The sequence below is a fragment of the Kumtagia ephedrae genome (assembly GCF_003012745.1).
Classification (GTDB): domain Bacteria; phylum Pseudomonadota; class Alphaproteobacteria; order Rhizobiales; family Rhizobiaceae; genus Kumtagia; species Kumtagia ephedrae.
Map to the genome: position 1 here is coordinate 1 of NZ_PXYK01000017.1, position 56,457 is coordinate 56,457.

At 64.2% G+C, this 56,457-nt stretch carries 60 protein-coding genes (1 of these 60 only partly in view); 55 read left to right on the plus strand and 5 right to left on the minus strand.

The features are described 5' to 3' along the window. Nucleotides 1-474 precede the first annotated feature (474 nt). A complete protein-coding gene (locus C7I84_RS17415; protein ID WP_106773494.1) occupies nt 475-2,856 on the plus strand; it encodes a polysaccharide lyase 8 family protein in 2,382 nt (793 codons plus the stop codon). A 32-nt stretch (nt 2,857-2,888) separates the two neighbouring features. Further along, a complete protein-coding gene (locus C7I84_RS17420) occupies nt 2,889-3,941 on the plus strand; it encodes a polysaccharide pyruvyl transferase family protein (protein WP_165816120.1) in 1,053 nt (350 codons plus the stop codon). A 420-nt stretch (nt 3,942-4,361) separates the two neighbouring features. Here C7I84_RS17420 and C7I84_RS17425 read toward each other — a convergent pair whose 3' ends face one another. Further along, entirely contained in the window at nt 4,362-5,267 is a 906-nt protein-coding gene (locus C7I84_RS17425; protein WP_245428480.1) for a restriction endonuclease, read from the minus strand. A gap of 295 nt (nt 5,268-5,562) precedes the next feature. Between C7I84_RS17425 and qatA the strand changes: the two genes are divergently transcribed. From qatA to C7I84_RS17500, 15 genes are all read left to right on the plus strand, one after another. Next, nucleotides 5,563-7,542, plus strand: a complete 1,980-nt coding sequence (qatA, locus tag C7I84_RS17430) for a Qat anti-phage system ATPase QatA (RefSeq protein WP_106773496.1) — start codon at nt 5,563-5,565, stop codon at nt 7,540-7,542. Next, nucleotides 7,542-8,450: a Qat anti-phage system associated protein QatB gene (gene qatB, locus C7I84_RS30955; protein WP_165816121.1), complete on the plus strand. Its 909-nt coding sequence runs from the start codon at nt 7,542-7,544 to the stop codon at nt 8,448-8,450. The genes qatA and qatB overlap by 1 nt, the downstream gene beginning before the upstream one ends. Beyond that, entirely contained in the window at nt 8,447-9,817 is a 1,371-nt protein-coding gene (qatC, locus tag C7I84_RS17440) for a Qat anti-phage system QueC-like protein QatC (protein WP_106773498.1), read from the plus strand. The genes qatB and qatC overlap by 4 nt, the downstream gene beginning before the upstream one ends. After that, nucleotides 9,814-10,569 (plus strand): Qat anti-phage system TatD family nuclease QatD, encoded by a 756-nt coding sequence (gene qatD, locus C7I84_RS17445; protein ID WP_106773499.1) that lies wholly within the window; start codon nt 9,814-9,816, stop codon nt 10,567-10,569. Before qatC ends, qatD begins: the two co-directional genes overlap by 4 nt. A gap of 73 nt (nt 10,570-10,642) precedes the next feature. Continuing rightward, complete coding sequence (locus C7I84_RS17450; RefSeq protein WP_083551875.1) at nt 10,643-10,978, plus strand: helix-turn-helix domain-containing protein; 336 nt, start codon at nt 10,643-10,645, stop codon at nt 10,976-10,978. Then, entirely contained in the window at nt 10,971-12,218 is a 1,248-nt protein-coding gene (locus C7I84_RS17455; protein WP_106773500.1) for a type II toxin-antitoxin system HipA family toxin, read from the plus strand. Before C7I84_RS17450 ends, C7I84_RS17455 begins: the two co-directional genes overlap by 8 nt. Next, nucleotides 12,215-13,339, plus strand: a complete 1,125-nt coding sequence (locus tag C7I84_RS17460; RefSeq protein WP_207771025.1) for a hypothetical protein — start codon at nt 12,215-12,217, stop codon at nt 13,337-13,339. The genes C7I84_RS17455 and C7I84_RS17460 overlap by 4 nt, the downstream gene beginning before the upstream one ends. A gap of 77 nt (nt 13,340-13,416) precedes the next feature. Further along, a complete protein-coding gene (locus C7I84_RS17465) occupies nt 13,417-16,041 on the plus strand; it encodes an AAA family ATPase (protein WP_106773501.1) in 2,625 nt (874 codons plus the stop codon). Between the two features lie 46 nt (nt 16,042-16,087). Beyond that, the gene (locus tag C7I84_RS17470) at nt 16,088-17,155 is read left to right on the plus strand and encodes a hypothetical protein (protein ID WP_106773502.1); all 1,068 of its coding nucleotides are present in this window, start codon (nt 16,088-16,090) and stop codon (nt 17,153-17,155) included. Beyond that, complete coding sequence (locus C7I84_RS17475; protein ID WP_245428482.1) at nt 17,152-18,159, plus strand: HEPN domain-containing protein; 1,008 nt, start codon at nt 17,152-17,154, stop codon at nt 18,157-18,159. Before C7I84_RS17470 ends, C7I84_RS17475 begins: the two co-directional genes overlap by 4 nt. Nucleotides 18,160-18,431: 272 nt before the next feature. Then, the gene (locus C7I84_RS30620; RefSeq protein WP_280954224.1) at nt 18,432-18,884 is read left to right on the plus strand and encodes a Fic family protein; all 453 of its coding nucleotides are present in this window, start codon (nt 18,432-18,434) and stop codon (nt 18,882-18,884) included. 191 nt (nt 18,885-19,075) lie between these two features. Beyond that, nucleotides 19,076-20,269 (plus strand): DUF932 domain-containing protein, encoded by a 1,194-nt coding sequence (locus C7I84_RS17485; RefSeq protein ID WP_106773504.1) that lies wholly within the window; start codon nt 19,076-19,078, stop codon nt 20,267-20,269. Nucleotides 20,270-20,441: 172 nt separating this feature from the next. Continuing rightward, nucleotides 20,442-22,565, plus strand: coding sequence for a ParB/RepB/Spo0J family partition protein (locus tag C7I84_RS17490; protein WP_106773505.1), 2,124 nt, complete (start codon nt 20,442-20,444; stop codon nt 22,563-22,565). 70 nt (nt 22,566-22,635) lie between these two features. Next, complete coding sequence (locus tag C7I84_RS17495) at nt 22,636-23,673, plus strand: DUF7146 domain-containing protein (protein ID WP_106773506.1); 1,038 nt, start codon at nt 22,636-22,638, stop codon at nt 23,671-23,673. A gap of 314 nt (nt 23,674-23,987) precedes the next feature. Continuing rightward, the gene (locus C7I84_RS17500; RefSeq protein WP_106773507.1) at nt 23,988-24,911 is read left to right on the plus strand and encodes a DUF2493 domain-containing protein; all 924 of its coding nucleotides are present in this window, start codon (nt 23,988-23,990) and stop codon (nt 24,909-24,911) included. Nucleotides 24,912-25,012: 101 nt separating this feature from the next. On the opposite strand, the gene C7I84_RS17505 is transcribed toward C7I84_RS17500, so the two are convergent. The 3 genes from C7I84_RS17505 to C7I84_RS17515 all read right to left on the minus strand — a co-directional run bounded on the left by C7I84_RS17505 (nt 25,013) and on the right by C7I84_RS17515 (nt 26,772). After that, nucleotides 25,013-25,417 carry a DUF4345 family protein gene (locus C7I84_RS17505; RefSeq protein WP_106773508.1) on the minus strand — a complete coding sequence of 135 codons (405 nt, stop codon included), beginning with the start codon at nt 25,415-25,417 and terminating at the stop codon, nt 25,013-25,015. 93 nt (nt 25,418-25,510) lie between these two features. Then, complete coding sequence (locus C7I84_RS17510; RefSeq protein ID WP_106773509.1) at nt 25,511-26,146, minus strand: VOC family protein; 636 nt, start codon at nt 26,144-26,146, stop codon at nt 25,511-25,513. 230 nt (nt 26,147-26,376) lie between these two features. After that, nucleotides 26,377-26,772, minus strand: a complete 396-nt coding sequence (locus tag C7I84_RS17515; RefSeq protein ID WP_245428484.1) for a winged helix-turn-helix transcriptional regulator — start codon at nt 26,770-26,772, stop codon at nt 26,377-26,379. A gap of 122 nt (nt 26,773-26,894) precedes the next feature. On the opposite strand from C7I84_RS17515, the gene C7I84_RS17520 reads away from it, so the two are divergent. The 33 genes from C7I84_RS17520 (at nt 26,895) to C7I84_RS17675 (ending at nt 52,695) form a co-directional block, all read left to right on the plus strand. Continuing rightward, nucleotides 26,895-27,740 carry an SDR family oxidoreductase gene (locus C7I84_RS17520; RefSeq protein WP_106773511.1) on the plus strand — a complete coding sequence of 282 codons (846 nt, stop codon included), beginning with the start codon at nt 26,895-26,897 and terminating at the stop codon, nt 27,738-27,740. Nucleotides 27,741-27,752: 12 nt separating this feature from the next. After that, on the plus strand, nt 27,753-28,139 hold the full coding sequence (locus C7I84_RS17525) for a DoxX family protein (RefSeq protein ID WP_106773512.1): 387 nt from the start codon (nt 27,753-27,755) through the stop codon (nt 28,137-28,139). 40 nt (nt 28,140-28,179) lie between these two features. Further along, nucleotides 28,180-29,046, plus strand: a complete 867-nt coding sequence (locus tag C7I84_RS17530; protein WP_106773513.1) for an SDR family NAD(P)-dependent oxidoreductase — start codon at nt 28,180-28,182, stop codon at nt 29,044-29,046. Nucleotides 29,047-29,058: 12 nt separating this feature from the next. Next, nucleotides 29,059-30,111, plus strand: coding sequence for an LLM class flavin-dependent oxidoreductase (locus C7I84_RS17535; protein ID WP_106773514.1), 1,053 nt, complete (start codon nt 29,059-29,061; stop codon nt 30,109-30,111). A 304-nt stretch (nt 30,112-30,415) separates the two neighbouring features. Further along, nucleotides 30,416-30,583, plus strand: a complete 168-nt coding sequence (locus C7I84_RS30070) for a hypothetical protein (RefSeq protein ID WP_165816122.1) — start codon at nt 30,416-30,418, stop codon at nt 30,581-30,583. 139 nt (nt 30,584-30,722) lie between these two features. Continuing rightward, nucleotides 30,723-31,166 (plus strand): hypothetical protein, encoded by a 444-nt coding sequence (locus C7I84_RS17540; protein WP_106773515.1) that lies wholly within the window; start codon nt 30,723-30,725, stop codon nt 31,164-31,166. 565 nt (nt 31,167-31,731) lie between these two features. Beyond that, complete coding sequence (locus C7I84_RS17550; protein ID WP_106773516.1) at nt 31,732-32,058, plus strand: DUF736 domain-containing protein; 327 nt, start codon at nt 31,732-31,734, stop codon at nt 32,056-32,058. 183 nt (nt 32,059-32,241) lie between these two features. Beyond that, the gene (locus tag C7I84_RS17555; protein ID WP_099555757.1) at nt 32,242-32,484 is read left to right on the plus strand and encodes a helix-turn-helix domain-containing protein; all 243 of its coding nucleotides are present in this window, start codon (nt 32,242-32,244) and stop codon (nt 32,482-32,484) included. Between the two features lie 120 nt (nt 32,485-32,604). Further along, nucleotides 32,605-32,868, plus strand: a complete 264-nt coding sequence (locus tag C7I84_RS17560) for a DUF2285 domain-containing protein (RefSeq protein ID WP_106773517.1) — start codon at nt 32,605-32,607, stop codon at nt 32,866-32,868. Between the two features lie 118 nt (nt 32,869-32,986). Beyond that, complete coding sequence (locus C7I84_RS31055) at nt 32,987-33,301, plus strand: transcriptional regulator domain-containing protein (protein WP_425351357.1); 315 nt, start codon at nt 32,987-32,989, stop codon at nt 33,299-33,301. 76 nt (nt 33,302-33,377) lie between these two features. Next, complete coding sequence (locus C7I84_RS17565; RefSeq protein WP_245428485.1) at nt 33,378-33,752, plus strand: DUF2285 domain-containing protein; 375 nt, start codon at nt 33,378-33,380, stop codon at nt 33,750-33,752. A 126-nt stretch (nt 33,753-33,878) separates the two neighbouring features. Then, the gene (locus C7I84_RS17570) at nt 33,879-34,163 is read left to right on the plus strand and encodes a helix-turn-helix transcriptional regulator (protein ID WP_106773519.1); all 285 of its coding nucleotides are present in this window, start codon (nt 33,879-33,881) and stop codon (nt 34,161-34,163) included. Nucleotides 34,164-34,174: 11 nt separating this feature from the next. Beyond that, nucleotides 34,175-35,062, plus strand: a complete 888-nt coding sequence (locus tag C7I84_RS17575) for a replication initiator protein A (RefSeq protein WP_106773520.1) — start codon at nt 34,175-34,177, stop codon at nt 35,060-35,062. A gap of 208 nt (nt 35,063-35,270) precedes the next feature. Next, on the plus strand, nt 35,271-35,909 hold the full coding sequence (gene parA / locus C7I84_RS17580) for a ParA family partition ATPase (protein WP_106773521.1): 639 nt from the start codon (nt 35,271-35,273) through the stop codon (nt 35,907-35,909). Next, nucleotides 35,906-36,160, plus strand: a complete 255-nt coding sequence (locus C7I84_RS17585; protein ID WP_106773522.1) for a hypothetical protein — start codon at nt 35,906-35,908, stop codon at nt 36,158-36,160. Before parA ends, C7I84_RS17585 begins: the two co-directional genes overlap by 4 nt. Beyond that, nucleotides 36,157-36,675, plus strand: coding sequence for a DUF2840 domain-containing protein (locus C7I84_RS17590; protein ID WP_106773523.1), 519 nt, complete (start codon nt 36,157-36,159; stop codon nt 36,673-36,675). The genes C7I84_RS17585 and C7I84_RS17590 overlap by 4 nt, the downstream gene beginning before the upstream one ends. Continuing rightward, complete coding sequence (locus C7I84_RS17595) at nt 36,672-37,217, plus strand: S26 family signal peptidase (protein ID WP_106773524.1); 546 nt, start codon at nt 36,672-36,674, stop codon at nt 37,215-37,217. Before C7I84_RS17590 ends, C7I84_RS17595 begins: the two co-directional genes overlap by 4 nt. Nucleotides 37,218-37,262: 45 nt before the next feature. Continuing rightward, nucleotides 37,263-37,601, plus strand: a complete 339-nt coding sequence (locus C7I84_RS17600) for a DUF736 domain-containing protein (RefSeq protein WP_106773525.1) — start codon at nt 37,263-37,265, stop codon at nt 37,599-37,601. 3 nt (nt 37,602-37,604) lie between these two features. After that, nucleotides 37,605-38,369, plus strand: coding sequence for a lytic transglycosylase domain-containing protein (locus C7I84_RS17605; RefSeq protein ID WP_106773526.1), 765 nt, complete (start codon nt 37,605-37,607; stop codon nt 38,367-38,369). A gap of 244 nt (nt 38,370-38,613) precedes the next feature. Then, nucleotides 38,614-40,353 (plus strand): relaxase/mobilization nuclease domain-containing protein, encoded by a 1,740-nt coding sequence (locus C7I84_RS17610; RefSeq protein ID WP_106773527.1) that lies wholly within the window; start codon nt 38,614-38,616, stop codon nt 40,351-40,353. A gap of 23 nt (nt 40,354-40,376) precedes the next feature. After that, entirely contained in the window at nt 40,377-42,362 is a 1,986-nt protein-coding gene (locus C7I84_RS17615; RefSeq protein WP_106773528.1) for a conjugal transfer protein TraG, read from the plus strand. 10 nt (nt 42,363-42,372) lie between these two features. Next, complete coding sequence (locus tag C7I84_RS17620; RefSeq protein WP_106773529.1) at nt 42,373-42,807, plus strand: CopG family transcriptional regulator; 435 nt, start codon at nt 42,373-42,375, stop codon at nt 42,805-42,807. Nucleotides 42,808-42,976: 169 nt separating this feature from the next. Then, nucleotides 42,977-43,960, plus strand: coding sequence for a P-type conjugative transfer ATPase TrbB (trbB, locus tag C7I84_RS17625; protein ID WP_106773530.1), 984 nt, complete (start codon nt 42,977-42,979; stop codon nt 43,958-43,960). Continuing rightward, on the plus strand, nt 43,957-44,289 hold the full coding sequence (locus tag C7I84_RS17630; RefSeq protein WP_106773531.1) for a TrbC/VirB2 family type IV secretion system protein: 333 nt from the start codon (nt 43,957-43,959) through the stop codon (nt 44,287-44,289). Before trbB ends, C7I84_RS17630 begins: the two co-directional genes overlap by 4 nt. Continuing rightward, the gene (locus tag C7I84_RS17635; protein ID WP_106773532.1) at nt 44,289-44,570 is read left to right on the plus strand and encodes a VirB3 family type IV secretion system protein; all 282 of its coding nucleotides are present in this window, start codon (nt 44,289-44,291) and stop codon (nt 44,568-44,570) included. The genes C7I84_RS17630 and C7I84_RS17635 overlap by 1 nt, the downstream gene beginning before the upstream one ends. A 13-nt stretch (nt 44,571-44,583) precedes the next feature. Further along, nucleotides 44,584-47,022, plus strand: coding sequence for a conjugal transfer protein TrbE (trbE, locus tag C7I84_RS17640; RefSeq protein WP_106773533.1), 2,439 nt, complete (start codon nt 44,584-44,586; stop codon nt 47,020-47,022). Further along, nucleotides 47,019-47,786: a P-type conjugative transfer protein TrbJ gene (gene trbJ, locus C7I84_RS17645; RefSeq protein WP_106773534.1), complete on the plus strand. Its 768-nt coding sequence runs from the start codon at nt 47,019-47,021 to the stop codon at nt 47,784-47,786. The genes trbE and trbJ overlap by 4 nt, the downstream gene beginning before the upstream one ends. A gap of 10 nt (nt 47,787-47,796) precedes the next feature. Next, complete coding sequence (trbK-alt, locus tag C7I84_RS17650; RefSeq protein WP_106773535.1) at nt 47,797-48,159, plus strand: putative entry exclusion protein TrbK-alt; 363 nt, start codon at nt 47,797-47,799, stop codon at nt 48,157-48,159. A 4-nt stretch (nt 48,160-48,163) separates the two neighbouring features. Beyond that, entirely contained in the window at nt 48,164-49,528 is a 1,365-nt protein-coding gene (gene trbL / locus C7I84_RS17655) for a P-type conjugative transfer protein TrbL (protein WP_106773536.1), read from the plus strand. Further along, a complete protein-coding gene (gene trbF, locus C7I84_RS17660; protein ID WP_106773537.1) occupies nt 49,528-50,211 on the plus strand; it encodes a conjugal transfer protein TrbF in 684 nt (227 codons plus the stop codon). Before trbL ends, trbF begins: the two co-directional genes overlap by 1 nt. Beyond that, nucleotides 50,208-51,257, plus strand: a complete 1,050-nt coding sequence (gene trbG / locus C7I84_RS17665; RefSeq protein WP_106773538.1) for a P-type conjugative transfer protein TrbG — start codon at nt 50,208-50,210, stop codon at nt 51,255-51,257. The genes trbF and trbG overlap by 4 nt, the downstream gene beginning before the upstream one ends. Then, complete coding sequence (locus C7I84_RS17670) at nt 51,254-52,480, plus strand: TraB/TrbI/VirB10 family type IV secretion system protein (protein WP_106773539.1); 1,227 nt, start codon at nt 51,254-51,256, stop codon at nt 52,478-52,480. Before trbG ends, C7I84_RS17670 begins: the two co-directional genes overlap by 4 nt. Next, nucleotides 52,480-52,695 (plus strand): DUF2274 domain-containing protein, encoded by a 216-nt coding sequence (locus C7I84_RS17675; RefSeq protein ID WP_106773540.1) that lies wholly within the window; start codon nt 52,480-52,482, stop codon nt 52,693-52,695. Before C7I84_RS17670 ends, C7I84_RS17675 begins: the two co-directional genes overlap by 1 nt. Before the next feature lie 207 nt (nt 52,696-52,902). Here C7I84_RS17675 and C7I84_RS17680 read toward each other — a convergent pair whose 3' ends face one another. Next, nucleotides 52,903-53,313 carry a winged helix-turn-helix transcriptional regulator gene (locus C7I84_RS17680; protein ID WP_106773541.1) on the minus strand — a complete coding sequence of 137 codons (411 nt, stop codon included), beginning with the start codon at nt 53,311-53,313 and terminating at the stop codon, nt 52,903-52,905. A gap of 162 nt (nt 53,314-53,475) precedes the next feature. On the opposite strand from C7I84_RS17680, the gene C7I84_RS17685 reads away from it, so the two are divergent. The 5 genes from C7I84_RS17685 to C7I84_RS17705 form a co-directional block, all read left to right on the plus strand. Next, nucleotides 53,476-53,895: a DoxX family protein gene (locus C7I84_RS17685; RefSeq protein WP_106773542.1), complete on the plus strand. Its 420-nt coding sequence runs from the start codon at nt 53,476-53,478 to the stop codon at nt 53,893-53,895. Between the two features lie 2 nt (nt 53,896-53,897). Then, a complete protein-coding gene (locus tag C7I84_RS17690) occupies nt 53,898-54,647 on the plus strand; it encodes an SDR family NAD(P)-dependent oxidoreductase (RefSeq protein ID WP_106773543.1) in 750 nt (249 codons plus the stop codon). Nucleotides 54,648-54,774: 127 nt separating this feature from the next. Next, nucleotides 54,775-55,113, plus strand: coding sequence for a VOC family protein (locus C7I84_RS17695; RefSeq protein WP_106773544.1), 339 nt, complete (start codon nt 54,775-54,777; stop codon nt 55,111-55,113). Between the two features lie 53 nt (nt 55,114-55,166). Further along, nucleotides 55,167-55,613: an MAPEG family protein gene (locus tag C7I84_RS17700; protein ID WP_245428486.1), complete on the plus strand. Its 447-nt coding sequence runs from the start codon at nt 55,167-55,169 to the stop codon at nt 55,611-55,613. Between the two features lie 18 nt (nt 55,614-55,631). Next, nucleotides 55,632-56,457, plus strand: partial view of a LysR family transcriptional regulator gene (locus C7I84_RS17705; protein ID WP_106773546.1) — the 5' portion only. It continues 107 nt past the right edge of the window; 826 of the gene's 933 nt are visible here — the first part of the coding sequence; its start codon is at nt 55,632-55,634; its stop codon lies beyond the right edge, outside the window.

Sequence of the window (56,457 nt, forward strand, 5' to 3'; positions counted from 1 at the left end):
AGCCGCCCGCCCCGCCTCCGCAAGATGGGCGGCAAAAGCCGAAACATGCACGTAGCCAGGCCCCGAAAGGAGATCCGTCGCCAGACCGCGAAGCCCGCTTGTTCCGAAAGCAACCATTCAACCCCGTCAGCAACACTTCCGATGCTCAGATCGAGATCCGATGCGCATGCGGTCCGAACCCATCAAAAGCGCAATGCTGCGGTGCGTCAAGACCCCGGCTGAGTACAATAAGGGGGACGCGCCAAAGAAACACGTATATCTTGATAGAAAACCATCCATATCACAGGACATGAGATGTCTCTGCATCAATTCACGCCAACCACTGCTCATATTTTGTGCAATTGCATGCTATAACGCGAAATAGCGCGACAATTACATTCGTTTACCTTTAACGGCTTGCCCCAAGAACCGATATCATACCATTGTTGCCGCCATTTCGTTCCAATAGACTGGCATGCTGCACCGCACACTGCTATGGATCACGAGACGGCAAATTCGAAGGGCGAGATGTACCCACAAAGCATGCCTTCGCTAGATGCCTTAAGGCAGGTCTTCCGCATCATGCGGGGCGGAGAGCCGGTCGTTGACATCAGTCCGCGACTTCGAAAGCTCTCCCGGCAGCTGGATAACGATGTTTCGCGACAGATTGCCAGAATCCACAAGCTTGTTGGATCGAACGTGCGGGACCCCGACCCTCGGACAGGGACACAATTGGCCTTTACCCTCTACAAGCTGGCCGTTTCTTCCGTATCGCCGTCATCCAGTTTTTTTGGCGACCAGAACCTGCTCCTGTCGTTGCAGGCGATCCTGACCTGGTATGTTGACAACTATTTTCCAGACAAGCCGGGTCGCCCTGGAAACTGGTGGTTCTGGGAAATCGGGATTCCGACACATATCTTCAACATACTGCTGCTTCTTCCTGTTTCGCCCGCCCGTGACGAGATCGTGCGTCAGGCGGTCAGCGCCTTCCAACAGGTTGTGCCCGACCCGCGCCGCATCAAAGCCGGAGCGATTGTCTCGACCGGCGCGAACCGCGCCTGGTCCGCAGGCGTCGCATTCAAAGCAGCGGTCCTTGCCGAGGACCTGTTGCGGATCGAGGACGCCCGTTCCGCCTTCCTGGAGTGCCTCGCATTCAGCGAAGCCGGAGACGGATTCCGTCGGGATGGATCTTTCGTCCAGCACAGGAACCACCCCTACACCGGTGGTTATGGCGTCGGTCTGCTACAGCAGGCCGGCGAGCTCGCCCACTGGCTGAAGAGCAGCCCGTGGCGGCTCACAGACGAGGCACATGATCATCTGCGCATTGTCATCGAACGAGGATATGCGCCGTTGATGCATGACGGCGCTATGATGGATATGGTCCGAGGGAGAGAAATTTCCCGCCATGACTTTACAGATTTTGACGCGGGGCGCGTCGTTGCCTTGGCGGTGCTGCTCGCCTCGGACGTCTTCGGGGCGAACGATCGGACCTATCTCCGCTGCATGGCTGCAAAGTGGATCGGTGATGCGGGCCGATCATTCTTCAGAAACGACAATATGGCAACGCGGCTGGGGCTTAGCTTCGGTCAGGCGCAACTCGCTGAACAGGCCTTGCTGGACCACGGTTCGTCGACGGAACCGGATCGCTTGCGACATGTCCAGTTCGCGGAGATGGACCGAGTCGTTCACATATCCAGCGAGTTCTGCCTTGGACTTGCCATGCATTCGGCGAGGATCGCCCGTTATGAATCAATCAACAACGAGAACCTGCACGGCTGGTTTGCCGCGGATGGGGCGACGTATTTGTATCCGAAAAAGGGGCCCGGCAGGAGCGGCTTTTGGCCAACCATCGATCCATACCGCATCCCCGGAGTAACCGTCAGTCGGCGGCCTAGGGCGGACGGAGAGCGTTTCGCCGAGCGCAGTTCGCGTTGGGTAGGCGGAAGCACGCTCAACCCGGACGGCGTCGCGGGAACGCGCATTGCCGGGAGCGACGGCCCCGCCGGGCTAAAATCGTGGTTTTTCTTCGGTGATGAGATCCTGTGCATCGGCAGCGATATTTCCGACGAGAGCGGACACCCCGTCGAGACGACGGTGGAGAATCGCATGTTGACGAAGGATTGGGTACCGCGCGTCAGAACCGCAGCATCAGGGGACGGCTGCGTCGATGAGCACGCGACTGAATTTGACCCGGGCGAGTGGTTCCACATCGAAGGGATCGGCGGATATCGGCTGCACGTAGAAGGAACTGCCGGCCCTCGGGCGCGGCCGCGGCTTTCCATTACGCAGCGGCGAGGATCGTGGAAGCAGATCAACCGCTTGCTACCCTATTCCGGGCGTGATTTGTCGCGTCGCTACGTGACCGCCTGGTTCGAGCACGGCATCGCTCCGCGCAATGCTGGGTATGGGTATGTCATCCTGCCGGGGCGGTCTCCATCGGAAACGGCAGCATACGCAAATGCACCTAACGTTGCAGTGGTGCGCCGCGACCGCTTCGCGCATGCGGTTGTGCACCAAGGCAGAGGCATACTCGCCGCCAATGTGTGGAACGTGCCTTCCTGGCGGGGAACGCTGCCGATCGGTCCCATCTCCCTGGAACAGCCTGCATCCTTCATCCTGCGACACGACGGAAGCCAACTTGAACTTGGGGTCAGCGACCCGACACGAATGAGCCGGACCGCTATCGCTTTGACTATCCACTCCCCTCACGTCACGGCGGCGTGTCGTGATGACCAGATCGAGGTCGAACACCTGCCAGGCGAGATTACCCTGAGGTTTCATCTACAGGAGAGCCGCGGGCAGACGCTGCAAACGCGGCTTTCTTGTGAGCGGGACGCATGGGAGCGTACAATACAAACCACGGAACGTAGAGGCTAACAATGGATACGCTTGTAGCGCAGGAAGGTAGAATGGCAAATACGACAAGCAGCTCGAAGAAAAGAAAGCGTCCGAAGATCGGCATCGGTGGATATTTCGGTTACGGAAACTACGGCGACGAGTTGTTTCTAGAAGTTTTCAAGGAGCATCTTGGCCGCGATTTTGAACTGGAGGTTCTCCCTAACAGGCTGGACAAACCTTATTTCGCTCAGGCGGCCGAGGACCGCGTCGACGGCGTCGATGCCGTGCTGATCGGCGGTGGCGATCTGGTGCAGCCTTGGTCAATCGACCCCCGGTATTTTCACAGCGCCTATCTGCGCAAGAACGTCTTTCTCGCCGGGCTGGGCGTACCCATCCGTGCGGGACAGTCCGCCCAGGTCGAGAAACCGCACATCATCGAGCGCTACAAGAAGTTCTTCGGCCATCCCAATGTGCGCTTCATCAATGTCCGCGACAAGCAATCGGCCGACTGGGTCGAGGGCAAGCTGAACCCGGCCGCCAAGGTCATCGAGTCCCCGGATCTCGTCTGCGGACTCACGCTGCCGCGTGTCCACCGCGACCCCGCGAACCCGATCCTCGGCATCGTGACCCGGCATCGCCCCGGCCACGAATTAGAAGACGATTATTCGCGGATCGAGCAATTAGGCGCCTATGCCATCTCCGAAGGCTGGGCAGTGCGCCACATCATCCTCGGCAGCGGCCTAATTGGAGAGAGGGATGTGGTTAACGCCGAACGCGTGAAAATCCCTGGCAAGTCTGTGATTCATACTGAGGATCTCTGGGAAATGACACGCGCCATCGGTGAGTGCTCCGCCCTAGCAAGCATGAAGTTCCACGGAACCGTTGTGGCGACGATGTACGGCATTCCCTCGATGGTATTAGTCCCTACGAGCAAGAACCGCAATTTCATGCGTCGAATGGGAAGAGACGATCTGCTGAGCAGATTCGATGCCGAGGACCTCGTCGATAGATTCCGGCCATTTCCCGCCGCCATAGATCCCGACTGGGTGACGCGTCTACGCAACGGAGCAGTGGATATGCTCGACAAGTTGCGCGACGCGATTTCGAAACGCGTGGCACCGTAGTGAACCGGTCTGCTGGACGCGTTTCCTGGCCGTGAACAGGGCCCCGTCGGCCGAAGCTGCCGGGGCGCTTATGGGGGGATGGTGTCGGGACGGCTGAAATCGGCGGTGTTCGGATGGGCCTGAATCATTCCCACTCGATTATTTCCTGCCCTCATAACGGATTGAAATTGCTCGTCAAAAAAAATTTCATGGCTCACTATACCGTCAACCAATCCGTCAAAAACTCGCGCTCCTGAAAACATTGGATTTCTCAGCTGCTTTCGCGGACCGCACCTTCCGCCATCTATCGCTGAACACGGTACAGAAAGCCGACGCAACATCGATCAAGCCCGCCCCGCCGTCTGCACGCTGCGGTACGATGCGTCATCGCCCGTACCTCACTGGCTATACCGTCATCGCAGCCCAAAGCCATGATCCCGCTCAGAGATTTAGATCTCGCACGGCGACGAACGCCCGGTTCGTTTCGGCAGCACGGCGTTCCTTCGCTTCTAAAACCGCGATCAATGAGACCTTGCGCGAGAGGACCTCATAGAGGTCGAGTCCGTCAGCGCATATCAAATTGGTTTGCCGCCCACGCGAGAACGCTTCGAGCCCCTCGGTCGTGAAGCCAGAATTGCTAACGAACAGTCCACGCGACCACGATGCCTTTCCGCCGACTTTGCCCGAAAAGGTCATCAGATCGGCGAAGCCAATCTGAGGCCCGTGCCATTTCGCTTCCACCAGATAGGTCTGTCCATGCAGCTTGAAACTACCGTCGATCTGCTCGCCGACGAGACGGAACGAGCCGCGCGGCGCGAGCCCAAAGCCGGCGAACAGCTCGTTGAGGAAGCCTTCGAATCGCAGACCTCGCGTCTGGGGGTCGAGCTTGGTGATCTCAACGAGCAGCGTCGCGAGTTCCTGGGCCTTTGCCTCACTCAAGGTCGAAGACGCCTGCGGCGAAGGTTCCCCCGCCTTCGCCGAACCAAAGCTGCTGAGGAAGCTTGAATCAAGCAACTCGGGGATTTTGAATTGGACGCCGGGAAGAAGGACGTTCAGCCGATCAATTTCTTCGCGGCTCAGGGGATTTCCCTTACCGCGCCGGTAGGTCATCGCCTGTCGGACGATCGCCACGATTAGCTTGGTGAAACACGACCGACGCTGTTCGAGCGTCGCGGTCAAGAGCTGCACGATCGCGGGCCGCTTGCTGCCTGCGACCCACAGATCGCCAACACCAGCCTGCGCAGCAGCAAGCGGAAACGCGGTCCTGTTGTTTCCGCTTCCGGGGAGAAAATCGTAGAGAAGGTCCGCCAGGTCTTCGACCGCCTGGGCTTCACGAAACGACAACATAACCTACCAGCCCTCGGTCTCCTTCATCCCCGCCTCGAGTTCATCCAGGTGCGGAAGCGCGCGCCAATACATCCCGCCGCGGGCTGCCAACAACTCATTGCGCTGAGCTCCGACGAATGATGTGCCCCCGGGATCGTCATAGAATTCATGTGACGACTCTCAATCTAGCAAGATTGTAAGCTTCATGCTACACAATCCCAGGATCCGTAGCACGAAGAAGGCAGGCGAACTGCTGTTGCGGAGCCCAGCGGCCAGGACGGGCTCCTTCGGCTGATGAACCTGTGGGGGGCAAGCAGTGATCCTGACGGACAACGAGACCAAGGTCGACCTTCTCAACAACGAGGCGATCGCAGCAACCATCATCAAACTCTTGCGCGACCGGCCCGATCAACCGGTGACTGTTGGTGTCCATGGCGATTGGGGCGCCGGCAAGTCTAGTGTGCTGGAGATGATCGAGGCCGGCTTCGAGGGGGAAGAGAAGGTCCTGTGTCTCAAGTTCAATGGTTGGCGTTTTCAGGGCTTCGAAGACGCTAAAATTGCGCTTATCGAAGGCATCGTCACAGGGCTCATCGAAAAGCGACCCGCTCTCACCGCGGCGGGCGAAACAGTCAAGGACGTCTTCCGCCGGATCGACTGGCTCAAGGTGGCGAAGAAGGCTGGTGGGCTCGCGTTCACCGCCTTCACCGGAATTCCGACTCCCGATCAGATTCAGACCATCGTCGGCACCTTGGAAGGCTTCCTCGCCGATCCGGCAAAGCTCGCGACCAAGGACAATCTCGAAGCCGCCGTCGAAGGCGTGAAAGGCCTGTTGAAGCCGAAGGGTGAAGGCGACTCGACCAACGTTCCCGAGGAGATCAACGCATTCCGGAAAGCCTTCGACGATCTTCTCGACAAGGCCGGTGTCGCGCAACTCGTCGTCCTGATCGATGACCTCGATCGCTGCTTGCCCGACACCGCGATCGAGACCTTGGAGGCCGTCCGTCTCTTCGTCTTCACGTCGCGCACCGCCTTTGTCGTCGCCGCCGACGAGGCGATGATCGAATATGCGGTGCGCAAACACTTTCCCGATCTGCCGGACAGCACCGGTCCGCAGACATATGCCCGGAACTACCTTGAAAAGCTCATCCAGGTACCCTTCCGAATCCCTGCGCTGGGGGACACGGAAACGCGCATCTATGTCACTCTCCTCCTTGCCGGCGCCGAACTCGGCGACAACGACCCGGCGTTCAATGACTTGATCAAGGTCGCTCGTGAACGGCTTAAGCGCCCGTGGACCTCCGGTACGCTCGATGCTGCCACCGTCAGAACCGCTCTCGGGGACAAGGCTTCGCGCGCCAACAATGCGTTGGCGCTCAGCGATCAGATCGGACCGATCCTCGCCAACGGAACCAAGGGCAATCCGCGTCAGATCAAGCGATTCCTCAACACGCTCGTTCTGCGGCAGCGCATCGCCGAAGCGAGAGGGTTCGGGGATGACGTCAAGCTGCCGGTGCTCGCAAAACTCATGCTCGCCGAGCGGTTCCTGCCCCGCCTCTTCGATCAGATCGCCGCAGCCGCCGCCGCAGCAGCAAATGGCAAATGCCCGGACCTGTCAGCACTCGAAGCGGCGGCGACCACCAAGGATGACGCGAAAACTGCGGCCAAGCCGGAGAAGGCCGCTGCCAAAGGCGATGACGCCGTGAAGTCGACGCCCAAACTGGAAGCCGTGAAGTCGACTGAGAGCGCGCTTTTGAGCGAATGGCTATCCTCGCCTGCGATTAAAGCCTGGGCGGCGGTGCCGACTGCGATCGGTGGCGAAGATCTTCGCCCCTACCTCTTCGTCGCAAAGGACAGGAAGGATTATTTCGGCGCCGCCTCAGTGCTCGGCCACCTTGCTGCCGTGGTCGAACAGCTCTTCGGCGCGAAATTCGCGGTGCAGGGCCTCGAAGCCGATCTCAAGCGCCTGGCCCCACCCGAAGCGGCGCAGATCTTCGAAGCGGTGCGCGGCCGCATCGTCGGTGGGGACAGCTTTGACACTGAGCCGCCTGGCGCGGCCGGCTTGGTGGTTCTCGTAAAGGCTCATCCGACCCTGCAGGCCAATCTCGTCGATTTCCTCGAAGCCCTCCCGCGAGATCGTCTCGGTCCATGGGTCTGCGGCGGCTGGGAAGGTGTTCTCAAGGACGGCGATGCGACCCAACGCTTCGACCGCCTCCTTCAGACCTGGGGCAAAGAAGGTGGCGCGATGCTCAAGGTGGCGGCCACGGGTGTTCTTCGCACCCGCCAAGGAGCCCGCTGATGGGCACCTCCAGTGCATTCGGCGGCCAGGGCGGCGGGACGCCCCTCGTCCCGAGCTGGCTAGGCGATGACGGCGCACAGCCCGCCGCTCCAGACGGAGCCCCACCTGATGGTGGACCACCAGACGGTCCGCCCGCGGATGCGCCAGCAGACGGTGCTCCACCAGCCGCTCCCCCGGCGCCGCCGGCTCGCCCGCCCATACCGCCGGTAGCCGATCCCGCGCGCTTCTCAGCGGCTCGCAACAACTTCTCGCGTTTCGCTGGTTCGGGCGGCAGCGACCGCAAGAGTCTCGGCCGAGCCGTCTCGCACTATGTGGGCTCATCGGCAGGTGGGGCGCGCACGGCGGCCGCAAGGATGGGATCGGCGCGCGGCGCAGGCAGCCGCTTGCTTGGCTTCCTGTCGGACGCCGTCGCACGCGGCGCGACCGAAGCGCTTCGCGCGCTCAACCTCGGCGCTCTCGCAGGCCGCCCTATCGAAGAAATCTTTCTCGGCCTGGCGGACTATGTGTGTCCTGACGGCGGTTCGATCGACGAAGGCATCGCACGCGAAGCGTTCATCGAAACCATCACGGACCTCGCCGGTGCAGGCATTGCCGACCTCGATGGCCTCACCGCCGATCAGATGCAGACCGTGTTCGAGCTGTATGCGACCAACGCGATCGAAGCACGGCTCTGCAACGACATCGGCGCGAAGACGATCACCCTGCCGTCGGATAGTCGCGAAGCCGCGCGCGTGCAGGCGCAATTGAACGACTTCATCCGGCGCGGGGTGGCCGATGCGCTCACGGTCGCCCGCGCCACGGCTGCAGCGCTGACGCCCGATCGCGTGCTCCAGTTCGTCGGGCGCATCTACGAGCAAGCGTTCGGGATCTTGCAGATCATGGGCGATGCGGAGGCGGAAGGCGCATGAGGAGACACGTCATCATAGGGCGATACGGCCCCGGCGACCGCAGCCGCTTTCCACTTGGCGATGGAGAAGTCGAAACGCGCCTTGACCTGGTTGTCGGCGAGCGAACCCTCGATCACGGTATCGGCCGCGCGATCGGCGATCTGTCGCGGCTTAGCGTTCATCCTTCAGAGATCGGCGTCGACATCCTGGTCCTGGCCGCCCACGTCCACGCTGCTGACACACGCATTTCGCGGGCGAGTGAATCGCAGGATGGCTGGACCCGCGAAATCCGGCTGATCGTCCCGGTTTCCGATCCCGATCGATGGACAGCCGTCGCGCCGACCTTCGTGCGGATGCTGAACTTTCTCACCGGCGACCGCTGGTCGATCGCGTTTCGCGCCCGACCGCGCCGTTTCGTCAGGGTCGCTCCCGAACGCCCTGCTCGGCTTATTGGTCCTCCCTTCGACGATCTCGCCCTCTTCTCGGGCGGCCTCGACAGTCTCATCGGCGCGATCGACGCCCTCGAGAATGGCCGTACACCGCTTCTCATTAGTCACGCCGGCGAAGGTGCGACCAGCGATGCGCAGTCCACCATCTTCGACACGTTGAAGACTCACTATCGAGGCCGCGCCTTCGATCGCTTGCGCCTCTGGATGGCATACCCGGATGGCTTCGTCCGGGGTTCAGGCGGAGAGAATACGACCCGCGGCAGGTCGTTCCTGTTTTTCGCCCTCGGCGTCTTCGCTGGAAGCGGACTTGAGGGGGCGTTCACCTTGAAAGTGCCCGAGAACGGCCTCATCGCCGTCAACGTGCCGCTCGATCCATTGCGCCTCGGCGCACTGAGCACGCGCACGACCCATCCGTTTTACATCGCCCGTTGGAATGACGCCCTCCATGGGCTCGGCCTGAACGGCAGGATCGAAAACTCCTATTGGGATAGGACAAAGGGCGAGATGGTTGCAGCCTGCACCAACGGCGCGTTGTTACGTCGCCTCGTCCCCTCATCGCTATCCTGCGCGGCTCCAACAAAGGGACGCTGGCAGGGTCTCGGCACACAGCATTGCGGCTATTGCCTGCCATGTCTCATCAGACGGGCAGCACTCGTTGCCGGCTTACGCCCCGATCCAGATCCCACCGTCTACACGGTCGATGACCTCACCGCCCGCGCGCTCGACACACGCCAATCGGAAGGCGTCCAGATTCGGTCTTTCCAGCTTGCGATCGAGCGGCTTCGCGCCCGGCCGGCACTGGCGCCGATTCTCATCCACAAACCGGGGCCGCTCTTCGATGAATCGCCAGCTCGGCAAGCTGCCCTCGCTGGCGTCTACCGGCGCGGCCTTGAAGAGGTTGGAGCTCTCCTGGCAGGTGTGAGGACGCGGCCGGGATGACCGACAATGCTCAAGCCGTCGGTGTCGATTTCCACTGCCATCTCGACCTCTATCCCGATCATGAGGTCGCGATCGCGAGGGCAGAAGCAGCTCGGATCTACACCCTGACCGTCACGACGACACCGAAGGCCTGGGCGCGCAATCATGAACTCACGCGTCATACCCGCTTCGTGCGCGCTGCGCTCGGCCTGCATCCGCAGCTTGTCGCGGAGCGCGCCGGCGAGCTCCCACTATGGGAGCGCCACCTGCCTGAGACACGCTACGTCGGTGAAGTCGGTCTTGATGCCGGCCCGCGCTTCTACAAATCGCTGGACACCCAAAAGCATGTGTTCCGTGGCGTCCTTGAGCGATGCGCAGAAGCCGGTGGCAAGATTCTCACTGTCCACAGTGTGAGGAGCGTTCCAGCGGTGCTCGAGATGATCGAACAATATCTCCCGCAGGATCGCGGCACCGTCGTGCTTCACTGGTTCACCGGAAGCAAAAGCGAGGCTCGACGTGCGGCGACGCTCGGCTGCTATTTCTCCGTCAATGCCGAGATGACCCGCTCGGATCGCGGCCGCTCCCTCGTCTGCGACTTGCCCATCGATCGGATACTGACGGAGACAGACGGCCCCTTCACTCAGGTTGACGGTCGTCCTAGCGAGCCCGCTGACGTGAAAACCACGGTCGCCGCGATCGCCGAAGTCCGGAGGGTCCCAGTCGATGCCGTCACGACGGCGGTAAGATCGAACCTTCGTTTTCTACTGAGATGAGGCCCTAAGGGCCTAGAAGAATTGTAATCTTCGTGCTACATATTTGGTCGATCTGTAGTGCGAAGGTGCCAAAATGCCCACTCCACACAACCCTCCTGCTGCGGTGCGGCGCGCGCTGCGCAAGCTTGGGGCGGACATCCATGATGCCCGTCGACGCCGACGGCTGCCGATGGCGGTCGTAGCCGAGCGCGCCTTCACGTCTCGCTCGACATTGCAAAGGGTCGAAGCCGGGGACACTAACGTCAGCGTCGGCATTTATGCCGGCGTCCTGCAGGCGCTCGGCCTGCTCGACGGCCTGAGCCAGGTCGCCGACATCAGCAACGACAGCGTCGGGCAAGCACTCGCCAGCGCCGACCTGCCCAAGCATGTCCACCTCAAGCGGCCACCCGGATCGTCCCGTGATGGCTGACTTCGAGGTCCATATCGATTTGGACGGCCGCACACGCCCGATCGGACTGGCGAGGAGCAATCGCGTCCGGGGCACCGAGACCATCCTCTTCGAGTATGACAGCGCATGGCTTGAGGACCCGGACCGCTTCTCCCTGGAGCCAGCTCTTGCTCTGACCCGCGGCGCCTTCGCCCCTCCTGCCGGTCTTGCGACTTTCGGCTCCATCGGCGACTCAGCGCCGGATACCTGGGGACGGCGCCTCATGCAGCGCGCCGAACGCCGTCTCGCCGATCGAGAAGGCCGCGCGGTTCGCACGCTTGTAGAAAGTGACTACCTGCTCGGCGTCGCCGACGAGACCCGGCTTGGCGCGCTCCGCTTCCGCTGGGTCGGCGAAGAGATTTTCCAAGCGCCGATCCGCGCGGGCGTTCCTGCCCTAATCGAGCTTGGCCGGTTACTCCAGATCACCGAACGGATTCTCCGGGACGAGGAAACGGATGAAGACCTGCAGCTCATCTTTGCCCCAGGCTCCTCCCTTGGCGGCGCCCGACCGAAGGCGTCGGTCATCGACCAACATGGTCACCTCTCGATAGCGAAATTCCCAAAGGAGACCGACGACTACAGTATGGAGACCTGGGAAGAGATCGCGCTGCGGCTAGCCGGCCAGGCAGGTATTGCCACGCCTCAACACGAGCTGATCGACGTCGCCGGCAAGGCGGTCATGTTGTCGCGACGCTTCGATCGCGACGGTGCGATCCGCATCCCGTTCCTGTCGGCGATGGCGATGATGGGCGCTAAGGACGGCGAGCGCGGCAGCTATCCGGAGATCGTCGATGCCCTTGCTCAACACGGCGCTCAGGGGAAGACGGACGCCCATGCCCTCTATCGGCGTGTCGTCTTCAATGTGCTGATCTCCAATGTCGACGACCACCTCCGCAATCACGGTTTCCTGTGGCTGGGTAAGGCAGGTTGGTCTCTCTCGCCGGCATACGACCTAAATCCCGTTCCGACCGATCTCAAGGTGCGGGTGCTGACCACGAACATCGATCTCGACGAGGGCACCTGTTCGCTCGATCTGCTGGAGGCGGCGTCCGAGTTTTTTGCTCTCACCCTGCCGCAGGCCCGCGCGATTATCAAAGAGGTCGCGACCGTGACCGCGACCTGGCGCGATACAGCCAAGGCGGTCGGCGCTCGATCGGCGGAGATCAGCCGCATGGCCAGCGCTTTCGAGCATGACGATCTCAAGCGGGCGCTGGCGCTATGACGAGGACCTTCCTGCACAATTTCGATCCGCCAGCATTCAGCCCTGTCACGGGCGCGACCGTCGACCTCGACGTCTCGGAGATCGAGGACGCCGGGATTCGCGAAGTGTTGCAGACGCCAGGGGCTGCATATGGCGCGTGGTCCATCCTGGACGCGCTGTTGACGCCAACCGGCGCGGGTACGCCCTTCATTTTCCGGGAACCGCTTGGACAGGCCCGCGAGGTGAAGGTCGCGCTATCTGGCCTGTTCGGCCGCTTCGTTGCCCGCGCCTATCTGGAACGCTACTTCAACCTTTCGATCTTCGCGCATCTCGGCAGCCGCATCATCGACCTCGATCGCCGCCGGCAGGTCAAAGTCACGCGCTTGTCCCGTGGCGACCTGCCCGATTGGATCGCCTGCGCGTCCGACCTGTCCTCCTTGACCGTGGCCGAAGCGAAGGGTTGCCATGATAATGGCGGCCCGGCCAAAGCATTGAACCGCGCCTGGGCCCAGGCCGGACGGATAGATATCACCGCCGGAGGCCGCAAGGTCACAGTGAAGCGCATCGCCATCGCGACCCGCTGGGGGATGGCGGCGCCAAATCCGACCGACGCCCACCTCTCGGTCCGCGATCCGGTCGATGAAGGCGAGCCGATCAAGCCGGAGGAGAAAGACGCGCTCTTCATCGGACTTCTCCGCCTCCATATCGCCAATCTCATCAAGTCGCTCGGGTACGCTGAGCTAGCCAGTGCGCTCCGCGGCCTCACCCACCAGCCCTTCGCGCGAAGACTCCAAGGGGACCTCCAACGCGCCCGAGCGCTGCTGGATGCCACACCGGTGAGAGAGGTGGAAAAGGCCACGGCCATGGGCGGACTGATCGGAGGAATCGTCACCCGTGCCGGGCCCATCGCTGACACCGACGTTGCGCCCGCCGATCAGGAGGCGCTCGCTCGCCTCAACCTCCGGCCGGTCTTCGTCGGCATCGAGCGCGATCTCATCCGTGCCGCTATCGACGCGGAGCTGCAAACGGTTCGTATCCGCCTGACGCAGATAGTGGGTCCGGATGAATTTGCTCGGCCGGATCGCGCCGGCGGCTGGATCATCCCGATCGGTGAGGAGCGACGCATCAGAGGGGGCACCTGATCCGGTGAACACCAAACATAAGCATCACGGGGAAACGGCCGGCCACATCAGACACGGCACGATTAGGGGGCAGAAAAATGGAAACGCAGGAGACCGATCTCTCGAATGAGGCAGCGGCGCTGGCCGACATCCTCAAATGGTCGGCGGACCTGCCGGCCTGGCAGCGCGATGCGCTGCGCCGGCTGTGTAGTCAGCCCAAGCTAGAAAGCGCCGACATCACGGCCCTCGTCGCTGTCTGTAAGGCGATCGACCAAGCCGCTTCCCTCGACGCAAGCCATATCCGGGACCCAGCAGCTAGCCACGCCATCGTCAGCCTCGGCGCGCTCCATGGTCTGTCGAACGTCAATGCCCTCGCACCGGGCGAGCGTCTATCCTTCGGCAAGACCGGTCTCACGGTCATCTATGGCGACAACGGCGCCGGCAAATCCGGCTACGCCCGGGTGCTAAAGCAACTCTGCCGGGCACGCTCGCCGAAGGGCGACGCGATCCTTCCCAACATCTATGCGGCTGGTTCCGGCACCCCGACCGCCAGCGTTGACTTCTTCATCGGCGGACAGAAGCGAAGCGCATCCTGGATTCAGGGAAGCGCGCCTGACCCAATGCTCTCGGCCGTCAGTGTCTTCGACTCGCGCACTGCCAATGTGCATGTCGAGAACACCAACGATCTCGCCTATACGCCGCTGCCGCTCCGGATCCTCGCGGGTCTCGCGCAAGCATGCCAGGATGTGAAGGCCAAACTGGCCGCCGAGATAAAAGCGCTCCAAGAGCAGACACCCGCGATCCTGTCGAAGCCCGAATGCAAACCGGACACGCTGGTCGGCAAGCTGATCGCTGGCCTGTCGGGCAAGACGAAGGAGGAAGGCGTCGAGACGCTAGCGGGCCTGACGGCAGAAGAAGAAACCCAGCTGCAAACGCTCAACACCGACCTGGCCAGCGACCCTGCGCGCACGGTCCGCCAGCTCCAGAGCCAGGAAGCCTGCATCAAGTCAGCGATCGAGCAGATCGAGCGGCTTATGGTCGCCGCCACGGACGAAACCCGGGCAGCGCTACGCGACGCCCATACGCGCCTTGCAACGGCGCGCTCCGCTGCCGCTGCCGCCTCCGCCAACCTATTCGCCGATGAGCCTCTGCCCGACATCGGCTCGGACGTCTGGAAGGTCTTGTGGGAGGCGGCCCGAGATTATTCCCGCGCATCCGCGTATCCTGATCGGCCGTTCCCCGTCGCGGGTACTGGAGCCCATTGCGTCCTCTGCCAGCAGCCGCTCAGCGAAGAAGCCTCGAAGCGGCTCAGCAGCTTCGAAGCCTTCGTGCAGGACGAGAGCAAGCGTCGCGAGCAGGAAGCTGTGGACGCATATGACGAGAAGCTCGAAGAGGTCGCGTCGCAAGCCATCTCGATGAAGTCTCTCGCCGCGATCGTCGCGACGATCCGCGATGACATCGGCCAGGAAGAAGTCGCGAGGACCCTTCGCCGGGAGATCCTCCACCTGGTTTGGCGGCTGCGCGCCATATTGCGAACCCATGGCGACGCGGCCCTGTCTGACCTTCCATCCCCGGCCACCATTTCCCTCGATCCGCTGCGCACGGCCCTCAGCGGCATCGTCAGGCGTATCGAAGGCCTGCAATCGGAAGCCAGCTCCCCGCAGCGCGTCGCACTCGTCGCCGAGCGCGATGGCCTTGCGGACCGCAAATGGCTCGGCGTGGTGAAAGCCGATGTGCTCGCCCAGATCGAGCGCCTCAAGACCATCGAGGCGATCGAGAAAGCCAGCAAGGACACGACCACAAACAAAATCACGACCCAGAGCGCCCGTATCGCGCAAGCGCTCGTCACCAACCGCTTGCGTGGTCGGTTCGCAATCGAGGTGGATAAGCTTGGCGTCGCCGGTCTCGCCATCGAGCTTCAGCAGGCCAAGGCCACGGCGGGCGTGCCCTTCTTCCAGGTCCGGCTCATCAATAAGCCCAGCGAGCCGGTGGGGAAGGTTCTGAGCGAAGGCGAGCACCGATGCGTCGCGCTTGCGGCTTTCCTCGCCGAACTGTCGACCATCGACGCGCAGTCAGCGATCGTGTTCGACGATCCCGTGTCCTCGCTCGACCATTTGCATCGCGACAAGGTCGCCGCCCGATTGGCTGAGGCCGGGCAGACTCGTCAGGTGATCGTGTTCACTCACGACATGGCGTTCTTACTTCTACTCGATGAAGCCTGCCGGGCGACCAAGGACCGGGAAGCGACGCCGGTGGCGTACCGCCTGATCAGCCGCGGCGCTGAGAACGCCGGCTATTGCCACCAGGACCCACCCGCCAATGTCATGCCGCTCGACAAGGTGATCGACGGGATGAAGGCGCACCTCGCCAATGTGAAAATCCATCACGAACGCGGCGATCAGGCAAAATGGCTGCGCGAGGTGACGTCCTTCCAGGACCAGCTTCGCACCATTTGGGAACGCGCCGTCGAGGAGGTTATCGGGCCGGTGATCCGTCGCCTCTCGCGCAAGGTCGACACGACGGGCCTCATCAAACTCACTGTCCTTACGGCCGGGGATTGCACCGTGATGCGCGAAGCGTTCGGACGTTGTTCCGCGCTGCTTCACAGTCAGCCTGGAGAGATCAATCCGCGGCTTCCCGCACCTTCCGTCATCGAAGCCGAGATCGACGCGCTGGAAAAATGGATCGCCGACATCCGGACCCGTCAGGAGAAGGCTGCATGATGATGCTGTATCACGTCACGTTGCCCCACGTCGGAGGCGACGCCAGATGGTGAAATGGTCCGAGCTGAAACGGGCGTCCGATGTCGTCCTGGCCGTCTGGCCCCACTATCGTCCCTTGTTCGAGCGTTGGTTCATGCAAGAGCTCATCGACAAGGGCGAGCTAGCGCCGATTTGGCGAGAGCGCATGGTGCCGGGGGATAACGACACGGTCTTTGCCGACCATTATCCCGATCGCCAAGCTATCGCGGCCGCCAACGCGCTCAATCCAACCTTGCTGCAGGCGCTTTCCGCGCGCGCCTTGGACCCCATCGTCAAGCGATCGCTTGAACTCAAGATCGACAAGGCCCTGCAGGCCAAACAGCGTCTGCAAGACGAAGAAGCGCTGATGCTCGCGGAAGCCTTGCGCCGTCACGCCGATGACGAACGGCCGGACGCCGCCGCCCTGAAGCTCGCGCCGGACTCCGAGCGCTACCGTCAGGATCTCGCTGAGCAACTGGCCGAAATGCCGTATCTGAGAGTGGCCAAGGTGGGTCGCTCGAACAACCGATGGACCCACGCCCTTCTATACCTAGGCCCGGATGGCGTTTGGTCGAAGCCCTATCACGCCGGCGAGAAGGCCGCGCAGACCGCAGAACGCGCGAAGATCGCCAATGGATTCGATCTGAGCGCCAGCACCCATTGGGGAAAGGCAAAGGCCAAGATCCGACAGATCCTTCTGCCCCGCGCCAATCAATTGCTCCAGCTCGCAAGCGTTCAGCGGATGCTCGCCGAAGCTCTTGCGCGGGGCGACCGTGTGCTCGTCTCAAATGGCATCGTCTTCTGGTACGAGCCGGATGGTGGTGTCGGCTGGCAGGTCAAGGAGACATCGTCGACGCGCGAGTCCGAAGGCGCGACGATCTGGAAGGAAGGGACGATCCTCTCCACCAATCACGGCCGCCTCGTTGTACTGCCCTACATCAAGGAAAATGGAGAGCACGTCCGGGGCCACACCAAGAACGGCCCGAACGACGGTCGCGCCTTGCCGCGCCATCGCGACCACTATGTCGAGATTCCGTTCTCGCTCTACGACGGTGATCTCATGATCGGGCTGTTCGGGGAGCTTCCATACGAATGAAGAAGACGTGGGACCGCAGTTCTGTTGGTGGTGGAGCGCTCTCGTCCCTCGCGCCGTCTCAAAAGCGGATTTCCGAAGATCTTGGAATCCTGAAATCCGCAAAGGAAGGAAAAGCGCACATGACCGCATGGACGTTGGATGATCTTCGCCGGCTCGATCTGAAATACGCGGAGGAAGGCATCCACGTCCATCAGCGGCCATTCCGTGCCGCAATGGAGCTTCTCGGTTCCAACTTCGTCATGGGGGTCGGCGGAAACCCCGAAGTCAAACGGATCATGGACACCTATACCGCCATGGTGCCCGAGGTCAGCACGAGCTGGCCAGGTGCTGGGATCGGTTTCGCTGCGTCCGTCGATCAGGTCCGCAAGCTCACCTTCCCGGTCGTGTTCGGCCAGGTGTCGCTCCAGCCCTGGCAGATAGCAGGGTTCTCTAGCGCCGAGGAATGGTGGAACTGGTGTAGGCAGGATCGGGCAATTGCCGGCGAAGTTTCTCTCGCGGTCGCCGATCTCCACGATCTCACCAATGGTTTGAATGAAGTCGAACAAGGGAATCCAGCGGCGACCACGCTCTGGCGCATGGCGCGGTCCAATCTCGAAGATGTGGCGAACACCCTCCCGACGACGTTCAGCCATGACTCGGTAATCCAGCCGATCTGTATGGTGGCCGAACTTTCGATGAAGGCGGCTCTTGTCCGGGACGGTGTCGACCCGGATTCCTTCAGAAAGGGCAAGGACGGTCACAATCTGTCGTCGCTTGCCCGCCGTATGGCGGACGCGCGTCCGCACCGCGATGACCAGCGCGTCCAAGCCGTCGTAGGCGCCCTGCCGCCTTATGTCGAAAGCCGATACAAGCCGGCCGGATTGAAGCGGCTGCAGGTCGTCAGGCTCGCTTTGGGAGTGCAATTTATCGCCGCATCAAGCTTGCGGCGCATCGCCAGCGCTGATCTCGCGCTCCAGATGGAAACCGACGAATGGCCCGGTCCGCGCCAGCCCTTCCTCACCTAAAGCGCGGGACACAAGCCGGAGAGAACCGAACAATGACGACGCTCCCCGCCACGATGGCAAGCGCATACGGCGAAAGACTATGACGCCGCCATGTCCGCGCGCTGCGGACAGCTATTGGCCGAGATCGTTGCAGATCCCCATCGGCGACAGGCTATCTTGGCCAATCCGCTCGACCTGCATCGGGAATTGTTTGCGCCTTTCGCGCCTTCCGACCACCCCGATATGCAGGCACCTATCGCGGCACGCCTGGCACTTCGCTCTTCGACCGGAGGATTTCTGCCGAGAGCCAACTCGAGGCGGGTAACGACTATGAATTCTGCCTGCCCGGCGAAGTGGTGTCGCGCATGGCCGAGTTGCTAAAGAACTCCCGAGACTTGCTTGCGGACACCAACGCAGACGACTTCGGCAGGCTGATCGCCTTGACCTACACCTTCTGCTGGTTTGGGAAAATTCACGCCTTCCTTGACGGCAATGGCCATGTTCAACGTGCCATCTTCGCGGCCATGGCGACGGATTTCGGCCATCCGCTCTCCCCGCGTTTTGCCATTCACCCGCGCCCCTATGACCGGCTGCTCGCTACGGCGCTGGAAATCTTCACCCGGGCTCCGATCGGCAAAGAAAACGAAGAATTGGGCCTGGTGGCCGAGTATCTCGCCTTCTTCCTCAATGGGCCGTTTGACGCTCCCCGCAAGCATGTTGGAAGCGCCTCCCCCTACACATCGTGAACGAGCGAGAGCGAATTCGACCAATGTCCTGAAGGGGAAAGCCTTCCCCTGCGGCCGAGCCCAAGGTCTCGACCGACCCCTTCTGCGGGGAGACCCCGCAACGCCCCCTGAGAGTGAGAGTGCGGACCGGTTTCCGTGACGGGTGAATAGCTGGGAGAGAGGCTCCCGCGCCCGTCGTGGAGATTGGTCCCATGAACATGCAAGTTCTCGATGCGCGCCGTGACACGACCGGCGGTTACAAGGTGGATGTCGGCCGCGGCGAGCGGGTCGGCCGCGTCTCGTCTGAGTGGTTCTCGCGTCCGGCCGACGAACGCTACCTCTCGCTCTCCGAACTGGCGCGATCGGTGCGCGACCGCGCCGACCGCAGCCGGACCCGCGTAGTGGAAAGCGGCCTGATCCATGTGGAGGCGAACCGCAACAACCCGGAGCGGTTGGCCCTGATCCTGCCCGGCACCGATACGGCCATTGCGCCGACACACTGGTCCTTCGGCCAGCTCGCCAGCCTGGTCGGCGCACCCGCTGCCTATCTACGGCAGCTCCCGGCGGCGCTCGCCGGCATCAACCTGCAATATGGCCTGACATCCAATCGCGCCGAGCAGATCAAGACGCTGGAAACCGATGACGGCCGCACGGAACTGCGCGCCGTCACCGGCCCAGATTATGGGAGGATATTCGACGCAGAACTTGTGGAAGCCGTGCAGCGCATCGCCGGCAACGGCACGGGCGACACCCGCTGGAAGGTGCCGGGCGTGCTCGACTGGTCGACCGGCATTTACAATCCGCGCGTCGACATCACCAAGGACACGACGACGCTCTATGCCTCCGATCGCGACGTCTTCCTGTTCCTGGTCGACGACCTGAATCCGATCGAGGCCGGCCGACTGCCGGACGGATCGCCCGACTTCTATTTCCGGGGGTTCTATTGCTGGAATTCCGAGGTCGGCGCCAAGACCCTCGGCATGGCGAGCTTCTATCTCCGCGCGGTCTGCCAAAATCGAAATTTATGGGGCGTGGAGGAATTTGAGGAAATCACCATCCGCCACAGCAAATACGCTGCCAACCGGTTTGCGCATGAGGCGGCCCCGGCACTGTTGAACTTCGCGAACTCCTCGCCCCTGCCTTTCGTCAACGGCATCAAGGCGGCGCGCGAGCGGATCGTGGCAAGAACCGACGAAGACCGCACCGACTTCCTGCGTCGTCGCGGCTTCGCCAAGGCCGAAACCGGCAAGATCATCGACACGGTGTTGGCCGAGGAAGGACGACCGCCCGAGAGCATCTTCGATTTCGTGCAGGGCATCACCGCCGTCGCGCGCGACAAGCCGCATCAGGACGCCCGCCTCGACATGGAGGCCAAGGCGAAAAAACTGCTCGATCGAGCCGCCTGAGGTCACAAGGTTGGAGATGCGGTTTTCCGTGTCTCCGGCTTTACGCTTCCGTGTCTTTCAGGTTGCCGGTTCGTGGCGCTGCCTCCTTAGAGGAAGAGGGCGGCGCTTCGCTCCGTGACGGGTTGGAGGTCGAGAGAGAGACTCTCGGCCGCCCGTCATGGAGTACATTCCCATGGCTACTGCTGCGAAGAAAATCACCCTGTCGTCGTCGCGCGACATCCCCTTCAACCAGCTCGTCATCTCCCAGGCGAACGTCCGGCGGATCAAAGCCGGTGTGTCGATCGAGGAGCTGGCGGAGGACATCGCCCGGCGGACTCTCCTCCAGAGCATCACCGTGCGGCCGGTGCGCGATGCGGACGGCAACGAGACCGGCATGTTCGAGATCCCCGCCGGCGGCCGCCGCTATCGGGCGCTTGAACTGCTGGTGAAGCAGAAGCGCCTCGCCAAGAACGCGCCAGTCCCCTGCGTCGTCCGCGAGGGCGGCATGGCCGAGGAGGATTCGCTGGCCGAAAACATCCAGCGGGCGCCGCTGCATCCGCTGGACCAGTTCCGCGCCTTCCTGACCTTCCGGGAGAAGGGCATGTCCGAAGAGGAGATCGCCGCCAATCAGTTCGTCTCGGTCTCGGTCGTGAAGCAGCGCCTGCGTCTGGCGTCGGTCTCGCCCACGCTCCTCGACGTCTATGCCGCCGACGGCATGACCCTCGATCAGCTCATGGCGTTCACGGTCAACGGCGATCATGAGCGGCAGGAGCAGGTCTTCGAGCGCCTCGCACAGGGCTACAGCAAGGAACCGCATCTCATCCGCCGGATGCTCACCGAGGGCGCGGTTCGCGCCGCCGACAAGCGTGCACAGTTCGTCGGGCTGGAAGCCTACGCCGAAGCTGGCGGCGTCATCATGCACGACCTGTTCCAGGGTGACGACGGCGGCTGGCTGCAGGATGTCGGCCTTCTCGACATGCAGGTGGCCGAGAAGCTGCGTGAGCAGTCCGAGGCGATCTCCGCCGAGGGCTGGAAGTGGATCGATGTCGCGCCGGACTTCCCCTACGGCCACACCTACGGCCTGCGCCACCTCCGTGGCGAGCAGCTCCCTCTCACCGAGGAGGAACAGGCCACGCGCGACGCCCTTCAGGCCGAATTGGACGGACTGGAGGAAACCTATGCCGATGCCGAGGATTTGCCCGACGAGGTGGACGAACGGCTCGGGGAGATCGAGACCGCGATCAGCGCGCTCGACGATCGGCCTATCGTCTTCGATCCCGAGGAGATCGCGCGGGCCGGCGCTTTCGTCAGCATCGACGGATCGGGCAACCTACGAGTCGAGCGCGGCTATGTTCGCCCCGAGGACGAACAACCGATCGAACGGGAAGTCGACCCCGAGATCGCGGACGGCGTGAGCACCATCTCGGCACGCGCAGAGAATGACGACGATCACATGATCGCGGACATCGAAACGACGGCAGAGCCCGAGGAAGACGATGGCATGAAGCCGATCCCGGACCGCTTGATGAGCGAGTTGACTGCCCATCGCACGCTGGCTCTGCGCCACGCGATCGGTGAGCACCCCGACGTCGCCTTCCTCGCCGCGCTCCATGCGCTCACGCTTCGGGCCTTCTATCACTATGGCTCAGACACCTGCCTGGAGCTCGACCTGAAGAGCGTCAGTTTCGGCGCACAGGCGCCAGGTCTGAGTGACAGCAGCCTGGCCTCGGCAGTCGACGGCCGCCATCAGACCTGGGTGGCGGCGCTTCCGAAGGAACCTGGCGACCTGTGGGACGCGCTGCAGGCGTTCGACAGCGACAGCCGCCGCGCTCTGTTTGCACATTGCGTGTCGCTGTCGGTCAACGCGATCTATGAGGCCTACAACCGTCGGCCTCGTGCCCTTGCGCATGCTGACCTGCTGGCCCAGGCGGTCGATCTCGACATGGTGGCGGCCGGATGGGAGCCCACGATCGACAACTATCTCGGCCGTGTCACCAAGGCGCGCATTCTCGCCTCGGTGCGCGAGGCGAAGGGCACGCGTGCCGGTGATCGCATCGAGCACCTCAAGAAGGGCGACATGGCCGAAAAGGCCCAGGAACTGCTCGCCGGGTCCGGCTGGTTGCCGGAGCCGTTGCGCACGCCCGGCCACCTAGTCAACGCGGTCGATGACGCATCAGCCGTCGAGACTGGCCAGTCCGGCGGTCGTGAGGTCGAAGATGCGGCGGAAGACGGCGGCGAAACGGCCATGGCGGAAACCGAGCTGCAGGTCGAAGATGAGCCGGCCGAGATCGACATGCATGTGATCGCGGCTGAATAGCCGAAGGAGCAACACATCCCCCGAGGGCCTGCCGGCAACGGCGGGCCCATTTTTCGTCTCGGAGTCAGCGATGCAACCCGCCACAGATCTCGCGCGACGGCTGGCGGCTCAGGCCGAGGCAGTTTGTCGCCACTATCTCTCCAACGGCCACCGCGAAGGCCGCTACTGGCTCGTTGGCGATGCGCGCAACACGCCGGGCCGATCGATGTTCGTGCGACTGAAGGGCGGCGACAGCGGCAAAGGCGCCGCCGGCAAATGGACCGACGCCGCCACCGGCGAGCATGGCGACCTCCTCGACGTCATCCGGGAAAGCTGCGGCCTAGTCGACTTCAAGGACGTGGCCGACGAGGCACGCACCTTCCTCAGCATGCCACCACCCGAGCCGGAACCACGATTTCAGGAGCGCCAACGGCCAGCACCAAGCGGCTCGCCGGAAGCAGCGCGACGTCTCGTCGGAATGTCGCAGCCGATAACGGGCACAATCGTGCAAGCGTATTTACGGAAGCGCGGCATTACGGATTTACGCGGAACCGGAAGCCTTCGCTTCCATCCACGCTGCTACTACCGGCCCGACGAGCATTCGCCGACTGAGACATGGCCGGCGATGATCGCCGCTGTCACAGCCCTCGACGGCAAGATCACGGGCGCGCACCGGACCTGGGTCGATCCCCGATCGCGCGACAAGGCGCCTATCGACACACCGAGGCGAGCGATGGGCGACCTGCTCGGCAACGCGGTGCGCTTTGGCATCGGTGGCGAGGTCATGGCGGCTGGCGAAGGCATCGAGACCGTCCTGTCGCTCCGACAAGTGCTTCCCGACATGCCGATGCTGGCGGCGCTCTCGGCAGCACATCTCGCCGCCATCCTGTTCCCGAGCACGTTGCGACGGCTTTACATCGTGCGCGACAATGATCCGGCCGGTGACGGTGCGCGTGATAGCCTGATCGAACGGGCCAACGCGGTCGGGATCGAGGCGATCGTCATCTCGCCGACGCTCGGCGACTTCAACGAGGATCTCCGCACCCTCGGCATCGAGCATCTGCGGCAACAGTCGCGGATGCAAATCGCACCCCAAGACGTCGCAAGGTTCATGGCGCTGGCGGCATAGCCCGGCGCGCGAGAGCGACAATGGCGGTGCGTCGTCATGCCCGCGCGGATGCACCAACCGTCGGAGGGGGACCGCGCCTCGGCCTTCGAGAGGGCGATCGGCCAGCAAACGGGCCCGCCCGGCAACGGCTGCGGCCGACGATTTTCCGGCGGCGCGTGCCGCGCCTTTCCATCGCGAAGCAAAATCGCCGGCCTTCGCCATCCTCCGCTCACGCTCCAGCCCTGCGCTGCGCTCCGGGTGCAGGGCTGGCCCGCCCGCCGGCTTTCGTCGCCATGAAGGCCGCGAGGGTCGCGGTCCAACCGACGGAGCATCCCATGAGCGAGCACGACGACTTCGAACCGCATCACGCCTCATCACCCACCGACCATGTCCTCACCGAGCTCCAGCTCCACGGCTACCGTCCCTTCAAGGATGAACCCGACCAACGACTTCTCCCCGACGGCAATGCAGTTGCGGGCGCCATCGCTGACATCTTCGACGCCCTGATCGGAACGCTGGAAGACACTCGCCTCGAACCCGACCTCGACGATCTCCTCTGGTCGACGGTCAACGTCTTCCACCGCGCCACCGACCGGATCGCGCGCGAACTGGACGACAACGAGCAGGCGCAACGCCGCGGGCAGCGTGAACAGGACGGTAGCGAGGTGAAGGCGGTCGAACTCGAGCGCCATATCGCCGAGGGGCAGACCCTGATCGAACGCCAGAACGCCTTCGAACTGATGCGCGACCAGGCCGCCGAACATTACGAGCGCCACGTCGGCAAGACCTGGCTTCCGCGCAGCGGATCAAAGGTGAACCACCGCAATCTCACCTCGGCGATGATCGACAGCCGCGACTTCCTGGCAGCGAAGCGGCGCGCCGAGCAGACGATCCTCCTTCCGCCTGGTCCGAAGATCCTCGTCACAGGCGGGCTCGACTTCAACGATCACCGCCTGATCTGGGCCAAGCTCGATCAGGTCCACGAAAAGCACCCGGACATGGTGCTGATGCACGGCAAATCGCCGAAAGGCGCCGAGAAGATCGCCTCGCTTTGGGCCACGAACCGCAACGTGCCGCAGATCGGCTTCGCTCCCGACTGGACGAAGCACGGCCGCGCAGCGCCCTTCAAGCGCAACGACGAGATGCTGGAAATCCTGCCCAAGGGCGTGATGCACTTCCCCGGCACCGGCATCCACGACAACCTCGCCGACAAGGCCAAGAAGCTCGGCATCCCGGTCTGGAAGTTCGGCGGCGCGTGAGCGCCGCTCCTTACGTCAACCAGGCCACGGCCAGCGGCTGTCGCGTGCGCAAAGCTCGGTGCCAAACCCGCATCCATCGGAAAGAAGAGAAGCCTGCGCGTTCACCTCCCTGGATCGGCCCGTGTTGCTCGCTTGAGAAGCCCAACCGTGGCCACGAACAGAACTATCTCCACGACAAACTCAGGAAGTATGATCGGAGATGTCGGGCGCCCATCGAACAGGAAGCTTCCAAGCCGGCCGAAGATGATCCCGGCGAGGTAAATGCCTTGTAGCTGTAGACCGGCGGTCCGCAAACGATCGGTCCCAGCGCCGAAAAGCAAGGCGATGCCGATAGCGATGTGCAGCCCGCCGAATGCGGTCCGCGCAAGATGGTGTTCCGTGCTTCCGCCCGCATCCGCGCCATAGAGGCGGTACATCACCTCTGGATCATACCAGTAGGTTGCGCCGACACCGACAAGACTGAGGCCCGTCGCCAGCAACAACCAGAAGCTCAAATCAGTTTTCATCGGCGATACCACTGAGTGCTGAGAAGGGATGTCGAAGGCTACTACGACCCGCCACCCGCCAGCCCTCCCACAATGACCGGTATTGTCCTCGCGTCAGAGCAGAACCATAGGATCGTAGGGCGTAGCGGGCGCGAACTCCTTCCGCCATGCACGCTTGTGCAGCTCCCAAGGCGTGGCTCCAGCTTCACGCGCCGCCACAAGCTTGTCGGGGTCTACGTCCACGCCGAGCGGCCGTTTTGCGAAATCCGGCGAGTTCAACATGTGCTCCATCGACGTCCAGTTGTCGCCGAAGTCGCCGAAGTTGCTGGCGTTCAGCTCAACACTGTTGCGATCGGGGTCCTCGTAATAGAATGCGATCTGCGCGCCCTCGTCCACCGCCAGCACGGGGACAATGCCGAGCCTCTTGAGCCTCTTATAGGTACCGAGCAGTTCGTCGAGCGTGCGGTAGGCGAAGGCGACATGCTGCAGGCGTTGATGCTTCCCGCGCTCGGTATCGAACTCGAGCCCGGGAAGCTCGGCCAACGCGATGCGATGGTTGGCCGCGTCGTTGCTAAGCCACGCCGCTCGAGGGCGTAGAACCCCTTCGGCTGCTCCTATCGGGTTTTCCGACTGGTAGACGAGCCGCATTCCCAGCACCTTCGCATACCAGTCGCTGAGCCGTGCCATATCGCCTGTAGTCAGACCCACATGGTGAAGTGCGGGATGGATGATGGCTTCGTCGTTGAACATTGCTGCCTCCTTTCGACCGCGTGAAAGGATGAGAGATGTTGCCTTATCTGGGATTCGACAAGAACGATCAAAAACCATCGCTAGTATGAATTACCAGAGTATCGGAGAGCAGACAGGGTTCATCGGTATGACAAACATCCCAACTTCGGATGAAGAAGCTCGGTAACCGTCCCACTAAAACGCTCTCACGAAAAGCCAGGACGTAGCAACCAAGGCGGGTCTCTCCAGCCTTATTCTCCAGCCCTATCAAACGCCGCGCGCGACAACTCGATCGCGGGCCGGTTCTCTATAGCCCATCCACTAAGAACTCTTAGAGGCTCAATGAGCGATCGGCCGAGTGGAGTGAGTTCATACTCCACCTTCGGCGGAATGGTGGGATAGGCGGTGCGCGTCACCAGACCATCGCGCTCCAGCCCGCGGAGGGTCAGTGTCAGCATCCGATGCGAGACCCCGCCGATCGTCCGCATCAGGGCGTTGAACCGAAGCGGCCCCTTGGAGAGAGCGCCGACCGCCATCACGGTCCACTTGTCTCCCACCCGGTCCAGGATCTGCCCTAGCGCCCGGCAGGCTTCATGGTCGTGCTCGTCGCCAGCACTTGCTTCCTTAACAGCAATTGATGCCTTCATGTCTTCGCTCCCTGCGGGCACGAACATCGGTGTGCGTGGCGCACCTTCCTGTGCATTCTTGCGGACTTACAAGATATCATTCATATCGTCACGAACAAATTGTTCGTGGATAGGGTCGCGATATGAGGATTGGCGTAAGCGGAGCGTCCGGCAAACTGGGTGGCGCTATTGTCGAGGAATTGCAGGAGCGTGGTGCGGGCCACGACCTCGTGGCGATCTCACGCTCGCCCGACAAGATCACTGGCGTCGAGGCGCGAGCGGGCGACTATGACCAGCCCGACACACTGCTCCAGGCCTATAGCGGCCTCGATCGGCTGATCATCATACCGAGCGCGGACATGCGTCCCGGTGTGCGCGGGGTCCAGCTGAAAGCGGCCATTGACGCCGCGGTAAAGGCGGGCGTCGGCCACATTTATCTGACGTCCGCCGCCGGAACGCGCCAAGCTGCCGTTCCGACTGTGGGCGAATCCTATTGGACCGGCGAACAGCACCTGATCCGCAATGCGTCCCGCTGGACCATCCTGCGGATGAACTACTACGCCGAATCCATGGTCGATGAGATTCTGAGCTCTCAAGGCCAAGGCGTCCTGGCCGGTCTCGGCGACGAACGCGTGGCTTTCGTTTCCCGCGACGATCTGGCCGCCGCAGCTGCCGGAGCCCTCCTCACCGACGGTCATGCCGGCGCAATTTACAATGCCACCGGGCCCGCGGTCATCAGCGGTACTGAACGGGCGGCCATCGCGTCCGAGATCCTCGGCAGGCCTCTCGGCTGGATCGTCATCGGGCCGGACCAACTGCGGCACGGCCTGACGCAAGCCGGCCTGCCGGCGGAGATCATCGACGCCATCGTCGAGATCAAGACGACATTCGTCCAAGGCTATTTCGATGTCCTGACGACCGACGTGCAGCGGCTCTCCGGGCGCGCACCCAAGTCTCTCCGCGAGGCCCTCACTTCGCGGCAAGCCTGAGGGGGCAGCTTCATGCGCAAATACGCCTACTGGATCAGCACAGGCCTTCTGGCCTTTCTCTACGTCGCCTCGGCGACCTTCTACATCACGCAGGGCGACATGGTGCGTCAGCTCCTCGGCAACCTAGGCTTCCCTGGCTACCTCGTGCCGGTCTTGATCATCGTAAAGCTGCTGGGCGTGGCGGCGATCCTCTCGCGGGCGAGCGTCGCCCTCAGCGATCTCGCCTATGCCGGCATGTTCTACCACCTGCTGCTGGCGCTATCGGCACACCTCCATGCCGCCGACTACTCCGGCGCTCCTCCGGCTGCCATAGGCCTCGTAGTGCTGGCCGTCTCCTTCCTGACGCAGAACGCGGGGCGGAAGAAGCCATCCCCCTACGCACCACCACGGCCCGCTTGACTAGCGATCGCACCGCCAGCGACGGCAGAAGGGATTGGCAATGGTGAACGAACGGGCCGTTAGCGACGCGAATTTCGTCTTTTTCGGCGGCACGGCGGGCATGGGGCGCGCGGCAGCGATGGAGCTCGCTCGACGAGGGGCGAACGTGCTGGTCGTCGCACGCGACGAGAAGGCAGGCGTCGATACGGTCGCGGCGCTCACTAAGGCTGGCGCGGCGTCTGCTCGGTTCGTGGAAGCCGATCTTTCGACGGCCGCAGGCATCGCGGCCGCTGCGCGCGACGTACTTGAGTGGCGATCTGTGCTGCACGGCGTGACCCACAGCGCCATGAGCGCCTTCCAAGGCAAGCAGATCACGCCCGACGGTCTGGAATTCACGTTCGCGCTTCAGTACTTCGCGCGCGCCGCCGTCAACAGATTGCTGCGCGACGCCCTGGAGGCGTCCGGCGATGGCCGCATCGCCCATGTCTCGGGCTCAGTTTTGGAAGTCATGATCCCGGACCTCAACGACCTCCAGTACGAGAAGCGCAACTGGGGATTTTTCAGGGCCGTTCTCGGCACGCAGGCGCTGGGCTTTCTGCATGTCCAAGAAGCGGCACGGCGGTGGCGAGGTGGAGCGGTCTCGATCGCGGCCTGCTGCGCCCGACCGACCAAGACCAAGGCGATGCTGGACAAACGCATGCCGTTCATCATGCGGGTCATGGGTCGGTTCGGCACCACGCCGGAAAAGTCCGCGCGCAATATCGTGGCCTTCTTAACCCACGCGTCCGTGTCCGATGCAAACGGCGCTGCACTGCGCAACCCCAGCCGTTGGCGGCCTCGCCCTATCGGCTGGAACTGCGAGAAGGCCGCGAAGCTCTGGGAGATCACCACCCAAATTGCTGCTGAACGCGGCGTCAAACTGCCATGAAAGCCAGCGGAGATGCGTCTCGGAATCTACACATTCGGTGATCTGCGACCCGACCCTGTGACCGGCAAAACGATCAGCCCGGCCGAGCGAATGGCGCAGATGATGGAAATGGCCAAGCTCGCCGATGAGGCCGGGCTCGACCTCATCGGCGTCGGCGAGCATCACGGCCTCGACTACGTCAATTCCGCGACCGCGGTGCAACTCGCGGCGATAGGAACCGTCACCAAACGGATCCGCCTGTCCAGCGCAACCACTTTGATCGCGACCGCCGACCCCGTCCGGACATTCCAGGAATTCGCTACGGCCGATCTGCTGTCCGGAGGTCGCGTTGAAATCATCGTCGGGCGCGGAGCTTTCAACGACAACTATGCCCTCTTTGGACACGACATGGCTGATTACGATGCCTTGTTCGTAGAAAAGCTCGACCTACTTGAACGCCTGAACACATCCGAGCGCATCACCTGGCGAGGACAATTTCGATCTCCGTTATCGGACGCGCCGATAGCGCCCCGCCCGGCCCAACCACGCCTCCCCATCAGCGTCGGCGCCGTATCGCCCGCAAGTGTGCAGCGCGTCGCTCGGGAGGGATATCGTCTGACGCTGCCGCTGTTAGGCGGTTTGATTCCGCGCTATGGGCAGTTGGCTGAACTCTACCGCACTGCTTGGACGGACCGCGGTCGCAGCGCTTCAGCGCGCCCAGAGGTCGCTGTCTTCGGCCACGCGCACGTCTCCACTAAGAGCGGTGCGATGGCGGACTTCTTTCCCTATTACTCCGCCTACCTTGAGCCTCTCTTCAAGGGCTCCATACCGCAGGACCAGTATCGCGCTTTCTGGTCGCCGACAGGATCGCTCATCGCCGGCAGCCCTCTGCAGGTCGTCGACAAGCTCTCTCTGCTTCATGAAGCTACCGGATGCGACCTGTTTGCCGGCCAGATCGACATCGGTGCGCAACCATTCTCACAGGTCTTGCGCGGCATAGAACTGCTGGCCACGCAAGTCTCGCCCAGCCTTCGCAATCTTGGTAACGACCCGGCAGACAGCCGACGAAGTTCACCGCGTGTTTGAGCTCGCAGGTCACTCACATCGATCGCCCGACTGGCAGATTTGTGGTCGCCAGCGCACTTACTAGCAGGCTCGTTTGATGCCTCACACGGGACGCCGCTGCTGCCGTCATGCCGGACCAGCCCGCGCTTATCTGCGCTGATCCTTGGTCAGACTGATCGCCTGACGCCATCAACCCGTAAAGGGTCGGCTATGCGAGCATGCCGCCGCTGCGGCTGCGCCTACGCGGTGATCGCGGCGCTCAGTCCGACACTTCGGGCGCCTGTCAGCGGGGGATGGTCCTCCGCTCGAAACAGGAGCCGGATCGATGTCCCTCAACGACGCACACGCCTTCGCCTTCAGCCTCGCCACCACCCTGATGGCCGTCATCATCATTTTCCATGCTGGCGACGGCACCCTCTCGGTGACGCCCGCCAGCGAGTACGACGGCGACATGGCCGCTATCGTCCATGAGATCGATCCCTTCGCCCCGTAACCGGGGCGAACTGGCGCCGCCGCGCGGAAGTCGCACGCGATTTCCGCTCCCGGCGCAGTCGAATTTCGGCTAAAGTTCGACCGCGCCGTGGTGGTGGTGGAGGCGCGACCGTCAGACTTGTCTTACAGAGGACACCACCATGATCATCCTCGCAATACTTGCATCCCTCGCAGCCATCGGCCTGCTTTGCTGGCTGCTGTTCACGCTGGCCGTCTTCGCGCTGCCGGCGTTCGTCGGCGTGACCGCAGGCGCCTGGGCGCACGGCACCGGCGCCGGCATTCTCGGCGCGATTCTCGTCGGCGCGGTTGCCGCCGCCTTCACGCTGGCGGTCGGGCACCTGCTGATCACCTTCGTCCGCCCGATGTGGCTGAAGCTGATCGTGGCCATCGCCTTTGTCGCGCCGGCGGCGATTGCAGGGTTCCACGCTACGCATGGCATTGTGAAGCACCTCATGCCTTCCGAAGGATGGCAGATCACCTTCTCCGTCATTGGGGCGATCGCGGTCGGCATCACCGCATTTATACGGGTCGCAGGAATGGCAGCGGCCCCGGGCCCTTCTGGCCGGGATCTCGCGCGGGCCTGATCGTCATTGCGCCTTTGTGAGGCCCAGACCAGCGATGGGCGGCGACTGCTTACGTCGTCTTAGGCCGTTGAGATTGATGCGTGGGTGCGGATAGACGCTGAGCCCTGGAAAGCGGCCCTCTTTGGAGCTGCTGGCCTAGAGGAACATGTCTCGGCGGCACACCGAAGATCCGTGGCGGCGATTCCATCTGCGGCGGCAGGTCACGATGCAGCGCCGATGCCCTGCCGGGGAGGGAACGAAACCGGTGAGCGTTGCGGCGACGCCGGTCTGCCGGTGCAGGACGGTCACCATCTTCTCCGTTATCTGACCGTGCCTCGACCGCTCCAAACGGCCTCTTCAATGGCCTGATCTGGCCGAAGGCCGGCTTCGCCTCGATCGCCTATGACGCAACAGCGGCGTCAAACTTTCTTCCCCTGCCGGCTACGCCGCCATTCCTCGCGAGACAAGAAAGCCCTCCTTGGCTGTCAGGCCCCTGACGGGGTGCGCCGTCGATCGCCTCCGGCCTGCCGATCGCCATCGAGGCCGCAATGGTGCGGGCTCGGGAACGGAAAAACGGAGACTTACCATGGCGACCATCGGCACCTTCAAGAAGTCCGGCTCGAACGAGTTCACCGGCGAAATCGTCACCCTCAGCGTCCAAGCCAAGAACGTGCGCATCGTCCCCGACCAGCGCGCCACCGGCGAGAACGCCCCCAGCCACCGGGTTCTGGTCGGCCGCGCCGAGATCGGCGCCGCCTGGTCCAAGCGCTCCAACGAAGGCCGCGACTATCTGGGCCTCAAGCTCGATGATCCGAGCTTCAACGCCCCGATCTACGCCAACCTCTTCGACGACGAGGACGGTGACACCTTCTCGCTGATCTGGTCCCGCCCCAACGGGCGGCGCGGCGATTGAGGTCCGCGCAAGGCCCCGGCCGAAAGGCCGGGGCCTTCGACATTACGGCGACCGAATCAGTTGCAGCCCTTACCGGCCCGAGAGAGCGTGCAGAGGCACTTCTGGCTGGAAGATCGCGCCAAGAACGACTATTATAGCCGTAGTTTTGGCGTACGCGTAGGTCCGTGTGGGAGGTGATCATGCATGATCACCGCCCGACAGTTTCGGGCCGCACGCGCGTTGCTGGGTTGGACACAGGAGACGCTCGCTGACAAGGCCCGGGTCTCATTGACCGCGCTCAAGCGCCTCGAATCCCCCAGCGGCCTCGAGGTCTTTGAGAGTACGCGCGACGAGGTGAGAAGGGCTTTCGAACGCGCCGGCATCGTCTTCCTGAATTCCGATCAGGGCAAGGGAGTGCTGCTCGTTGATGCAAAGAAGGAAACCTGACGCTCGACAGGTCGCGGCGTTGCCACATCTTCCCGCGTCGGGGCCCTGCGTCATCATTCCGATCAAATCACGGTTAACAATCTCCTCCAGTTTGGATACATCTCGCGACCGGGGGATGTTGTGACAAAAGATGATTTTCTTGATCAGCCGCCGGCCGGGGCAGCTTTGACCGCGTATGACGAGGCGCATCTAAAGCTCTACGCCCGGCTGCTCGACGCCGATGCCGCTAGCGCCGACTGGCGTGAAGTCGTCGAAGTCCTCTTCGGTCTCGATGCCAAGATCGAACCAGAGCGCGCTCTGCGCATCTACACCAGCCATCTCGACCGCGCGAAATGGATGACCACCAGCGGCTTCTGTCAGCTGCTTCAGGGCCGCCTGCACTGAGGTGATGCGCAAACCGCATCACGTTGCGGCCACTTCGTTCTTCCCGCGCTTCATTCAACCGGGAATCGTATCGGCTGCATAACTCGCGTTGTAAAACGTTGCGTAGAGGCGGTGGAGAATGTCCGAGGATGAGAGTTGGCGGTCTGAGACCGCCTACGACTATATCGACAAATTGACGCCCGGCGATCTTGCCTGGGAGTTCTTGCGTCGTAATCCTGATTACAGACAATCATATCAGGAACTGGTGGCCGCGGGGAGACTGACCGAAGACATCGCGCGGGGGTTCGCCGAACACTGGGGGTTGCGATTTCGTCGCCGACCCTCGCAACTCCGCACGCATCCAGCCTGTCTTCTGGACCCCTCAAACCGATCCGGCGACGCTCCCGTTCACCGCCGGACCGAGCCCGGAGGGCGATATCCGCCTCCGCGTTGAGGATCTGCACGCCCATGCCATCATCGAGCATGATCCTGGTCTGATCCGGCTCGCGTTGCGGGGCGAGCGCCACGACGTGGCTTTGGTCAACACTGACGACGCCCGCCCCCTCGGCGCATTCGTCATGTTCGATGAACTGACGCCCGACCGGCTGACAGCGGTCGAACGCCTCTGGCATGCAATGTTCGGCAAGCGTGTGCCGTCCGATCCACGCATGACGCTACAGAGACGTCAGCGCGCCCGCCAGATGCTGCGCGCAGTAGACGCGCGCGAGAGTGGCGCGATCTATCGCACCGTCGCCGAGCATCTCTTCCCCCAGCACAAGATCGACGCAACGTCCTGGGTCGGCGACCCGATCCGGGAGATCACCATCCGTCTCGCCCGCGACGGCATGAAGCTCGTTCGCGGCGGCTACCGGACATTGCTGCGCCGCCCACGCCGGGATCGCTGACGCCCGCTCGGGTGTCGATTTTACCATCTTACTTCGACATCGTCCGGGGCGCCGTCTTCGCGCCACCGTGCTCGCAACCCGCCGCTTATTCGAAGCGGCCGCCCGCGAGATCACGGAGGTGCGATCATGGCCGAGAAAGCCGCCAATTTACCGCCACGCTACCTGAGAACGCAGGAGGCGGCGCGCTTCCTCGGCCTTTCCGAACGCACCCTTGAGAAGCACCGGACCTACGGCACCGGTCCGATCTACCGCAAGCTCGGCGGCCGCGTCGTCTATTCCGTCGACGACCTTCAGGCCTGGGCAGATCGCGGTCTCGTCACCTCCACCTCCGATCCGCGCGGCGGCACCGTTTTGCCAGCCAAGCGCCAAACAGCTTCGCCCGCCATCGCCGGCGGCCGCTTCCCCCGCTGAGGTGGCCGGCCGTGTTGTCTCGCCACGATCATCACGACGAGCGCGCGCAGCTCGATCTGTTCCGGGCGCTGCCCGGCGATCTCGCGCCGCGCGATGCGCAGGACCTCATGGCCTATCCGTTCTTCTCGCTCGCCAAGTCGAAGCGCCTGGCGCCGATCGACTTCAAGGCGGGGTCGGTCAAGATCCGCGTCGAGGCGGTCGCCGAGCATGGCATGGCGACGATCTGGGACGCCGACGTGCTGATCTGGGCCGCCTCGCAGATCGTCGAGGCGCGCGACCTCGGCCTGCGGCCGTCGCGCCTGATGGCGACCACGCCCTATGAAATCCTGAACTTCATCGGCCGCGGCGTGTCGTTGCGCGACTACGACCGCCTGAAGGCGGCGCTGGACCGGCTACAATCGACCACGGTCGCGACCTCGATCCGGCAGCCGACCGAGCGGCGAATGCACCGCTTCTCCTGGATCAACGAATGGAAGGAGCGCGCCGATCACCGCGGCCGCCCGCTTGGCCTCGAACTGATCGTTCCCGACTGGTTTTACGGCGCCGTCCTCGACGACGCGCTCGTGCTGACGATCGACCGTAAATACTTCGATCTCACCGGCGGCCTAGAGCGTTGGCTTTACCGCCTCGTGCGCAAGCACGGCGGTCGCCAAGAGTTCGGCTGGAGCTTCGACTTCCCGCACCTCCACGCCAAGTCCGGTAGCCTCTCGCCGCTCAAGCACTTCGCCTACGACCTGCGCGACATCGTCCGCCGCCAGCCGCTGCCGGGCTACCGGCTCACCATCGAGCAATGCCTCGGCGGGCCCGAAATTCTGTCCTTCGCACCCACCGATCCCGACGCGCTCGGCATCCCGCGCCGCCGTCGCCGCTCGACAACTCGCCCTGGGGATAAGCTGTGAATCGTCTCGTGCTATCAGGGACCGGCACCATCGTGCCATCGGGGACCGGACTCTCGTGCTATCGGGGACCGGAATCGCCGATTCTTCGCGCTGAATCAGCAGCTTGTGAGCCCCGTAACTTATCTAACCTAGATTCCTTCGGAATCTTTCTAACGGAACCCGCTTTTTCGCGCCGTGTGGACGAGTCCCCGATCGCCGGGAGACCGTCATGATCGTCGCGCTCCTCAACCAGAAGGGCGGCGTCGGCAAGACGACGCTGGCGCTGCATCTCGCCGGCGAATGGGCCCGCAGCGGCAAGCGCGTCACGTTGATCGACGCCGACCCACAGGGCTCGGCGCTCGACTGGTCGCAGCAGCGCAGCCGGGAGGGATTGCAGCGGCTCTTCGGTGTCGTCGGCCTGGCGCGCGACACCCTGCATCGCGAGGCGCCCGAGCTGGCCCGCGACGCCGACCATGTCGTCATCGATGGGCCGCCACGCGTCGCCGGTCTCATGCGCTCGGCGCTCCTCGCTGCGGATCTCGTGCTGATTCCGGTGCAACCGTCGCCGCTCGACGGCTGGGCATCGGCGGAGATGCTGGCGCTGCTGCGCGAGGCGCGCATCTACCGCCCCGACCTTGCAGCGCGCTTCGTGCTGAACCGTTGCGCGGCGCGCACCGTGCTCGCCCGCGAAACCGCCGAGACGCTTGCCGACCACGACCCGCCATTGCTCGCCACCACCATCGGTCAGCGCATCGTCTTCGCCGACGTCGTGCAGACCGGACGGATCGCCGCCGAGCAGGACGAAGATTGTCCAGGCGCGCGCGAGATCGCCGCGCTTGCGGCCGAGGTGACGGGGATCGGCGTATGAGCGAACGATCCCCCAAGCGCGGCTTCGCATCCCGGCCCGGTGATCCGGAGAGCTGGATCAAGGCGCCCGATCGCCAAACCCAGCGCGCTCTGCCCGACGATGACTTCTCGGCTCGGCTGACCATCGATGTCACCGCCGACATGCGCGGCCGGATCAAGATCGCGGCCTTCCAGCGCGGTCAGACCGTTGCCGACATGCTCCGCGCGCTGTTCGAGCGCGAATTCCCACCAGCCCAAGGAGACGCCCAATGACCGGCCTTGCCGCCGCATCCGCGCGCGCCGGTCGCGCCCTTCACGCGCCGCCGGAGGATCTCACCCAGGTCGAGCTCGTCTGGATCGAGAAGCAGGTCGAGCACTGGATCCGCTTCGGCCGGGAGGTGCGCGAACAGGTGCTCGACCGCCGCCGCCGCATCCTCTTCTTCCCTGCCGGCACGACCTTCGCGCTGGTGCGCTGGGCCGCGAACGAGCACGGCACCGTGCTCTCCCGGCTCGACATCGTGCGCGCCGTCGGTCCCGGCGAAGCGTACCAGACGATCCCGACCGTAACGCCTGGCGGCGATATCCTGCTGCGCGTCGACGGCTGGCCGAAGGTGGAGCGCATGCTCCAGCTCATCGACGCGATCGAGGCGATCAGCATCGATCCGCTCGAGGTTGCGCCCGATCACTGGCGCCACGTCCACAACCGCCTGACCGCCGGCGAGACGCCGCGCGCCTACACGCTGCAGCGCCATCGCGCCTTCCTCTTAGCGCGAAGGATCGGCGTATGACCACGCTCGGCTACGCCATCACCACGACGGGCGCGGTGTCGTTGCTCGGCGTCCTGTCTCTCGTGTCCTTCGCGCCGAAGTTGATCTGGAACGCGTCCGCCAGCACACCCATCGGCCTCTACGCGATCCGGCCCGACCCGTCCCCAGACGTCACCGATCTGGTCGCCGTGCGCGCGCCCGAGCCGCTCGCGAACTTCCTCGCCGAGGGCGGTTATCTGCCGCGCGGCGTGCCGCTGCTGAAGCGTGTCGTGGCGCTTCCCGGGCAGCGGGTCTGCAGGACGGGCGTGGCGATCACCGTCGACGCCGTGCCGATGGGCGATGCGCTCGATCGCGATCGTCGCGGCAATCCGCTCCCCGTCTGGCAGGGCTGCCGCGTCGTCGCCGAGGGCGAGCTGTTCCTGATGAACTGGGAAGTCCGCGACAGCCTCGACGGTCGCTACTTCGGACCGCTGCCCGCCTCCGCCGTGATCGGCCGGGCCATCCCTCTCTACACCGACGAGGACGGCGATGGCCGCTTCGTCTGGCGTGCGTCGACGCGGTGACGACGTGCCCAGTCACAACCTCACCGCACATCCACGGAGGCAATCATGTCCCTGATCGGTCAATTCAGCCGCACCAAGTCGGGCTATGCTGGTCGTGTCAAAACGCTCGGCCTCGACGCCGAACTCGTGCTCGTGCCCGCCGAGCAATCTGACGCGGAGAACGCGCCGGATTATCGCGTCCATCTCGGACCGGATGACGACGGCCCCGAAGTTGGAGCGGGCTGGAAACGCACCGGCGAGAAGGCCGGCGAATACATTTCGCTGCAACTTGACGATCCGACCTTCAGCCAGCCGATCCGCGCCAACCTCTTCCAGTCGGCCGACGACAAGTCCGCCTGGGGCCTGCACTGGAACCGCCCGCCCAAGCGCGGCGAGCGGGACTGAGCGATGCCGGCCCGCCGCCATCGCGCTGTCGTCGGACGGTCTCCCACCGTCCGGCGTACAGCCTTCCTTCTCCTTCCCGGCCTGCTTACCGCCCTGCCGCTGGCGGCCCCGGCCGTCGCACAGGACGCGCCGGTGGAGCGCGCATCACCCAGCGATCCCTATGCCGATCACATCGCGGACGCAGCGCGGCGGTTCGGCATCCCGGAGGGGTGGATTCGCGCGGTCATGCGCGTCGAGAGCCGCGGTGATGTGCGCGCGATCTCGCCCAAGGGCGCGATGGGCCTGATGCAGATCATGCCCGCGACCTGGGCGGATTTGCGCGCTCGACATGGTCTCGGCGGTGATCCCTACGACCCGCGCGACAACATCATGGCGGGCGCGGCGTATCTGCGCGAGATGCACGACCGCTACGGCTCGCCCGGCTTTCTGGCGGCCTACAATGCCGGTCCCGGGCGCTATGAGGAATATCGCGCCACCGGTCGCCCATTGCCGGCCGAAACGCGCGCCTATGTCGCCGCTCTCGCACCGATCATCGGCGGCGGCGATCTCGCTGCCCCCGTCACGGTAGCCACCGCCGATCCGCTCGCCTGGACCCGTGCGCCGCTCTTCATCGTGCAGGTCGATAGCAGGCCGAGGGCAGATCGGCCGCAGACCGACAGCGATCCGGTTGCATCACCCGCGCCGGAGTCCGCGCGCGATCCAACGCCGCCTGCACCGCGCTCGGATGGTCTCTTCGTGGCGCGAACCGACAGTGCGGGGCCGCGATGATGGGCTTCGCCCTCCCTGCGGCATTTTCGGGCTCTGGCGTGGATTTGGCGTCAGAAGTGGGAAGAGCAGTCACCACAACCGCACGATGGCAGGATAAAGGGCCGCGATGTGCGGCCTTGTGCGGTTGTGGTTTTTCAAGGGGTTATGGCGCGTTTGCGCGAGGTGCGCCTGATCGGCGCAGCCTGCGCGCGCGGCGCTTTCCCAACAATTTCCTCGGCTTTGCGCGATGTGCGGGGCCACGCCCATGAGCGCCGAGGACGATTTTCGCATCCGGCCGGGCCGCATCCGTTCGACGCGCGCACAACAGGTCAGACCCTTTATCGCTCAGGCGCTTGCCGCCGCGCAGAAAGCCGGCGGCGCCGTATCCCGGCAAGGAAGGATCGGGCCTGGCAACCGCTCGCGCTTCGGCCGCGGCCAGCGCGCGGCGGTGCAGGCCAACCGGCTGCTGACCGCCCGCTCGCGCGGCGCCGTCGTCAAGGCCCGCGTCGTGCGCCAGGGCGGGCGCAACGCGCCGCTCGGCACCCACCTCAATTATCTCCGCCGCGAGGGCGTGACCCGGGATGGAGAGAAGGCCCGGCTGTTCGGTCCTGGCGGCGATGACGCCGATCCGAAGGCGTTCGCGGAGCGGTGCGAGGACGACCGCCATCATTTCCGCTTCATCGTCTCTCCCGACGACGCGGTGGAGATGGCCGACCTCAAGGGCTTCACCCGCGAATTGGTCGGGCAGATGGAGAAGGATCTCGGCACGAGGCTAGATTGGGTCGCTGTCGATCACTGGAACACCGAGCATCCGCATGTGCATCTGATCATGCGCGGCGTCCGCGACGACGGCGAGAACCTCGTCATCTCGCGCGACTACATCAAGGAGGGCATGCGCGACCGCGCGCGCGATCTCATCACCCAGGAGCTGGGACCGCGCACCGATCAGGAAATCCGCCGGACCATTGAGCGCCAGGTCGAGGCCGAGCGCTGGACCAATCTCGACCGCCAGCTCGCGCGCGACGCCTACAGGACCGGCATCGTTGATCTCGCCCCGCATCCCGACCGGCAGCCGGACGAATTCCACGCCCTGAAGGTCGGGCGGCTGCGCAAGCTCGAAGGTCTTGGCCTCGCCGACGAGATCGGTCCCGGCCAATGGACGATCTCGGAGAAGGCCGAGGCGACGCTGCGCGAGCTCGGCGAGCGCGGCGATATCATCAAGCGCATGCACCGCGCGCTGACCGACCGCGGCATCGAGCGCGGCGCGGCGAGCTATGTGCTCGCCGGCGAAAGCCTGAACGACCCCGTTGTCGGCCGGCTGGTGACGCGAGGTCTCGACGACGAACTCAAGGGCACGGCCTATGCCGTCGTCGACGGGGTCGATGGCCGCACCCACCACATCAAGCTGCCTGACCTTGAGGCTGCCGGCGACAGCGCGCCAGGCTCGATCGTCGAGCTGCGCAAGTTCGACGACGCGCGGGGGCAGCGGCGCGTCGCGCTTGCGGTCCGCTCGGATCTCGACATCTCCGCCCAGGTCACCGCGACCGGCGCGACCTGGCTCGACCGGCAGGCGATCGCCCGCGAGCCGGCGGCGCTTGGTGGTGGTGGGTTCGGCGCCGAGGTGCGGGGCGCGATGGACCGCCGCGCCGAACATTTGATCGAGCAGCGCTTGGCCGAGCGCCACGGGCGCAGCGTCATCTTCTCCCGCAACCTCGTCGACACGCTGCGTCAGCGCGAGGTCGAAGCGCTCGGCGCGAAGCTCGCGGCCGAGACCGGACGCGCGTTCGCCAAGGCGGGAACCGGGGAATATGTTGCCGGCGCCTATCGGCAGCGCATCGCGCTCGCGTCGGGCCGCTTCGCCATGATCGACGACGGCCTCGGTTTCCAGCTCGTGCCCTGGTCGCCCTCTCTCGAAAAACACCTTGGCCAGCATGTCTCCGGCGTCGCGCGCGGCGATGGCGGGGTCGACTGGAGTTTTGGCCGCAAACGCGGCCTCGGCCTGTAGCCCGTAAAAGAAAGGACCCCGCCATGTCGGCGACCAAAATCCTCTGGGGCCAGATCCTCACCGTCTTCATGATCGTGCTCTTCACGACCTGGGCGGCGACAGAGTGGACGGCCTATCGGCTCGGTTTCCAGCCCCAGCTCGGCCCGCCTTGGTTCGAGCTGGCCGGCTGGCCGATCTATTATCCGCCGGCCTTCTTCTGGTGGTGGTACTTCTACGATGCCTATGCGCCGCCGATCTTCGTCGAGGGCGCCTATATCGCGGCGTCCGGCGGCTTCATCTCGATCGCGGTGGCGATTGGCATGTCCGTCTGGCGAGCACGTGAAGCGAAGAACGTCGAGACCTATGGCTCGGCACGCTGGGCGCGGGATGACGAAGTAAAGGCTGCCGGCCTGCTCGGTCCCGATGGCGTGGTCCTCGGCAAGCTCGATCGCGACTATCTGCGCCATGACGGTCCAGAGCATGTGCTGTGCTTCGCGCCGACACGCTCCGGCAAGGGCGTGGGGCTCGTCGTGCCCTCGCTTCTGACCTGGCCGGGCTCCGCGATCGTCCATGACATCAAGGGCGAGAACTGGACGCTGACCGCAGGCTTTCGATCGCGGCACGGCCGCGTGCTGCTGTTCGATCCGACCAATCCTAAGTCGGCCGCCTACAATCCCCTGCTCGAGGTGCGCCGCGGTGAATGGGAGGTCCGCGACGTTCAGAACATCGCCGACATCCTGGTCGACCCGGAAGGTTCGCTCGAGAAGCGCAATCACTGGGAAAAGACCAGTCACGCCTTGCTGGTCGGCGCGATCCTCCATGTTCTCTATGCCGAGGCCGACAAGACGCTCGCCGGCGTCGCCGCCTTCCTCTCCGATCCGAAGCGCCCGATCGAGTCGACGCTGGCCGCCATGATGAAGACCGCGCATCTCGGCGAAGCCGGACCGCACCCCGTCATCGCCAGCGCCGCGCGCGAGCTGTTGAACAAATCGGACAACGAGCGCAGCGGCGTGCTCTCGACTGCGATGTCGTTCCTCGGCCTCTACCGCGATCCGGTCGTCGCCGAGGTCACGCGGCGCTGCGATTGGCGCATCGCCGATATCGTCGGCGGCAAGCGGCCGTCCACGCTTTACCTCGTGGTGCCGCCCTCGGACATCAACCGAACCAAGCCGCTGATCCGCCTGATCCTCAACCAGGTCGGCCGGCGTCTCACCGAGGACCTGCAGGCGAAGGGCGGACGCCATCGGCTGCTGCTCATGCTCGACGAGTTTCCGGCGCTCGGCCGCCTCGACTTCTTCGAGTCCGCGCTCGCGTTCATGGCCGGCTACGGCCTGAAGAGCTTCCTGATCGCCCAGTCGCTCAATCAGATCGAAAAGGCCTATGGGCCCAACAACTCGATCCTCGACAACTGCCATGTCCGCGTCAGCTTCGCGACCAATGATGAGCGGACGGCCAAGCGCGTGTCGGATGCGCTCGGCACCGCGACCGAGATGCGGGCGATGAAGAACTATGCCGGCCACCGGCTTTCGCCCTGGCTCGGCCACATGATGGTGTCGCGGTCGGAAACTGCCAGGCAGCTGCTCACGCCCGGCGAGATCATGCAGCTTCCGCCCTCCGATGAGATCGTCATGGTCGCCGGCACGCCGCCGATCCGGGCCAAGAAGGCGCGCTATTACGAAGATCGTCGGTTTCACGAACGGGTGATGCCACCGCCAAAGATCGTCAAGCCCGAAGGGGTCTCGTCCGATGACTGGAGCAAGCTGGCGTTGCCGCCTTCGCCAGAGATCCTGGCACCAGTGGCGGGGGCTAATCCAAACGAGGAGGACACAACCGATTCCGAGCGCCGCCGCCAGCCCGAACTGAGCCGTGTGCAGCCGATCGCCAAAGTGGCGCCGATCGAGAACGAGTTCGAGATCGACCCGGCCGACGATGCCGATGACGACGCCGCGCGCCTCAGCCGCATGAATCAGAACATGCGGCAGGTCGCGCGCCAAGCTTCGCTCGACCCGGGCGACGGCATTGAGCTTTAGGAGAGCCGCGATGACGAAAGCTCCGAAGAAGCAGCGTCTCTCCGTCTACCTCGAACCGGAAGTCATGAAAGCCCTCTCCGCACACGCGGCCCGGCGTGGCCACTCGCTGTCACTGGTCGCAGAGGCCGGCATTGCATCCTTCCTCTCACCCGATGCTGCGGAACGCCAGGAGGCCGCGATCACCAAGCGGCTCGATCAGATCGACCGGCGCATGACCCGCGTGGAGCGCGACGTCGGTATCTCCGTTGAGACGCTGGCGATCTTTGTCCGCTTCTGGCTGACCACGACGCCTGCGCTTCCCGAGCCTGCCGCTCAGGCCGCTCGGGCGAAGGCCGGCGAGCGGTACGAGGCGTTTGTCGCGGCTCTGGGTCGCCGACTCGCGAGCGGACCGAAACTCAGGCAGGAGATTTCGGAGGACATCGATCTCGCGCGCGACGCAGAATAATCGTCGGCTGTCGTTGCGCAAGTATAGCGTAGTTCCGCCGTTTCCCTGTCTTTGTACGCCACAGTACGACGACCACATTTCGGTTGTTGTCACGCCCTGATTTCTGCCTCTTCTACTCATCCCCGATCCAGGGCCGCACGTCGCGGGCCCGCACGAGAACGGGGACGACGTGGCGGCTACTCACCAGAAATCGGAGGCGATCCTTCGCGGCGCGCGCATGCTGCGCACGGCCCTCGGGCCGGCGATCGCCCGATTTCTGGAAGATCCCGCGATCGTCGAGGTGATGCTCAACCCCGATGGACGGCTCTGGATCGACCGCCTGTCCGAGGGACTCTCCGACACGGGTGAACGGCTGTCGCCGGCCGACGGCGAGCGCATCGTTCGCCTCGTCGCGCACCATGTCGGCGCCGAGGTTCATCCAGGAGCCCCGCGCGTCTCTGCCGAGTTGCCGGAAACAGGGGAGCGGTTCGAGGGCATTCTGCCCCCCATTGTCGCCGCGCCGGCCTTCGCAATCCGAAAGCCGGCCGTCGCCATCTTCACGCTCGACGACTATGTCGCGGCCGGCATCATGGCGGCTGACCAGGCTGAAGCGCTGCGGGTCGCCGTCGCCGAGCGCCGCAATATTTTGGTCGCCGGCGGCACCTCGACCGGCAAGACCACGCTCACCAACGCGCTGCTCGCCGAGGTTTCGAAGACCGCCGACCGCGTGGTGCTGATCGAGGACACGCGCGAGCTCCAATGCGCCGCGCCGAACCTCGTTGCTATGCGGACGAAGGACGGCGTCGTCACACTGTCCGATCTCGTCCGGTCCTCGCTGCGCTTGCGTCCTGATCGCATCCCGATCGGCGAGGTGCGCGGCGCTGAAGCGCTCGATCTGCTCAAGGCCTGGGGCACCGGCCACCCGGGCGGCATCGGCACCATTCATGCGGGCACCGCGATCGGCGCGCTCCGCCGCCTCGAGCAGCTCATCCAGGAAGCTGTCGTCACCGTTCCGCGCGCCCTGATCGCCGAGACGATCGATCTGGTCGCCGTGCTCTCCGGCCGCGGCGCCTCGCGCCGGCTCGCCGAACTCGCTCGCGTCGAAGGGCTCGGCCCCGACGGCGATTACCGCGTCATCCCCGCCAGCCAGCACCTCACAGGAGATCCGTCATGATCCAGCATACCATGCGTATCCGCCGTCACATCGCGACGGCGGCCTCCGTCACCTTCCTCACCTTGGCGCTCACGCCGGCCGCCCACGCGTCCGGTTCGTCCATGCCGTGGGAAGCGCCGCTGCAGTCCATCCTCGAATCTATCGAGGGCCCTGTCGCCAAGATCGTCGCGGTGATCATCATCATCGTGACTGGCCTCACGCTCGCCTTCGGCGACACCTCGGGCGGCTTCCGGCGCCTGATCCAGATCGTCTTCGGCCTGTCGATCGCCTTCGCCGCGTCCAGCTTCTTCCTGTCGTTCTTCTCGTTCGGCGGCGGAGCGCTGGTCTGATGGCGACGTCGGCCGAGACGGCGAGCGAAGTGCCAGGCTTTTCGGTTCCGGTCCATCGCGCGCTGACCGAGCACATTCTGCTCGGCGGCGCGCCGCGCTCGATCGCCATTCTGAACGGGACGCTGGCGGCGGCGCTTGGCCTCGGCCTGCGCCTCTGGATCGTCGGCCTCGGTCTCTGGGCGATCGGTCACTTCGCCGCCGTCTGGGCCGCCAAACGCGATCCGCAGTTCGTCGACGTCGTGCGCAGGCATCTGCGCATCCCCGGTCATCTGTCGGTTTGAGGGGCGCGCGGCCATGATGAACCTTGCCGAATATCGCAACCGCAACACCCGGCTCGCCGACTTCCTCCCTTGGGTCGCGCTGGTCGGCGAAGGCGTCGTGCTCAACAAGGACGGAAGTCTGCAGCGCACCGCGCGGTTTCGTGGTCCCGATCTCGACAGCGCCGTGCCGGCCGAGCTGATCGCGGTCGCCGGACGGCTCAACAACGCCTTTCGTCGCCTCGGCTCCGGCTGGGCGATCTTTGTGGAGGCGCAGCGCCACGGCGCCGCGACTTATCCCGCCAGCATGTTCGCCGACAGCGCCTCCGCGCTCGTCGACGCTGAACGCAAGGCGGATTTCGAGGAAGCGGGTAGCCACTTCGAGTCTAGCTACTTCCTGACCTTCCTCTATCTGCCGCCGGCCGAGGACGCCGCACGTGCCGAGACCTGGCTCTACGAAGGACGCGATCACGCCGGCGTCGATGCCCACGAAGTCCTGCGCGGCTTTGTCGATCGTACCAATCGCATTCTCCAGCTCATTGACGCCTTCATGCCGGAATGCGACTGGCTGGACGACGCTGAGACGCTGACCTTCCTGCACTCGACGGTGTCGACGAAGCGCCACCGCGTCCGTGTGCCCGAGACGCCGATCTATCTCGACGCGCTGCTGGCCGATCAGCCGCTCACCGGCGGGCTTGAGCCGAGCCTTGGCGACACGCATCTACGCATCCTCACCATCGTCGGCTTCCCGACCGCGACCACGCCCGGCATCCTCGACGAGCTGAACCGGCTGGCCTTTCCCTATCGCTGGTCGACCAGGGCCGTTCTGCTCGACAAGACCGACGCCACTAAGCTGCTGACCAAGATCCGGCGGCAATGGTTCGCCAAGCGCAAGTCGATCGCGGCGATACTCAAGGAGGTGATGACCAACGAGGCCTCGGCGCTGGTCGACACAGACGCCGCGAACAAAGCCGCCGACGCAGACATGGCGCTGCAGGAACTCGGCGCGGACTATGCCGGTCAGGCCTATGTGACGGCGACGATCACCGTCTGGGACGAGGATCCGCGCATCGCCGCCGAGAAGCTGCGCTTGGTCGAGAAGGTCATCCAGGGCCGCGACTTCACCGCCATGCCCGAAACCATCAACGCGGTGGACGCCTGGCTCGGCAGCCTGCCCGGGCACGCCTACGCCAATGTCCGGCAGCCGCCCATCAACACGCTCAATCTCGCCCACATGATCCCGCTGTCGGCGGTATGGGCGGGACCGGAACGGGACGAGCACTTCGCAGCACCCCCACTGCTGTTCGGCAAGACCGAAGGCTCGACCCCGTTCCGGCTTTCCATCCACGTCGGCGACGTCGGTCACACGCTGATCGTCGGACCGACCGGCGCCGGCAAGTCGGTGCTGCTGGCGCTGATGGCGCTGCAGTTTCGCCGCTACGAGCGGTCTCAGGTCTTCGCCTTCGATTTTGGCGGCTCGATACGGGCCGCGGCGCTCGCTATGCGTGGCGACTGGCACGACCTCGGCGGCGGACTTACCGAAGGCGCCGAGGACAGCGTGTCGCTGCAGCCGCTGGCACGAATCGACGATGTCGCCGAACGGGCCTGGGCGGCCGACTGGCTCACTGCCATTCTGGGACGCGAGAGTGTTTCGATCACGCCCGAGGTCAAGGAGCATCTCTGGTCGGCGCTTTCATCGCTTGCCTCCGCGCCGATCGGCGAGCGCACGCTGACGGGCCTGTCGGTCCTGCTCCAGTCAAACGACCTCAAGCAGGCGCTCCGGCCCTACTGCGTCGGCGGCCCCTATGGGCGCCTGCTCGATGCGGAAGCCGAATATCTTGGGCAGGCATCGGTACAGGCATTCGAAACCGAAGGACTGATCGGCACCGGAGCCGCGGCCGCCGTGCTTGCCTATCTGTTCCACCGCATCGAGGATCGGCTGGACGGACGGCCGACGCTACTGATTGTCGACGAGGGCTGGCTCGCCCTCGATGACGAGGGCTTCGCAGGCCAGCTCCGCGAATGGCTGAAGACGCTGCGCAAGAAGAACGCCAGCGTCATTTTCGCCACGCAGTCCCTTTCAGACATCGACGGCTCGGCGATCGCGCCGGCCATCATCGAGAGCTGCCAGACCCGTATCCTGCTCCCGAACGAACGGGCCATAGAACCGCAAATCACCGCGATCTATCGCCGCTTTGGGTTGAACGATCGCCAGATCGAGATCCTCGCCCGGGCCATGCCCAAGCGCGACTATTACTGCCAGTCGCGGCGCGGCAATCGCCTGTTCGAGCTCGGCCTGTCGGATGTGGCGCTCGCCCTCTGCGCAACATCCTCAAAGACCGATCAGGCTGCGATCGCGCAGACTATCGCAGCTCACGGCCGCGAGGATTTCCTGGCGGCCTGGCTGCGCCAGCGCGGGCTCGGTTGGGCCGCCGATCTCATCCCCAACCTCAACAACATGGAGACGTCCTCATGAACCCGCGCCCTTCGCGCGGCGTGCGCCTTGCCGCTGCGCTGCTCACCGCTTCCACCGCCTTGTCGCCGATCTTCTGGGCGCCGCCGGCGGCGGCACAGTTGATCGTGAAGGATCCTACGAACTACGTGCAGAACGTGCTTCAGGCGGCCAGGTCGCTGGAGCAGATCAACAACCAGATCAGCTCGCTTCAGAACGAGGCGACGATGCTGATCAATCAGGCCCGCAATCTTGCGAGCCTGCCGTACTCCTCGATCCAACAACTCCAGCAGTCAGTCCAACGCACCCAGCAGCTGCTGCAACAGGCGCAGCGGATTGCGTACGATGTTCAAAACATCGATCAGGCGTTCCAGACCACCTATGGCAACGCCTCGATGTCGGCTTCCGATCAGGCGCTCGTGGCGCAGGCGCGCGAGCGTTGGCAGAACACCGTCGGCGGGCTGCAAGACGCCATGCGCGTGCAGGCCGGTGTCGTTGGCAACATCGACACCAACCGGTCCGAGATGTCGTCTCTGATCGGCCGCAGCCAAGGGGCGACCGGCGCGCTGCAGGCGACGCAAGCCGGTAATCAGCTCCTCGCGCTTCAGGCACAGCAGCTCGCCGATCTCACGGCGGTCGTCGCTGCCAACGGTCGCGCACAGGCGCTCTCAGAGGCAGAGCGCGCAGCGGCCGTCGAGCAGGGCCGTGAGCAGCGCCGCCGCTTCCTCACGCCGGGTTCCGGCTACCAGGCGGGTAACGCCCGCATGTTCCCCAACAGCGGCAATTGAGGGCGCGGGCATGGACGGCAAGATGCTCGCCCGACTTGGCGCGGTGGTATTCGTCGCGGTGGCCGTCACCGCGACGGCGATCGAGTTAAGCCGGGATGAGGAGCCGGCGGAGAGCTGGGCTTCGTCACGACCGAGCACGGCCCCGTCCGACCCACTGCGCGAGGAGCTGTTCCGGTGCCAGGCACTCGGCGAAGCCGGGCCGCGTGATCCTGCCTGCCTGCGGGCCTGGGCGGAGAACCGCAACCGCTTCCTCGCGCCGGGTACTCGACCGGCCGAGCGGCTGCCGGAAGCTGCGCCAGCTCCACACCCGCCAGCGGACGCGGATGTCCCGGCGCAGCCGGCACCGGTGTCGCCGCCGGCCGAGACACGGTAGCGTCATGGGCAACACCGGCGTCATCGACCACTTCCTCGAAGTCTTCACCCGCTACATCGATTCAGGTTTCGGTTTGCTAAGCGGTGAAGTCGCGTTCATCGCCACGACCCTGATCGTGATCGACGTGACGCTGGCCGCGCTGTTCTGGTCATGGGGCGGCGACGACGACATCTTCGCCCGGCTCGTGAAGAAGACGCTGTTCGTCGGCGTGTTCGCTTACATCATCGGCAACTGGAACAACCTCGCGCGCATCGTCTTCGAGAGCTTCGCGGGCTTGGGCCTGAAGGCCAGCGGCACAGGCTTCACGACTGCCGATCTGCTGCGGCCTGGCAAGGTGGCGCAGACCGGCCTCGATGCCGGGCGGCCGCTTCTGGAATCGATCTCCGGCCTGATGGGCTATTGGTCGTTCTTCGAGAACTTCATCCAGATCGCCTGCATGTTCCTCGCCTGGGCGCTGGTGTTGCTCGCCTTCTTCATCCTCGCCATCCAGCTTTTTGTCACGCTGATCGAATTTAAGCTGACGACGCTCGCCGGCTTCGTCCTCATCCCCTTCGGCCTGTTCGGCAAGTCCGCCTTCATGGCCGAACGGGTGCTCGGAAATGTCATCTCCTCCGGCATCAAGGTGCTGGTGCTCGCGGTCATCATCGGCATCGGCTCGACGCTGTTCTCCGAGTTCACCGCCGGCTTTGGCGGCGCCACGCCCTCGATCGACGAGGCCATGGCCATCGTCTTGGCCGCGCTGTCGCTCCTTGGTCTCGGCATCTTCGGCCCCGGCATCGCCAGCGGCATCGTCTCGGGCGGCCCGCAACTCAGCGCCGGCGCGGCGGTGGGTACGGGCCTCGCGGCCGGCGGCATGATCGCAGCCGGGGCCGGCGCGGTCGGCGCCGTCGCATCCGGCGGCGCAGCACTGGCCGGAGGCGCAGCAGCCGCGGCCCGGGGCGGCGCCGCGATGGCGGGTGGCGCATCCACGGCTTACAGCCTCGGCGCAGCCGGCCAGTCCGGCGTCAGCGGCGTTGCGTCAGGCCTTAGCGGTGTCGCCCGCGCTGGCGGCAGCGCGGCCGTCTCGCCGCTGCGCCGTGCCGCCTCACGCGCCGCCGAGAGCATGCGCTCGAGCTTCAATGCCGGCGGCAAGGCCGCGTTCGAAGCCACTGGCGGCTCCTCGACGATGGGATCGGTCGGCGGCGATGCAGCCGGCGACGGCGGCGCCTCGGCCGCTTCGGCAACCGCCGATGAACCGCCCGCATGGGCACAGCGCATGCGCCGCTCCCAACACATGACCCACGCCGTCCAGGCGACCGCCCATGCCGTGCGCTCCGGTGACGCCCATGGCGGCGGCTCTTCCGTCAATCTTTCCGAAGGCGACCGCTGATGTTCAAACGACCCTCTACCCACTACGGAAAAGCCCCCGAACCCGAGACGCCCTATCAGCGCGCCGCGCAGGTCTGGGACGAACGGATCGGCGCGTCGCGGGTCCAGGCGAAGAACTGGCGACTGATGGCGTTCGGTTCGCTGATCCTCTCGGCCGGCTTCGCCACCGCGCTGGTCTGGCAATCGGCGCGCGGCACGATCGTACCCTGGGTGGTGCAGGTCGACCGGCTTGGCCAGGCGCAGGCCGTGGCGCCGGCTGTTGCCGACTATCGTCCGACCGATCCCCAGATTGCCTTCCACTTGGCGCGATTCATCGAGCAGGTCCGCTCGATCCCGGCCGACGCCATCATCGTGCGGCAAAACTGGCTGCGCGCCTACGACTTCACGACTGACCGCGGCGCGGCGGCGCTCAACGACTATGCCCGGGCTAACGACCCGTTCACCAAGGTCGGCCGCCAGCAGGTCGCGGTGGAAGTCTCGAGCGTCATCCGTGCGTCTCCAGACAGCTTCCGTGTCGCCTGGGTCGAGCGCCGTTACGAGAACGGCCAGCTCGCCACGACCGAGCGCTGGACCGCGATCCTGACGATCGTCGTGCAGGTCCCACGCAATGCCGATCGGCTCAGGGCAAACCCGCTCGGCATCTACGTCAACGCCATCAACTGGTCACGGGAGCTTGGGCAATGAAGCCGTATTTCCGTAAAGCCGGAAACCCGGCTTCACACATTTCCGAATTCCCGGCTCTGGGCCGAGGCGCATTTCCGCTCCTGATGCTGGCGACGTCCGCGCTTGCCGGCTGCGCCACCAGCACTCCACCGCCCGAAATCTCCTACGACGCCGCCGCGCCCGCCGTGCAGACCGTCGACCCACCGGCGCCAGTCACCGTGGTCGAAATCCCGCGACCGCTCCCGCTGCCTGGGCAGATGCAACGCGTCGAACCGTCTCGAACCACACCGGAGCCGACCGATCCGACCGCCCGGGTCAACCAGGCCAACGCCGCTGCGCGCATACAGCCGGTGCGCAACGGCTTCATCAACTCGATGCAGGTCTACCCATTCACCCAGGGCGCACTCTATCAGGTCTACACCGCCGTCGGGCAGATCACGGACATCGCATTGCAACCGGGCGAGCAGTTGGTCGGATCGGGCCCGGTCGCCGCCGGCGACACAGTCCGCTGGATTATCGGTGACACGCAGAGCGGCGCCGGGCCGACGCTTCAGGTCCATATCCTGGTGAAGCCGACCCGGCCGGACCTGATGACCAACCTCGTCATCAATACCAACCTGCGCACCTATCACATGGAGCTGCGCTCGACAGAGCGGACCTATATGGCCTCGGTCTCCTGGCAATATCCGCAAGACCAGCTCATCGCGCTGCGCCGCCAAAACCAACAGGCTGAGGCCGCGCAGCCGGTCGCATCCGGCGTCGACCTCGCCAACGTCAACTTCCGCTACGCGATCGACGGCGATCGCGCGCCATGGCGGCCGCTGCGCGCCTTCGACGACGGCCGTCAGGTCTTCATCGAATTCCCGCGCGGTATCGGTCAGGGCGAGATGCCGCCGCTGTTCGTGGTCGGTCCCGAGGGCAATACCTCCGAGCTGGTGAACTACCGGGTGCGAGGCCATCACATGATCGTCGATCGGCTCTTCGCCGCCGCCGAGTTGCGGTACGGCTCCGGCGACCGCCAGAAGCGCGTCCGCATCGTGCGCACCGATGGGAGGCCGGCGTCGTGAGCGAGACGGAGCCCCGGGAAGAGGAAAGGCCGGACGAGGAGGCTCGGCCCTTGACCGGCGAGCCGGTCGGCCCCGCGCCGATGCGGCTGCGCGCCGAACCGCCGCGCGTCACCCGACTGTCGCGAAAGGTGCTGGCGGGTCTCGGCCTGGTCGCGAGCGTCGGGATCGGCGGCGCGCTCATCTATGCCCTTCAGACCCGCGATGGCGGTCGGCCGAACGAGGAGCTCTACTCGACCGAGAACCGCTCGACAGCCGATGGCATTGCCGGTTTGCCACGCGATTATAGCGGCGTGCCTCAGCTTGGCCCGCCGCTTCCGGGCGACCTCGGACGCCCCATCCTTGGCGCCCAGAACCGCGGCCAACCCGTACCGACGCCCGGCGTCGCCCCGCCCAACCCTGGTCTCAGTCCAGAGGAGCAGCGGCGCATTCAGGAGCTTGAATCGGCACGCACGGCGCGCTTGTTCGCCTCCACCGAAACCCGCACGGCGTCTGCAACACCCTCCCAGACAACGCCCGGCGCGCTACCGTCGCCGGATCTCACCAGTCTCGGACTAGCCCCGCCGCCGACGACGCCAACGGCGCAGGATCGGCAGAACGCCTTCCTCAATGCCGCCGCCGATCGGCGAACGGTCGCGCCCGATCGCGTCGCCGCGCCGGTATCGCCCAACGTGCTGCAGGCCGGCGCCGTGATCTCCGCCGCGCTGATCACCGGGATCCGATCGGATCTCCCCGGCCAGATCACGGCTCAGGTGACGGAAAATATCTACGATAGCCCGACCGGCCGCATCCTGCTCGTGCCGCAGGGCACGCGCGTTATCGGCCAGTACGACAACAATGTGCAGTTCGGGCAGAGCCGCGTGCTGCTCGTCTGGAACCGGCTGATCTTTCCGAACGGCCGGTCGATCGTGCTCGAGCGTCAGCCGGGCGCCGACGCCGAGGGCTATGCCGGCCTTCAGGACGGCGTCGATTATCACTGGTGGGACCTCGCTAAGGCGGCCGGGCTTTCGACCCTTCTCAGCGTCGGCGCCGAGCTCGCCGCCAATGACGATGACCGGTTGATCCAGGCAATCCGCAACGGCGGTCAGGACACGATCAATGATGCGGGCCAACAGATCGTCCGGCGCCAGCTCAATATCGCACCGACGCTGACAATCCGACCGGGTTTCCCTGTCAGGGTCATCGTCACGCGGGATCTGGTGCTCGAACCCTATGGAGGATCGTGATGGCGAAGCTGAAGCTCGGACCAATCGTCGATGAGAGGCCGGTGAAAGTCACACTGGAACTGCCTGCGGCGCTGCACCGCGATCTTGTCGCTTATGCCGAAGTTCTGGCCAGCGAAACCGGCCAGCCAGTCACTGATCCCGCACGCCTGGTTGTGCCTATGCTGGAACGCTTCATCGCGACGGATCGCGGGTTCGCGAAGTCTCGACGACGCTGAGGCGTGGATCACCTTTAAATCAACGATTCAGACTTGCTGCTCGCCATAACCGCGCATCTCAATGCAGGGGACTACGGGTTCGGTCCGGCGCTGGTCGGATTGGTCGCGCTGGTGGTTTCATTTCTCGCTCAGAATGCTGCACGCCGGAAGCCGTCGCCCTATCCGCCCCGGTTGGTCGCGAGCGAGAGCGGCGTGCGTTGAACCGCGCTATCGGCGCGGCCGTCCCACGGACGGCGCGCCGTCGGATGGTGGGGACGCATCGCGAGCTTTGCGTCCCCGCATGCTCGGCTTTGCCGGCAGGGTTTTTCCATATTCTTCCCACCAGGCCGTCAGCGCCTGCATCGTCGGGCCAAGGCCGCGCGCCTTTGTCGTGATCTCATACTCGACGCGCGGCGGCACCTCCGCAAAGACAGTTCGTGTTATGAGCCCGTCCGCTTCCAGCTCTCGAAGGCTCGCCGTCAGCATGTGCTGCGTGATGCCGGGGATGGTCTTGCGCAGCTCGCCGAACCGATAGACCCGCTGGTTCAGCAGCCACATGATCTCGAGCTTCCATTTGCCCGAGAGCATCGCGAAGGCGCGGCGCATTTCGTCCTGCATCGTGAAATCTTCGCCAGCCATTAGTCAGCTTTTCCATACTTAGTGATGATAATTCATCCTACTTGCGCGGATTCGTCCAGCGCGTAATTTCTTATACGTGCTCTAGGCGGCGACGCCAATGAGAGAACGAAGCGCAAATCGGCCAAGCAGCCTCGACGAGGTGCTGCTCGATTAGGAAGAGCTATGACAACCGCCGCATTATATTGGATCAGCACAGGACTTCTGTCGCTGCTCTATCTGAGCTCCGCATTCTTATACCTGACCAAGGGAGCTTGGGTTCGGCAGACTTTGGCTGAGCTCAACTATCCAGCTCCCTACCTCGTGCCTTTCATGGTCGTGGTGAAGGTTCTCGGGCCGGTCGCGATCCTATCGCGTGTCAGCACGCCGCTGAGCGATCTGGCCTATGCCGGCATCCTCTTTCATTTAGTGCTGTCCGCATCGGCCCACCTCGGCGTGCGCAAGCCCAAGGGGGCTTTGCCAGCCATCATCGGCCTCGCACTGCTGGCCCTGTCCTTCGCCACGCAAAATGCCGCTCGCGAAATCCCGTCGCCCTACGCGCCGGGCTTCGCGTCACATCAATCAGTCCTCACTGAACGGAGATAATCATGGGTCGACTCAACGGAAAAGTCGCGCTCGTCGCGGGCGCAGGGCGTGGCATCGGCCGCGCCACCGCCAAGCTGTTCGCGGCGGAGGGCGCCAAGGTCGCTGTCCTTTCGCTCACCCAGGCCAGCGTGGATCAGGTGGTGGCCGATATTCAGGCCGCTGGCGGAACCGCGTTGCCGGTCGTCGCCGATATCAGCGACGCCGCGCAGATCAAGGCGGCGGTAGACAAGGTGGTCGCGGCCTATGGCGGGCTCGACATTCTGGTGAACGTCGCCTTCGACACATCCGTGGTCATGTCTTCGATCAATGAGCTTTCGGTCGAGCAGCTACAGCGCAATTTCGACATGGGGCCGATCGCCTATCTACGCACGATGCAGGCCGCTTATCCGCACCTCAAGGCCAGCGGTGAGGGGCGCGTTATCAATTTCGCGTCCCTGGCGGGCGTCACCGGATTGCTGCCATACGGCCCCTACAACATGGCGAAAGAGGCGGTGCGCGCGCTAACGCGGACCGCCGCGCGCGAATGGGGCGCAGACAAGATCACCGTGAACAACGTCCTGCCGGTGGCGGACACCTGGGGCGCGGCGGAATCCGCCGACACGCCTGCGCCAACCAATGCCCTCGCGCGCTTTGGGTCCCCGGAAGACGACATCGCGCCCGTCGTGCTGTTCCTCGCGAGCAAGGATGCGCAATTCCTGACGGGTTACAGCCTGACGCCGGACGGTGGCCAGATCATCGACAGCGCGCGCTAGAGCGGTGGAGCGTCGCACGCTCCTCCAAGTGGCCCTGGGCGCAGCAGCCGTCGCTGTGAGCCCGCTCCGCGCGCGGGCCGCGCCGCGCGCACGAACGCCCGCAACCACGACAGCAAGGAAATCGAGCATGAAGATTCACGCAATCACCATCGACACTGCGAACCCGCAAAAGCTGGCGGCCTGGTGGTCCGAAGCCCTCGGCATCGCGATCGGCAACGACTACGGCCAGATCGTCCAACTCGCCGCGTCGCCTGCCGTCCCGCCCTTTCAGTTCCAGAAGATCGAGGATGCGCCGACGCAGCGCAACCGCGTGCATGTCGACCTCAAGACGCCCGATCTCGACGGCGAGACCGCGCGCCTGGTCGCGCTGGGCGCGACGGTCGTGCAGAAGTTCGAGCTGCCGCAAATCCGCTACACGACCCTGACCGATCCAGACGGCAACAAGTTCGATCTCATTGCGGAATAAGAAGGCGGAGTCTTCCGCCTGATCTGCGATCGACAACAGTAGAAACAAACGTCTTGTCGATAATCTTCCCGGACCCCGGCGAATGGAAAGCACGTGTTCAACGCATTGAAGAAAAAACGATGCCAATTCTTCCCATCACATCATTTCTCACAGCGGCCTTTGCTATCGCCCTCGTCGGCCTCTCATTTCCGATTTCTTTGCGGCGCCTCAAAGTGGGAGATATGGTCGGCGACAGCAACGATGACTCGCTGCGGCGGCGCATTCGCGCCCAAGGTAACTTCATCGAATATGTGCCGCTTGGCCTGATTGGCCTTGGTCTCGTCGAGGCTCAGGCTTCACCCGCCTGGTTGGTGGTGCTGATTGGTGGAGCCCTTGCACTCGGGCGGCTGCTGCACGCCATCGGAATGTTCCGATCTTCGGCGTCGCTCCGCGGCATCGGCATGGTCTTGACCTATCTGGCGCTTCTGCTTGTAGCGGGACGCCTTTTGGTCAGCCTTTGATTTCGAGCGTCGATCGCTATGCCGGATCCGACGCTCGATCTCCGAAATCTTCGCTACGTCATCCTCGCTGCCGAACGTGGTAGCTTCCGCCGCGTCGCGGCAGAGGTCGGAGTCGAGCAATCGACCGTCAGCAGGCGCATTCAACTCGTTGAAAGGCGACTTGGGGTCCCTATTTTCGAGCGATATTCTGGAGGAGTGTGTCTGACAGCCGCTGGCGAGATGTTTCTGCGCGATGCGACAATCGGTGCCCATCACCTTCGACGCGCCGTTCAAGCTGTGAGCTCCCTGAAGCGCGGCGGCCAAGGCGTATTGCGTATCGGACTTTTCGTATCGCTCGCCGCCGGCTTCCTGGGCGAGTTAGTTGAGCGATATCAGGAACAGTATGAAGGGATTGATCTCGAATTCGAGGAGAATACAGCAGAGCGCAATTTGAGTCGGCTAATCGGCGGCGAACTCGACGTCGTCTTCGTGACTGGGATGCCTGCGCCCGTTGGTTGTGAGGCCTTGCAGCTTTGGGAAGAACGCATCTTCGTTGCCCTCCCATCCGCCCATTCGCTGTCCGGACAGCAGGAGGTCACCTGGGGCGACATCGAGAAAGAGCGCTTCATCCTCAGCGCTGGCGGACCAGGGCCTGAAATCCACGATTACCTGATCAAGCGTTTGTCGGCACCGGGCTTTCGGCCAGACATCCGCGTTCACCGAGTTGGGCGAGAGAACCTCATGAACATGGTGGCAAGAGGCTTCGGCCTGACACTTACGACTGCCTCGACGCTCGGAACATCCTTCGCCGGCCTCACCTTCCTCCCGATCGCTGGTGATGAGGACATTGTCCCTTGCACAGCCG

Bases quoted from the DNA above. Each gene is read 5' to 3' on its own strand.
- C7I84_RS30070 (WP_165816122.1), top strand. From the start codon at position 30,416: ATGTCCCTCAACGACGCACACGCCTTCGCCTTCAGCCTCGCCACCACC.
- C7I84_RS17500 (WP_106773507.1), top strand. From the start codon at position 23,988: ATGAGCGAGCACGACGACTTCGAACCGCATCACGCCTCATCACCCACC.
- C7I84_RS17605 (WP_106773526.1), top strand. From the start codon at position 37,605: ATGCCGGCCCGCCGCCATCGCGCTGTCGTCGGACGGTCTCCCACCGTC.
- trbG (WP_106773538.1), top strand. From the start codon at position 50,208: ATGAAGCCGTATTTCCGTAAAGCCGGAAACCCGGCTTCACACATTTCC.
- C7I84_RS17510 (WP_106773509.1), bottom strand. From the start codon at position 26,146: ATGTTCAACGACGAAGCCATCATCCATCCCGCACTTCACCATGTGGGT.
- C7I84_RS17685 (WP_106773542.1), top strand. From the start codon at position 53,476: ATGACAACCGCCGCATTATATTGGATCAGCACAGGACTTCTGTCGCTG.
- C7I84_RS17595 (WP_106773524.1), top strand. From the start codon at position 36,672: ATGACCACGCTCGGCTACGCCATCACCACGACGGGCGCGGTGTCGTTG.
- C7I84_RS31055 (WP_425351357.1), top strand. From the start codon at position 32,987: ATGTCCGAGGATGAGAGTTGGCGGTCTGAGACCGCCTACGACTATATC.
- C7I84_RS17630 (WP_106773531.1), top strand. From the start codon at position 43,957: ATGATCCAGCATACCATGCGTATCCGCCGTCACATCGCGACGGCGGCC.
- trbJ (WP_106773534.1), top strand. From the start codon at position 47,019: ATGAACCCGCGCCCTTCGCGCGGCGTGCGCCTTGCCGCTGCGCTGCTC.
- C7I84_RS17585 (WP_106773522.1), top strand. From the start codon at position 35,906: ATGAGCGAACGATCCCCCAAGCGCGGCTTCGCATCCCGGCCCGGTGAT.
- C7I84_RS17425 (WP_245428480.1), bottom strand. From the start codon at position 5,267: ATGTTGTCGTTTCGTGAAGCCCAGGCGGTCGAAGACCTGGCGGACCTT.
- C7I84_RS17690 (WP_106773543.1), top strand. From the start codon at position 53,898: ATGGGTCGACTCAACGGAAAAGTCGCGCTCGTCGCGGGCGCAGGGCGT.
- C7I84_RS17695 (WP_106773544.1), top strand. From the start codon at position 54,775: ATGAAGATTCACGCAATCACCATCGACACTGCGAACCCGCAAAAGCTG.
- trbL (WP_106773536.1), top strand. From the start codon at position 48,164: ATGGGCAACACCGGCGTCATCGACCACTTCCTCGAAGTCTTCACCCGC.
- C7I84_RS17495 (WP_106773506.1), top strand. From the start codon at position 22,636: ATGCAACCCGCCACAGATCTCGCGCGACGGCTGGCGGCTCAGGCCGAG.
- C7I84_RS17475 (WP_245428482.1), top strand. From the start codon at position 17,152: ATGAAGAAGACGTGGGACCGCAGTTCTGTTGGTGGTGGAGCGCTCTCG.
- C7I84_RS17590 (WP_106773523.1), top strand. From the start codon at position 36,157: ATGACCGGCCTTGCCGCCGCATCCGCGCGCGCCGGTCGCGCCCTTCAC.
- C7I84_RS17680 (WP_106773541.1), bottom strand. From the start codon at position 53,313: ATGGCTGGCGAAGATTTCACGATGCAGGACGAAATGCGCCGCGCCTTC.
- C7I84_RS17525 (WP_106773512.1), top strand. From the start codon at position 27,753: ATGCGCAAATACGCCTACTGGATCAGCACAGGCCTTCTGGCCTTTCTC.
- C7I84_RS17505 (WP_106773508.1), bottom strand. From the start codon at position 25,417: ATGAAAACTGATTTGAGCTTCTGGTTGTTGCTGGCGACGGGCCTCAGT.
- C7I84_RS17415 (WP_106773494.1), top strand. From the start codon at position 475: ATGGATCACGAGACGGCAAATTCGAAGGGCGAGATGTACCCACAAAGC.
- C7I84_RS17490 (WP_106773505.1), top strand. From the start codon at position 20,442: ATGGCTACTGCTGCGAAGAAAATCACCCTGTCGTCGTCGCGCGACATC.
- C7I84_RS17550 (WP_106773516.1), top strand. From the start codon at position 31,732: ATGGCGACCATCGGCACCTTCAAGAAGTCCGGCTCGAACGAGTTCACC.
- C7I84_RS17570 (WP_106773519.1), top strand. From the start codon at position 33,879: ATGGCCGAGAAAGCCGCCAATTTACCGCCACGCTACCTGAGAACGCAG.
- C7I84_RS17450 (WP_083551875.1), top strand. From the start codon at position 10,643: ATGCCCACTCCACACAACCCTCCTGCTGCGGTGCGGCGCGCGCTGCGC.
- C7I84_RS17470 (WP_106773502.1), top strand. From the start codon at position 16,088: ATGGTGAAATGGTCCGAGCTGAAACGGGCGTCCGATGTCGTCCTGGCC.
- C7I84_RS17515 (WP_245428484.1), bottom strand. From the start codon at position 26,772: ATGAAGGCATCAATTGCTGTTAAGGAAGCAAGTGCTGGCGACGAGCAC.
- C7I84_RS17465 (WP_106773501.1), top strand. From the start codon at position 13,417: ATGGAAACGCAGGAGACCGATCTCTCGAATGAGGCAGCGGCGCTGGCC.
- C7I84_RS17635 (WP_106773532.1), top strand. From the start codon at position 44,289: ATGGCGACGTCGGCCGAGACGGCGAGCGAAGTGCCAGGCTTTTCGGTT.
- qatB (WP_165816121.1), top strand. From the start codon at position 7,542: ATGGGCACCTCCAGTGCATTCGGCGGCCAGGGCGGCGGGACGCCCCTC.
- C7I84_RS17530 (WP_106773513.1), top strand. From the start codon at position 28,180: ATGGTGAACGAACGGGCCGTTAGCGACGCGAATTTCGTCTTTTTCGGC.
- C7I84_RS17615 (WP_106773528.1), top strand. From the start codon at position 40,377: ATGTCGGCGACCAAAATCCTCTGGGGCCAGATCCTCACCGTCTTCATG.
- C7I84_RS17620 (WP_106773529.1), top strand. From the start codon at position 42,373: ATGACGAAAGCTCCGAAGAAGCAGCGTCTCTCCGTCTACCTCGAACCG.
- C7I84_RS17485 (WP_106773504.1), top strand. From the start codon at position 19,076: ATGAACATGCAAGTTCTCGATGCGCGCCGTGACACGACCGGCGGTTAC.
- C7I84_RS17535 (WP_106773514.1), top strand. From the start codon at position 29,059: ATGCGTCTCGGAATCTACACATTCGGTGATCTGCGACCCGACCCTGTG.
- C7I84_RS17600 (WP_106773525.1), top strand. From the start codon at position 37,263: ATGTCCCTGATCGGTCAATTCAGCCGCACCAAGTCGGGCTATGCTGGT.
- qatC (WP_106773498.1), top strand. From the start codon at position 8,447: ATGAGGAGACACGTCATCATAGGGCGATACGGCCCCGGCGACCGCAGC.
- trbF (WP_106773537.1), top strand. From the start codon at position 49,528: ATGTTCAAACGACCCTCTACCCACTACGGAAAAGCCCCCGAACCCGAG.
- C7I84_RS17520 (WP_106773511.1), top strand. From the start codon at position 26,895: ATGAGGATTGGCGTAAGCGGAGCGTCCGGCAAACTGGGTGGCGCTATT.
- C7I84_RS17555 (WP_099555757.1), top strand. From the start codon at position 32,242: ATGATCACCGCCCGACAGTTTCGGGCCGCACGCGCGTTGCTGGGTTGG.
- C7I84_RS17460 (WP_207771025.1), top strand. From the start codon at position 12,215: ATGACGAGGACCTTCCTGCACAATTTCGATCCGCCAGCATTCAGCCCT.
- C7I84_RS17540 (WP_106773515.1), top strand. From the start codon at position 30,723: ATGATCATCCTCGCAATACTTGCATCCCTCGCAGCCATCGGCCTGCTT.
- C7I84_RS17420 (WP_165816120.1), top strand. From the start codon at position 2,889: ATGGCAAATACGACAAGCAGCTCGAAGAAAAGAAAGCGTCCGAAGATC.
- parA (WP_106773521.1), top strand. From the start codon at position 35,271: ATGATCGTCGCGCTCCTCAACCAGAAGGGCGGCGTCGGCAAGACGACG.
- trbK-alt (WP_106773535.1), top strand. From the start codon at position 47,797: ATGGACGGCAAGATGCTCGCCCGACTTGGCGCGGTGGTATTCGTCGCG.
- C7I84_RS17455 (WP_106773500.1), top strand. From the start codon at position 10,971: ATGGCTGACTTCGAGGTCCATATCGATTTGGACGGCCGCACACGCCCG.
- qatD (WP_106773499.1), top strand. From the start codon at position 9,814: ATGACCGACAATGCTCAAGCCGTCGGTGTCGATTTCCACTGCCATCTC.
- C7I84_RS17675 (WP_106773540.1), top strand. From the start codon at position 52,480: ATGGCGAAGCTGAAGCTCGGACCAATCGTCGATGAGAGGCCGGTGAAA.
- C7I84_RS17610 (WP_106773527.1), top strand. From the start codon at position 38,614: ATGAGCGCCGAGGACGATTTTCGCATCCGGCCGGGCCGCATCCGTTCG.
- trbE (WP_106773533.1), top strand. From the start codon at position 44,584: ATGATGAACCTTGCCGAATATCGCAACCGCAACACCCGGCTCGCCGAC.